At 53.9% G+C, this 57,671-nt stretch carries 52 protein-coding genes, 1 tRNA gene, 1 pseudogene and 1 riboswitch (1 of these 55 running past the window's edge); of the genes and pseudogenes, 24 read left to right on the top strand and 30 right to left on the bottom strand.

All coding sequences use genetic code 11. The features are described from left to right. Positions 1–95: 95 nt before the first annotated feature. From OE750_RS08860 to OE750_RS08845, 4 genes are all read left to right on the top strand, one after another. On the top strand, positions 96–602 hold the full coding sequence (locus tag OE750_RS08860) for a MarR family winged helix-turn-helix transcriptional regulator (protein ID WP_263763629.1): 507 nt from the start codon (positions 96–98) through the stop codon (positions 600–602). After that, a complete protein-coding gene (locus OE750_RS08855; protein ID WP_263763628.1) occupies positions 599–2,503 on the top strand; it encodes a TRAP transporter permease in 1,905 nt (634 codons plus the stop codon). Before OE750_RS08860 ends, OE750_RS08855 begins: the two co-directional genes overlap by 4 nt. Before the next feature lie 27 nt (positions 2,504–2,530). Then, positions 2,531–3,547: a TAXI family TRAP transporter solute-binding subunit gene (locus tag OE750_RS08850; protein ID WP_263763626.1), complete on the top strand. Its 1,017-nt coding sequence runs from the start codon at positions 2,531–2,533 to the stop codon at positions 3,545–3,547. Positions 3,548–3,635: 88 nt separating this feature from the next. Further along, positions 3,636–3,854: riboswitch (cobalamin riboswitch) on the top strand. A 117-nt stretch (positions 3,855–3,971) separates the two neighbouring features. After that, positions 3,972–4,250, top strand: coding sequence for a hypothetical protein (locus OE750_RS08845; RefSeq protein WP_263763624.1), 279 nt, complete (start codon positions 3,972–3,974; stop codon positions 4,248–4,250). Positions 4,251–4,296: 46 nt separating this feature from the next. On the opposite strand, the pseudogene OE750_RS08840 reads toward OE750_RS08845, so the two are convergent. From OE750_RS08840 to OE750_RS08805, 8 genes and pseudogenes are all read right to left on the bottom strand, one after another. Continuing rightward, positions 4,297–4,439, bottom strand: a pseudogene (locus tag OE750_RS08840) (protein NO VEIN domain-containing protein); the annotation flags it as partial. Positions 4,440–4,492: 53 nt separating this feature from the next. Next, positions 4,493–4,566 (bottom strand) — tRNA-Cys (locus tag OE750_RS08835). A gap of 302 nt (positions 4,567–4,868) precedes the next feature. Further along, positions 4,869–6,053, bottom strand: coding sequence for a M24 family metallopeptidase (locus OE750_RS08830; RefSeq protein ID WP_263763622.1), 1,185 nt, complete (start codon positions 6,051–6,053; stop codon positions 4,869–4,871). 433 nt (positions 6,054–6,486) lie between these two features. Continuing rightward, positions 6,487–6,924 carry a universal stress protein gene (locus OE750_RS08825; protein WP_263763619.1) on the bottom strand — a complete coding sequence of 146 codons (438 nt, stop codon included), beginning with the start codon at positions 6,922–6,924 and terminating at the stop codon, positions 6,487–6,489. 8 nt (positions 6,925–6,932) lie between these two features. Next, on the bottom strand, positions 6,933–8,216 hold the full coding sequence (locus OE750_RS08820) for a TRAP transporter large permease (RefSeq protein ID WP_263763618.1): 1,284 nt from the start codon (positions 8,214–8,216) through the stop codon (positions 6,933–6,935). Between the two features lie 3 nt (positions 8,217–8,219). Then, positions 8,220–8,780: a TRAP transporter small permease gene (locus OE750_RS08815; protein WP_263763750.1), complete on the bottom strand. Its 561-nt coding sequence runs from the start codon at positions 8,778–8,780 to the stop codon at positions 8,220–8,222. A 143-nt stretch (positions 8,781–8,923) separates the two neighbouring features. Beyond that, on the bottom strand, positions 8,924–9,940 hold the full coding sequence (gene dctP, locus OE750_RS08810; protein ID WP_263763615.1) for a TRAP transporter substrate-binding protein DctP: 1,017 nt from the start codon (positions 9,938–9,940) through the stop codon (positions 8,924–8,926). A gap of 104 nt (positions 9,941–10,044) precedes the next feature. Continuing rightward, entirely contained in the window at positions 10,045–11,430 is a 1,386-nt protein-coding gene (locus OE750_RS08805) for a PLP-dependent aminotransferase family protein (RefSeq protein WP_263763613.1), read from the bottom strand. Between the two features lie 65 nt (positions 11,431–11,495). Between OE750_RS08805 and OE750_RS08800 the strand changes: the two genes are divergently transcribed. Together OE750_RS08800 and OE750_RS08795 are read left to right on the top strand one after the other, a co-directional pair. Further along, positions 11,496–11,978, top strand: a complete 483-nt coding sequence (locus OE750_RS08800; RefSeq protein ID WP_318527992.1) for an Lrp/AsnC family transcriptional regulator — start codon at positions 11,496–11,498, stop codon at positions 11,976–11,978. Positions 11,979–12,084: 106 nt separating this feature from the next. After that, entirely contained in the window at positions 12,085–13,569 is a 1,485-nt protein-coding gene (locus OE750_RS08795) for an NAD-dependent succinate-semialdehyde dehydrogenase (RefSeq protein ID WP_412176211.1), read from the top strand. Positions 13,570–13,636: 67 nt separating this feature from the next. Here the strand turns inward: OE750_RS08795 and OE750_RS08790 are convergent, their stop codons facing one another. The 6 genes from OE750_RS08790 to OE750_RS08765 form a co-directional block, all read right to left on the bottom strand. After that, the gene (locus OE750_RS08790; protein WP_263763611.1) at positions 13,637–14,920 is read right to left on the bottom strand and encodes a TRAP transporter large permease; all 1,284 of its coding nucleotides are present in this window, start codon (positions 14,918–14,920) and stop codon (positions 13,637–13,639) included. Beyond that, positions 14,913–15,431, bottom strand: coding sequence for a TRAP transporter small permease (locus OE750_RS08785; protein WP_263763609.1), 519 nt, complete (start codon positions 15,429–15,431; stop codon positions 14,913–14,915). The genes OE750_RS08790 and OE750_RS08785 overlap by 8 nt, the downstream gene beginning before the upstream one ends. Before the next feature lie 52 nt (positions 15,432–15,483). Continuing rightward, positions 15,484–16,464: a TRAP transporter substrate-binding protein gene (locus OE750_RS08780; RefSeq protein ID WP_263763607.1), complete on the bottom strand. Its 981-nt coding sequence runs from the start codon at positions 16,462–16,464 to the stop codon at positions 15,484–15,486. 107 nt (positions 16,465–16,571) lie between these two features. Then, positions 16,572–17,453 carry an NAD(P)-dependent oxidoreductase gene (locus OE750_RS08775; RefSeq protein WP_263763605.1) on the bottom strand — a complete coding sequence of 294 codons (882 nt, stop codon included), beginning with the start codon at positions 17,451–17,453 and terminating at the stop codon, positions 16,572–16,574. A 35-nt stretch (positions 17,454–17,488) separates the two neighbouring features. Next, complete coding sequence (locus OE750_RS08770) at positions 17,489–18,976, bottom strand: aldehyde dehydrogenase family protein (RefSeq protein WP_263763603.1); 1,488 nt, start codon at positions 18,974–18,976, stop codon at positions 17,489–17,491. A 109-nt stretch (positions 18,977–19,085) separates the two neighbouring features. Continuing rightward, complete coding sequence (locus tag OE750_RS08765) at positions 19,086–19,871, bottom strand: IclR family transcriptional regulator (RefSeq protein ID WP_263763601.1); 786 nt, start codon at positions 19,869–19,871, stop codon at positions 19,086–19,088. Positions 19,872–20,090: 219 nt separating this feature from the next. Between OE750_RS08765 and OE750_RS08760 the strand changes: the two genes are divergently transcribed. The 7 genes from OE750_RS08760 (at position 20,091) to OE750_RS08730 (ending at position 28,471) form a co-directional block, all read left to right on the top strand. Further along, entirely contained in the window at positions 20,091–21,575 is a 1,485-nt protein-coding gene (locus OE750_RS08760) for an ABC transporter substrate-binding protein (protein WP_263763599.1), read from the top strand. Positions 21,576–21,668: 93 nt separating this feature from the next. Next, entirely contained in the window at positions 21,669–22,586 is a 918-nt protein-coding gene (locus OE750_RS08755) for an ABC transporter permease (protein WP_263763597.1), read from the top strand. Position 22,587: 1 nt separating this feature from the next. Further along, positions 22,588–23,490 (top strand): ABC transporter permease, encoded by a 903-nt coding sequence (locus OE750_RS08750; protein ID WP_263763595.1) that lies wholly within the window; start codon positions 22,588–22,590, stop codon positions 23,488–23,490. Positions 23,491–23,493: 3 nt separating this feature from the next. Further along, entirely contained in the window at positions 23,494–24,507 is a 1,014-nt protein-coding gene (locus OE750_RS08745; protein ID WP_263763593.1) for an ABC transporter ATP-binding protein, read from the top strand. After that, positions 24,504–25,493: an ABC transporter ATP-binding protein gene (locus OE750_RS08740; protein ID WP_263763591.1), complete on the top strand. Its 990-nt coding sequence runs from the start codon at positions 24,504–24,506 to the stop codon at positions 25,491–25,493. Before OE750_RS08745 ends, OE750_RS08740 begins: the two co-directional genes overlap by 4 nt. A gap of 44 nt (positions 25,494–25,537) precedes the next feature. Further along, complete coding sequence (locus tag OE750_RS08735; RefSeq protein WP_263763589.1) at positions 25,538–27,079, top strand: gamma-glutamyltransferase; 1,542 nt, start codon at positions 25,538–25,540, stop codon at positions 27,077–27,079. 3 nt (positions 27,080–27,082) lie between these two features. Further along, positions 27,083–28,471: a M20 family metallopeptidase gene (locus OE750_RS08730; protein WP_263763586.1), complete on the top strand. Its 1,389-nt coding sequence runs from the start codon at positions 27,083–27,085 to the stop codon at positions 28,469–28,471. Positions 28,472–28,602: 131 nt separating this feature from the next. Here OE750_RS08730 and OE750_RS08725 read toward each other — a convergent pair whose 3' ends face one another. After that, the gene (locus OE750_RS08725) at positions 28,603–29,976 is read right to left on the bottom strand and encodes an SLC13 family permease (protein WP_263763584.1); all 1,374 of its coding nucleotides are present in this window, start codon (positions 29,974–29,976) and stop codon (positions 28,603–28,605) included. Positions 29,977–30,041: 65 nt separating this feature from the next. Here OE750_RS08725 and OE750_RS08720 point away from each other — a divergent pair, with 65 nt between their 5' ends. Beyond that, positions 30,042–30,806 carry a helix-turn-helix transcriptional regulator gene (locus OE750_RS08720; protein WP_263763582.1) on the top strand — a complete coding sequence of 255 codons (765 nt, stop codon included), beginning with the start codon at positions 30,042–30,044 and terminating at the stop codon, positions 30,804–30,806. Positions 30,807–30,817: 11 nt separating this feature from the next. On the opposite strand, the gene OE750_RS08715 is transcribed toward OE750_RS08720, so the two are convergent. The 3 genes from OE750_RS08715 to OE750_RS08705 all read right to left on the bottom strand — a co-directional run bounded on the left by OE750_RS08715 (position 30,818) and on the right by OE750_RS08705 (position 32,931). Continuing rightward, positions 30,818–31,687 (bottom strand): MBL fold metallo-hydrolase, encoded by an 870-nt coding sequence (locus tag OE750_RS08715; protein ID WP_263763580.1) that lies wholly within the window; start codon positions 31,685–31,687, stop codon positions 30,818–30,820. Positions 31,688–31,746: 59 nt separating this feature from the next. Continuing rightward, positions 31,747–32,190 carry a Dps family protein gene (locus tag OE750_RS08710; RefSeq protein WP_263763578.1) on the bottom strand — a complete coding sequence of 148 codons (444 nt, stop codon included), beginning with the start codon at positions 32,188–32,190 and terminating at the stop codon, positions 31,747–31,749. 96 nt (positions 32,191–32,286) lie between these two features. Then, entirely contained in the window at positions 32,287–32,931 is a 645-nt protein-coding gene (locus tag OE750_RS08705) for a peroxiredoxin (RefSeq protein WP_263763576.1), read from the bottom strand. A gap of 122 nt (positions 32,932–33,053) precedes the next feature. Here OE750_RS08705 and OE750_RS08700 point away from each other — a divergent pair, with 122 nt between their 5' ends. The 9 genes from OE750_RS08700 (at position 33,054) to OE750_RS08660 (ending at position 42,225) form a co-directional block, all read left to right on the top strand. After that, positions 33,054–33,941, top strand: a complete 888-nt coding sequence (locus OE750_RS08700) for a hydrogen peroxide-inducible genes activator (protein ID WP_318527993.1) — start codon at positions 33,054–33,056, stop codon at positions 33,939–33,941. Between the two features lie 141 nt (positions 33,942–34,082). Further along, on the top strand, positions 34,083–35,393 hold the full coding sequence (gene ugpB, locus OE750_RS08695; RefSeq protein ID WP_263763572.1) for a sn-glycerol-3-phosphate ABC transporter substrate-binding protein UgpB: 1,311 nt from the start codon (positions 34,083–34,085) through the stop codon (positions 35,391–35,393). A 45-nt stretch (positions 35,394–35,438) separates the two neighbouring features. Then, a complete protein-coding gene (gene ugpA / locus OE750_RS08690) occupies positions 35,439–36,320 on the top strand; it encodes a sn-glycerol-3-phosphate ABC transporter permease UgpA (RefSeq protein ID WP_263763570.1) in 882 nt (293 codons plus the stop codon). An 8-nt stretch (positions 36,321–36,328) separates the two neighbouring features. Next, a complete protein-coding gene (gene ugpE / locus OE750_RS08685; RefSeq protein ID WP_263763743.1) occupies positions 36,329–37,165 on the top strand; it encodes a sn-glycerol-3-phosphate ABC transporter permease UgpE in 837 nt (278 codons plus the stop codon). Between the two features lie 2 nt (positions 37,166–37,167). Then, on the top strand, positions 37,168–38,169 hold the full coding sequence (gene ugpC / locus OE750_RS08680; protein WP_263763568.1) for a sn-glycerol-3-phosphate ABC transporter ATP-binding protein UgpC: 1,002 nt from the start codon (positions 37,168–37,170) through the stop codon (positions 38,167–38,169). Between the two features lie 110 nt (positions 38,170–38,279). Then, complete coding sequence (locus tag OE750_RS08675; protein ID WP_263763566.1) at positions 38,280–39,338, top strand: extracellular solute-binding protein; 1,059 nt, start codon at positions 38,280–38,282, stop codon at positions 39,336–39,338. Between the two features lie 66 nt (positions 39,339–39,404). After that, positions 39,405–40,514 carry an ABC transporter ATP-binding protein gene (locus tag OE750_RS08670; protein WP_263763564.1) on the top strand — a complete coding sequence of 370 codons (1,110 nt, stop codon included), beginning with the start codon at positions 39,405–39,407 and terminating at the stop codon, positions 40,512–40,514. After that, positions 40,511–41,374 carry an ABC transporter permease gene (locus tag OE750_RS08665; protein WP_263763562.1) on the top strand — a complete coding sequence of 288 codons (864 nt, stop codon included), beginning with the start codon at positions 40,511–40,513 and terminating at the stop codon, positions 41,372–41,374. The genes OE750_RS08670 and OE750_RS08665 overlap by 4 nt, the downstream gene beginning before the upstream one ends. Next, on the top strand, positions 41,371–42,225 hold the full coding sequence (locus OE750_RS08660) for an ABC transporter permease (RefSeq protein ID WP_263763560.1): 855 nt from the start codon (positions 41,371–41,373) through the stop codon (positions 42,223–42,225). The genes OE750_RS08665 and OE750_RS08660 overlap by 4 nt, the downstream gene beginning before the upstream one ends. 87 nt (positions 42,226–42,312) lie before the next feature. Here OE750_RS08660 and OE750_RS08655 read toward each other — a convergent pair whose 3' ends face one another. Together OE750_RS08655 and OE750_RS08650 are read right to left on the bottom strand one after the other, a co-directional pair. Beyond that, positions 42,313–43,458 carry an iron-containing alcohol dehydrogenase gene (locus OE750_RS08655; protein ID WP_263763558.1) on the bottom strand — a complete coding sequence of 382 codons (1,146 nt, stop codon included), beginning with the start codon at positions 43,456–43,458 and terminating at the stop codon, positions 42,313–42,315. 28 nt (positions 43,459–43,486) lie between these two features. After that, positions 43,487–44,848, bottom strand: a complete 1,362-nt coding sequence (locus tag OE750_RS08650) for a glutamine synthetase family protein (protein WP_263763556.1) — start codon at positions 44,846–44,848, stop codon at positions 43,487–43,489. Here OE750_RS08650 and OE750_RS08645 point away from each other — a divergent pair. Continuing rightward, positions 44,847–44,996 carry a hypothetical protein gene (locus tag OE750_RS08645; protein WP_263763554.1) on the top strand — a complete coding sequence of 50 codons (150 nt, stop codon included), beginning with the start codon at positions 44,847–44,849 and terminating at the stop codon, positions 44,994–44,996. The two genes, OE750_RS08650 and OE750_RS08645, sit on opposite strands and share 2 nt — an antisense overlap. A 2-nt stretch (positions 44,997–44,998) precedes the next feature. Here OE750_RS08645 and OE750_RS08640 read toward each other — a convergent pair whose 3' ends face one another. The 10 genes from OE750_RS08640 to OE750_RS08595 form a co-directional block, all read right to left on the bottom strand. Next, the gene (locus OE750_RS08640; protein WP_263763551.1) at positions 44,999–48,088 is read right to left on the bottom strand and encodes an efflux RND transporter permease subunit; all 3,090 of its coding nucleotides are present in this window, start codon (positions 48,086–48,088) and stop codon (positions 44,999–45,001) included. Continuing rightward, the gene (locus OE750_RS08635) at positions 48,085–49,443 is read right to left on the bottom strand and encodes an efflux RND transporter periplasmic adaptor subunit (protein WP_263763549.1); all 1,359 of its coding nucleotides are present in this window, start codon (positions 49,441–49,443) and stop codon (positions 48,085–48,087) included. The genes OE750_RS08640 and OE750_RS08635 overlap by 4 nt, the downstream gene beginning before the upstream one ends. Beyond that, complete coding sequence (locus OE750_RS08630; protein ID WP_263763547.1) at positions 49,440–50,045, bottom strand: TetR/AcrR family transcriptional regulator; 606 nt, start codon at positions 50,043–50,045, stop codon at positions 49,440–49,442. Before OE750_RS08630 ends, OE750_RS08635 begins: the two co-directional genes overlap by 4 nt. Before the next feature lie 498 nt (positions 50,046–50,543). After that, entirely contained in the window at positions 50,544–51,269 is a 726-nt protein-coding gene (locus OE750_RS08625; protein WP_263763545.1) for an SDR family oxidoreductase, read from the bottom strand. After that, complete coding sequence (locus OE750_RS08620) at positions 51,266–52,039, bottom strand: cyclase family protein (protein ID WP_263763543.1); 774 nt, start codon at positions 52,037–52,039, stop codon at positions 51,266–51,268. The genes OE750_RS08625 and OE750_RS08620 overlap by 4 nt, the downstream gene beginning before the upstream one ends. Next, on the bottom strand, positions 52,036–53,286 hold the full coding sequence (locus tag OE750_RS08615; RefSeq protein ID WP_263763541.1) for an SDR family NAD(P)-dependent oxidoreductase: 1,251 nt from the start codon (positions 53,284–53,286) through the stop codon (positions 52,036–52,038). The genes OE750_RS08620 and OE750_RS08615 overlap by 4 nt, the downstream gene beginning before the upstream one ends. Continuing rightward, complete coding sequence (locus OE750_RS08610) at positions 53,283–54,452, bottom strand: thiolase family protein (protein WP_263763539.1); 1,170 nt, start codon at positions 54,450–54,452, stop codon at positions 53,283–53,285. The genes OE750_RS08615 and OE750_RS08610 overlap by 4 nt, the downstream gene beginning before the upstream one ends. Then, a complete protein-coding gene (locus OE750_RS08605; RefSeq protein ID WP_263763537.1) occupies positions 54,449–56,053 on the bottom strand; it encodes an AMP-binding protein in 1,605 nt (534 codons plus the stop codon). Before OE750_RS08605 ends, OE750_RS08610 begins: the two co-directional genes overlap by 4 nt. Next, positions 56,050–56,523, bottom strand: a complete 474-nt coding sequence (locus tag OE750_RS08600) for an aromatic-ring-hydroxylating dioxygenase subunit beta (protein WP_263763536.1) — start codon at positions 56,521–56,523, stop codon at positions 56,050–56,052. Before OE750_RS08600 ends, OE750_RS08605 begins: the two co-directional genes overlap by 4 nt. After that, positions 56,520–57,671, bottom strand: partial view of an aromatic ring-hydroxylating dioxygenase subunit alpha gene (locus tag OE750_RS08595; RefSeq protein WP_263763534.1) — the 3' portion only. It continues 189 nt past the right edge of the window; the window shows 1,152 of its 1,341 coding nt (coding positions 190–1,341); its start codon lies off the right edge, out of view; the stop codon is at positions 56,520–56,522. Before OE750_RS08595 ends, OE750_RS08600 begins: the two co-directional genes overlap by 4 nt.

Raw genomic sequence — 57,671 nt, 5'->3', positions numbered from 1 at the left:
TTTTAGCGGATATTGGCTGAGGTGCGACATATTGTCAAAAATTTGTTGACTTAATCAACTAAATTGACACTGTTAAGGAAAGGGGAGGGCCAGACATGCAAGCCAGAAAAGCAGAGCAAGCTGACGTGGAGCAAATCCATCCGCCAATTGAGGCGGTGACGGATGCGCTTTCTTTTCGAATTGCTCGTTTCAATCTGCTCAACGAGCGGCTTGGCGGCGCGAACTTCCAAAATCGGCTCGGTGTGACGCTGAACGAGTGGCGTGTGATAGGGCTGACCGAGGCTTTGTCGCCTGCCGTGGTTTCTGATGTGCGCAAGATGCTTTTGATGGATAAAGGCCAACTCAGCCGCGTGGTTAGCGGGCTGGTTGGCCGCGGGTTTCTTACAACCCACCCCTCACAAGAAGACCGCCGCGTTGTGACGCTTTCGCTGACCAGGGCAGGGCGGGAACTGCACGGGCGGGTGCTTGCCGAGGCTGCTATGCGTAACGAAAGCGTTGTGGGCTGCTTCACACCAGATGAGTGCGCCGAGTTTTTGCGGCTGCTCGATAAGCTGACGGCGCACAGCATCGAGAGAGCAAAAGCGGAAGGGGTTACACTATGAGCGAAGGGTTGACGCCAACTGGCCCACAAACCCCGCTGCAACAGGCCGGAGGCGTTCTGGCGGGGGTGTTCTCGCTTGTTGTGATTGCGGTCATCGCGTTTTTCACGCTCGATGAGGTGACAGCCCGCTTTGGTGTGATTGCGCTTAGCTCGGCGATTGTGCTGCTCACGCAGTCCGCCGCCAAGACCCAGCTTTTCGAGCGCGCACCGTGGCTTGGCTATGTGTTTGATGCGCTTCTCGTGGCGGCGTTTGTCTTCTCGGCGATCTGGTTTTACCGCGTCAAGGCTGAGCTTTGGACAGGGTTCTACATGGCGACTCCGATGAACATCGCGGGCGGCCTCATGGGCGTTGCCGCGATCATCTTACTGACCATTCGCGCATGGGGTTGGTCTCTTGTAATTATGGCGCTTTGCTTTGTGGCCTTCGGCTTTGCTGGGCCGTATCTGCCCAGTATTCTCAAGCATTTCGGCACAAACATCGCCGATTTCATGCAGATTGTCTGGTATTCCTTTGACGGTGTCTTTGGCCGCACGACCGGGCTTGTGGCCGATAATGTGCTGATCTTCCTCATCTTCGGAGCGGTGCTCGAGCGCACAGGGGCGGGCGAAAGCCTCATTCATATTTCCACGGCTCTCACAGGCCGTATCCGTGGCGGCGCGGCTCATGCGGCCATTGTGGCGAGTGCAGTCTTTGGCATGATGTCAGGCTCCGTTGCGGCTAATATTGCAGGCACTGGCGTGTTCACGATCCCTATGATCAAGCGACAGGGCTTTTCGGCTAACTTTGCGGGCGCAGTTGAAACAGCGGCCTCCTCGGGCGGGCAACTCACCCCGCCGATCATGGCGGCAGCGGTCTTTATCATGGCCGATCTTGTGGGCATGCCCTTCGCCATGGTGATTGCTGCCGCAGCCCTGCCTGCTTTGTTCAAATACATCGGCCTATTTGCGCAGGTTTACGCCGAGGCGATCCGGCTTGATATCAAACCAATGGCCAAGGAAGACCTGCCCGTGCTCACAGCGCGGGACTGGCTTAATTCACTTCTCGTGTTCTTGCCCATTGCGATGCTGATGGCCACTTTCCTGATGGGCAAATCGCCTGCCACAGCGGGGCTTGTGGGTGTGCTCACAGCCATAGGTGCGGGCTTTGTTCTTAACCCCAACTTCCGCCGCGAACCCAAGCGAATCTGGGATGCGCTGGTGGCTGGGGGTATATCTTCCGCACAGATTATGCTGGCAGTTGCTGTTATTGGCGTTGTGCTGGCGGTCATCAACGAAACAGGCGTGGCTATCCGTTTTGCCACAGCAATTTCAGGCTGGGGTGAGGACTATCTCATCATGGCGCTCATTCTGGCGATGTTCGGGGCGCTCATCCTTGGCATGGGGCTGCCCACGCTGCCCGCTTATCTCATTATTGCGATCATGATTGCGCCTGCGATCATCAAGGCAGGGGTGCTGCCGCTCGCGGCGCATATGTTCGTGCTTTACTATGCGGTTTATTCTTCGATTGTGCCGCCTATCGCCTATGGCTGTTATGTGGCCGCGCCCATTGCGGGGGGCAACCCTTTGCAAACGGCCTTCGTTGCGCTGCGTATTTCGATTGTCGGGCTGCTTGTGCCCTATGTCTTTGTTTATTCGCCCTCGCTCCTTCTGGTCGCGGGGGAGTTTAGCTGGAGCGAGCTTGTTATCACAATGCTCCGCCTCCTTGCCGCGATCTGGATGTTTGCCACCTCGTTGGGCCGCGCGGACCCGATGTTGGGGCGGATCGGCATTGGCCAGTCAGGCGTGCGCTTTATCATCGGGGTCGGGGCCATGATCCCCATTCCGATGGTCTATGTTCCGGCTCTCATACTCACACTTGTTGCAGGACTTTTCTCACGCCGTTTGACGGTGCAACCAGCGTAAAACAACCAACATAAAAGGGAGAAAACTATGAAGGATATGTTTGCCAAAACACTGCGCTTTGCCGCTGTAGGGGCCGTTGCGGGCGGGCTAATGGCCAGTGCTGCAGTTGCCGAGATTTATAAGGTTACCTCAATCGCGCCGGGTATGTCGCCCTTCGTGGTCAACACGGCGATTTCCAAGGTGGTCAACACCAAGGTTGATGGCGTGGAGTTTCAGGTGCGCGCGACGGGCGCTGCGACCAAGCACATGGTTGACGCGGGCATGGGCAAGGTTGATTTCCTCTTTGGCTCGCCGACCATCAACTGGCTGATGGTCAACAACATCGGCCCCTTCAAAGACATGGCCGCGGCTCCCGAACTTGAAAAGGGCGTTGGGATGATTTTCTCTTACCAGATGGGGCCGTATCACTATGTGACGCGTGCGGATTCAGGCATTATGACGCTCGATGACATGAAGGGTAAAACGGTTTTCTTCGGTCCTCCGGGCGGGGCTGCAAAAAACGTAGTGACGACTAATGTAAAGGCAGCCACAGGCCTGACACCAGAAGATATGAACCTGGTGGAGTTTGGCTATGATGCGGCGATTCAGGCATTTCAGGATGATAAAGTCGACGTGATTGTACTTCCGACCAACTCGCCGAGCCCGTCTATCCAGCAGTTTTCACTGACCAAAGAGATTCGCCTTCTGGATGTGCCGATCGAGAAGCTTTCGATCAACCCTGCGACAGGTGGCACCGTTAACGAGATTGCTGCGGGTACATATGGCGAGAACCAAATGAATGAGTCTAGCATACGCACCCATGGCGCGATTGTGAATTTCAGCGCCGGTATGCATGTGGATGAAGAGGTGGTTTATCAGGTTACCAAAGCGATCTGGGAGAACCTGAGCGATATCCATGAGGCTGCGGCATGGATGCCGAACACGATCACCAAGGAAGACGGCCTTGCCCTCATCGCCAGCCGCCTGCACCCTGGTGCAGAACGCTACTACCGCGAAGCGGGTTGGGACATTCCTGAGCCAGTTGTCTTTACCAAAGGCAACTGAGCGAACTAAATTGTGAGCAAGGCCCGTGGCTTAGGCTGCGGGCCTTTTGCGTTGCCGATTTGCTCGATTGACAGAGACAGGCGCGGCTGCATAACTGGCCTTAGATGGTTCTGGCCAGTTTGTCAGATGAAAATGGGAACACGGTGCGGCCCGCCTTCAACGGCATATGGCTTATTCCGCGACTGCCCCCGCAACTGTAAGCGGCGAGCGCCCTCCGAAACATCCACTGAGCAAGATGTGCTCGGGAAGGACGGAGACGCGCTTTGACCCGCAAGTCAGGAGACCTGCCATCAGATGTCAACCACCGGGCGGGGTGCCTCGGAACGGGTGATTGCTGATGGCTTATGCCGCGATCTCTCTTTCCAAGCCCTTTGCCCAAACGATTCGCGCGGAGGGCGCTATGATTTTGGAAAGAACGCTGCACATGTTGCAGACACAAACTGACACTGAAGATCGAGTGGCCGAACTGGCCCGAATGGGCTTTATGCAGTGGCTCGGCAGCCTTAAGGGCTGCGCAAGCTTCCCGCTACAAGCCGAGTATGCTTTGAAGGCGGCGGAAAAATTCCGACAGACCGACCCTGCCGTGGCGGTGTTTTGCGCTCTTATCGAGGAATCTTTACTTATGCCGCCCCGACCCATGAGCCTTGCGTTGCCTCAAAAACGCCGCCGTGGCGGCGCAAAGTCTCGGCGTCAGCGTATCTAGTGCACAAGGAGAACTGGCTTGAAAGTTCGCCAGCGAAAGGGATGGCTTCGGCAACGGCCAATTCAGTGCGCGATATGTGAAAGGGGGCTTGCCCCATCCGTTGATGGTTTTGACTTCGATGAGCCGCGGAGGACCCTCTGGTGTGAGGCTGGCACTGTCATCACACTCCGCATCTCGCAGGCTCTGGCGCTAGAGTATGCTCTTAATCGGCCTCTGATGCTGTATTTTGGTCCATATGGAAATGGAGGCGAGTAGGAGAATCGAACTCCTGTACACGGATTTGCAATCCGCTGCGTAACCACTCCGCCAACTCGCCGAAGCCATGGGTTTCTTAGGGTTTCCTTGCCGCGCCTGCAAGGGGGTAAACGGCCAGTTCTTACTTTCTTGCTTTGTGTCCGTCTTTTTGCCGATCGTTTGAGGCGGCCCATCGGAGGTGAAGGGTTATTTATTGTTGGCACTCTGCTGGTCTGGAGACATCTCTTCCACCCCGGACTTGGGGCGAAGGAGATGTCCATCAGTAAGGATCAACGCGGGATGCAGTGCAATGTGCAACTGTGGGGACATTCAGGGCACCGTGATGTCGGCCTTGCGGATGTAGTGGAGGAACCTGAGCCCCGGTTATGATTTCACCCAAAGTTCGCGCTTGGTATTGCACAGGCATTCGTGGCCGTCTTCAGTGATCAGAATTGGTTCGGTGATTTCCAGTCCGCCATCATCCAGCCACAGTGCCGGCATGAAGTGGAACGTCATTCCCGCTTCCAGTATGGTGGTATCGCCGCGCCGGAAAGATATGGTTCGCTCGCCCCAATCCGGGGGGTAGCTGATGCCGATGGCATAGCCACAACGGCTGTCCTTTTCGAACCCGGCCTTATTTAGCGTGGCGTTGAAGGCGTTCGCGATGTCCTGTGCCTGATTGCCTGGTTTAGCCTGCTCCAGACCGGCCTCGATTGCGTCGAGCACAGCGGATTCTGCATCACGATACTTTTGGGGGACCTCGCCTAGAAACAAGGTGCGCGACTGTGGGCATTGATAGCGGCGGTGTGCGCCCGCGATTTCAAAGAATGTTGCTTCACCTGATTGCATGGGGCGGTCATCCCACGTCAGATGCGGTGCGGTGGCGTCAAGGCCCGATGGAGCCATCGGCACAATGGCAGGGTAGTCCCCCCAAAACCCGTCAATACCGCGGATGCTCGTTGCATAGATTTCTGCGATAAGTTCGTTTTTGCGAACGCCCGGCTCGGCGAACTCGAAAATGCGTTCATGCATTGCTTCTGTGATACGGGCGGCACGCTGCATGTATTCAATTTCGCGTTCCGATTTAACAGCGCGCTGCCAGTTAACCAGCCCAGTTGCGTCTTTGAATGTGGCCTTTGGCAGAGCCGTTATCAGCTTTTCATGAGCTCTGGCGGAGTAATAGTAGTTGTCCATCTCCACGCCTATGGTTGCGGCCTCCAGCCCGACCTCGGCCAGAAGTAAAGCAAGATCTTCCATCGGATGCTTCTCGGGGTTTTGTACGAAAGTGTCGTCGTAGCCGCGAATCTGATCATCTTCTTCCATAAAGACAGTGCGGCGCGCACCAAGTGCATCCATTGCGCGGCCCCACCAGATCGGGTCGCCCTCATGGGTCAGGATGACCCCCTGAAAGACGTAAAACGACCAGCCGTCATAGCCTGTGATCCATGACATATTCGACGGGTCAATCATGAAAATTGCATCGAGACCCTTGGCAGACATACTGGCGCGGGTCTTGGTGATACGGCGCTGGTATTCGTCTGTTGTGAAGTTTTTTTGATATGTTGTCATGTGCCAGCCTTTGGTTTTGAGTGCCGCAAAGGGCACGTATCGCGATTACAGAACCTTGAGCGCCAGTACCGGTCAAATCGACGGTGGTTACTTATTCAGGGATTTGTGATCGGATTTTAGTGTTGAATATAGGCACTATTGCCCCTTTTTCGCGGGTTTTATCGACCAAATACGCCATCAAACGGAACGCCTCCGACTCTTCGATGATTTGTCATCAGCACCTCACATCATTGGGGAGCTTACGGGGCTTTGTAACTGGCAATAAGGCTAGGCTGGTTGCGCGCAACGCATGGCTTGGTGTTGCGCCAATCGCGTTTTTTTACGGGTAAAGCTGTGTAGGAGCTAAACGTATCTTTGATGTGCAAAAACAGAAAATAAGACCATGTTTCTGCGAGGGGTGCGACCAATCTGTGGCCACACGCGGATATAGATGTCAGACAACAAGGACCGGTTGCTTGGCCAGTCCTGTCACTTTATGTGACACGCTGCCGAGCAAATAGCCGTCGATTGCGCCGTTTCCACGAGAGCCCAGCACTATCAAATCCGTCTCGTGTTTCTTTGCAAACTCCACGATTGTGCGGGAGATTTGACCGGACCTTACGAAGGCCCGTACGTCGGTAAACCCGCAGTCATTCGCGATCTTGCGTCCGTTGTTTGCGATCTCGGTTGCGCCTGCTGCCAAAGCCTTGTCTGGCGTGTCGTGCTCTGCGCCACGCACCATCGAGAATGATGCTTCCAGCATGGAGTGGTGCCGGTAAACCGTAAGAATCATCATCTTCGCGTTGCAAAGCTGTGCAAGCTCGACGGCCTTTCTAAGAGCTCTTTCAGATTGGGCGGACCCGTCAAAAGGGACTAGGATGTTTTCAAACATAGGTTATCTCACTTGAACGCAATATCACGCAGGAACAGGGCGATCTGAGGGAAGAAGATCAAGGCAATCGACACTGTCAGCAGCATAAAGATGAATGGCGGCGTGCCGCGAATGACCTCCATATAGGGGCGCTTGAAGACGGCAATGGCTGTAAATATATCGCAGCCGAACGGGGGCGTGGCCGAGCCAATCGCGACTTGCAACGTGATGATAATACCAACGTGCACCGGATCAAGCCCGACAGCATTCACAACCGGCGCAAAGATCGGGACCAACACCAGGATGACGACGATAGGGTCAACGAACATACAGCCGACGAAGAACGCGACGGAGATGACGAACAACACGCCAATCGCGCCCATTTCATCAATACCGACAGCACCAAGCACCGATTGTGGGATCTGTGCGAAAGAGATGATCCATGAGAAGGCTGCACCTGCTGCCACGAGAATGAATACAACTGCGGTGATCAGACCTGTGGATTTTGCGGTATCAAAGACGCCTCGAACGTTCAGCGACTTGAAAATCACGACCTCAAGAACAAGCGCATACAGCACACAGGCAGCCGCGGCTTCGGTTGGAGAAAAGATGCCGCCATAAATCCCGCCGATAATGATCGCTGGAAAACCCATGGGCCAAAGGGCGCGTTGCACCGCTTTGATGCGCATGGCCCAAGCGGCCTTTGGTTCGGTCGGTACGTCATTGCGGATCGCGTAAAGGACCGAGTAAATCGAAAACATGAGAAGGATCAGCAAGCCAGGGCCGATGCCCGCGATGAACAGTTCCGCGATCGACGTGTTGGAAACAACGCCATAGATGATCATCCCGATAGAAGGGGGGATCAAAAACGCGATGTCACTTGCATTGACGATCAGAGCGAGAACAAAATTGTCTTTATAGCCCGCCTTCAACATGCGCGGGCGCAAGGGCGAACCGATGGCAACAACGGTTGCCTGTGTTGATCCTGACACGGCGCCAAACATGGTGCAGGCCGTTGCTGTTGTCACAGCAAGTCCGCCCTTAAGATGGCCGACAAAACTCATCACCATATCAATCAGGCGGCCAGCGGATTGCCCGCGTGTCATGATGTCGGCTGCGAAGATGAACATTGGCACAGCAATGAGAGAGGCCGGACGAATACCGGCGATCATTTGCTGGACTGCGGTTTCAAGCTGTCCGAAATCACCAAAGATCATCAGGAAGCCGGTGAGTGTTCCGGCCAAAAGCGGGATCATCATCGGAAAACCCAAAAGCAAAAGCACGATCATGACTGCAAAAACGGTTAGTGCCATGGATCAGATCTCCCGTTCGTCGTTGTCGTAGCCTTCGAGCACGTTTGTCGAAAGGTAGATGTCATTTTCGATGATGTTTTTAACTGCTGTCAGGGTGTATTGAATGCCCGTAAGCAAGAAACCCAATGGCACCCAGCATAAGGTAATCCAGACGGGTATTTGCAAGGCGGGCAGGACGCGTCCGCGCCCCATTGTTGTCAGCAGGAATTGCAAGGAATACCATGCCAGGCCCAACATAAAGGCCGCCGTGACAAGCGAAATCAGGATTGTGAGAAGTTTTCGCGGGCGCGGTGGCAACGTATCATAGATCGCAGACATGCGGATGTGGCGTCCGTGACGCGCGGCATAGCTGATCCCTGCAAAGGTAATCAGAATGATGAGGATTCTGTTCAGCTCCTCCGAAAAATAGATACTTTCGAAAAAGACGCGGCCAATCACATTTGCCACAGTGTTCAAGGCCATGAGTAAAACGCCGAGCGCGAGCATTATTGCTTCGAGTCGTGCAATGGCGAGATCAAGCACCCCTAGAAGCCCCGGCAATGCCGACGTCGTATCTTCGAGGATGTCCTGTTCGACATCGGTGCTGATGATGGCGGCCGGATCGGGCGACTGGGGCGGTTCTTGCGTCACAGGGAATTCCTGATTTTGGAAAAAGAAATAGGTGGTGTGTGTCGGGCTCTATCTAGCCCGACACATTGGAACGAAGTTCATTCCGTGGCGCCTTCTGCTGCCTTGAGGTCTGCTTTCAACTGGTTGAGAATTTTCTCGCCACGCTCTCCTGCCATTTCGATGAATGCAGCTTCGACAGGTTCTGATGTCGCCATGAACGGCTTGCGCTCTTCCTCTGACAGAATGTTGATTTCCATCTCGGGCTTGGCTTTGAGGATATTGTCAAAGCTCTTTTCACCCAGTTCCTGCTGGTAGCCGAGGATGTATTCAAACGCAGCGTCCGTGGCGTTTTGGATCAGCTCCTGATCCTCTTCGCCGAGGCCATCAAAGAAGTCTTTATTGGCCATCATTGCAGTGGTGAAGTTGTTGTGACCAATGCAGGTGATCACGTCGGTGACTTCATACATCTTGGTTGAATCAAGGAAGAACCGAGGGTTTTCCTGACCTTGGATAATGCCCGTCTGCAAGGCGCCGTAGACTTCGCCCCATGGCAATGGTGTCGGTGTTGCACCAAATGCAGCATAGCTTTCAACAAGTAGCGGGTTGGTCATGACGCGGAACTTAACGCCGTCCAGATCCGCAGGTGAGCGGACTGGTTCTTGCGTTGTCATGCAGACTTCGCCTTCCGGATACATTGTCATAAGTTCAAGCCCTTGCTCGGCATATAGCTCGGGGAACATTTCGTTAATGGCGACAGAATTTGTGAAGAATTCTTGAAGCGTATTCTCGTTTTGCGGCAAGAGGTAAGGCACAAAGAACACCTGTGCTTCAGGGATCAGCGCGCCAGTGAAACCCGGCGATTGGTTCACAAATTGCAAAATGCCGGCTTGGGCTTGTTCCATGATGTCTGCGCTTTCGCCCAATGTCCCGAATGGGAACAACTGGACCTCATGATCGGAGTTGGCTTCGATCTCTTCTTTGAATTTTTGGGCAAAGACACCCTGTACTTCGGTTGCGGCCTCTTCGTGGGCATAGCGCCAAGTGTCAGCGAAGGCTGTATTGGCGGACACGAGAATTGTTGCTCCGGCAAGAACGGCTTTCAGGTTCGGTCGCATAAGGTACTCCTTAAATTGATTTTCATCCCCCGCAAAGCAGTTTGCGGGCATTCCCATCAAGGATTGAATCAATACAAAGTGGAGTCAATGACAACATTAAATCATTACAATGTGTCGGCTGGAGTAACGGCTGGTCTCATTTCAGAGGCCAGCCGTGCCAGTGCTTGCAGCCCCCCGCGCAGGTCTGTCGGGTTCTTTTGACCAAGGGATATGCGCACCCCGGGCAAGGATGGCAGGGTTCCGATAGAGAAAGTGGAACCAGGTGCGACGAGCACGTCATCATTGCGCGCAAGATCCACCAGTCGGGCTTCGGAGCCAATGTCAGGAAGAGGCAGCCATGCCATTAAGCCATTTGTGCGGACATCGAATGAATGCAGCACGTCCCAGGCTATGTCGCGCCGGGCTTGCAACGCAGTGCGCTGCCACTTCAAAAGTTGCTCGGCCGTGCCAGTGGCAATCATTTGCGCTGCGATCTCCAGCATCAATGGCGTAACCATCCAGTTGGTCAGCATGTGACGCTCCTGAATTGTCCTGGCAGCTGATTCCGGGGCGACGAGGAATCCGACACGCATCCCAGGCGCGATACACTTGGTCAAGCTGGTGAAGTAGTAACAACGTTCAGGAGCCAACTGTGAAAACGAAGGAATATTGATGCCATTCAGCGGCCCCCAGCTATCATTCTCGATGATTGCGACCCCATGTTGACGGGCAACGGCTACGAGCGCCCGCCGCCGCTCCTCTCCCATGAGGTTACCGGTAGGGCTACAACGTGGCATAACATAAATTGCCTTAATTGTCGCGGCCTGACAGGCCTCATTGAGGGCGGTGGGCAACATGCCCTCTCTATCGGTTTCAAGCCCCTTCAGACGCATTCCGAGACTGCGGCACAGAGATGGTAGAGTGTGATGCCCTGTTTTTTCCGCTACGATAAGATCACCACTGTGCGCCACACTTAATAATGCGACGGTCATTGCTGATGTGTTGCCATTCGTTGGGATAAAAGTCTGCTCCTGACGTTTAACACCACATAGCGCAAGCCATTGATCAATGGCTGGAATGTGTCGTTTGGCGATGGTGGAGGCACGGAATGAGAACAGCAGTTCATCGGGCAGGGCCTTTGCTATTCTCGTTAGTGCGGCCTTCATAGCATCCTTGTGGATGTCACTCGATACCGGCTTAAGGAGTGCGAGATCCAGTGTTCCCCGTTTTGCTCTCTGCGCGGAAAAGGGTAAGGATGCGGCGCCTGCCAAAGGACGCACAAAGCTGCCACGCCCTACTTCTCCTACGATTTTTCCGGCTTCGACAAGGCGGGAGTATGCGCGGCTTACAGTCTGGATACTGACGCCCAACTGATAAGCTAATTCCCTGTGTGTCGGGAGGCGCTGGCCAGGTTTAAGGGTCCCATTTTCGATTTTGTCCTCGATACAACTCATCAAGGAGCGGTATCGCGGGCGTTTCAGGTCGGATTTCGGAGGGAGCCATTCAATCATGACAATATCGTCCAATGTTTCATATCAATTGACAAGTCGTTCTGCTTGTTTGACATGATATCAGAATGAGTATGTTTCGCTTGGATAAGATTGATATTTCTTTATTGGCGCAGCTTGCCAAAAATGGGCGGCTGAGCAAAAGCGAGTTGGCGCGCCGTGTTGGTTTGGGTCCAACGGCTTGTTGGGACCGTATGCAACGGCTGGAAAAAGCCGGTGTGATTACTGGTTATAGAGCTGAATTTTCGCTCCGAGCCATCGGGCCATGTGTCACGATTTTTGTTATGGTCGAACTTGGCGAGCATAAGGCGCAGAATTTTGATCGCTTCGAGCGCGAAATTGCCCGCCATGAAGAAGTTACCGGATGTTGGGCGGTCGGTGGCGGATATGATTACCTGATGCAGATCGTCACACGCGATATCGACAGTTATCAGGCATTGATTGATACCGTTTTGGAGCAACGTGCCGGAGTCTCGCGATATTTCAGCTACATTGTTACGAAGGCGGTTAAAGACGCACCGCCACCGTTTGATGTTCTTTCAAAAATATAGCGCCTGCACCGATGATTTTTCGTTGGGAGCTGTGAACTTCAAGCAAAGCTTCGCCGGGGGGGAGGTTATCCTTTTGGAAACTCTCATTTTTGCGACGGAGTGCAACATGACTGCGATGATCAACAGCCGCCACCCTCTCTTCTCAGCACTTTCTGATAGTAAGCTGCTGCGCACCAAGGCGCATTTGAACGGTGAATGGGTGGATGGGCAGTCGGGTACCAGCCAGGCCGTTAACGATCCATCCAATGGTGCCAGGATTGCGCAAGTTGCCTGCTTGTCGGCTCTGGATGCAAAGCGCGCTGCAAAAGCGGCCCACGATGCGTGGCTTGGTTGGGCCGGATTGTTGCCGCAACAGAGGACTGAGATTTTGCGCCGTTGGTTTGAGTTGATGCTTGAACATCGTGAAGATCTGGTTCTGATCATGACCTATGAGCAAGGCAAGCCGATTTCTGAAGCACGGGGCGAAATCGACTATGCGGCCGCCTTTGTAGAGTTTTATGCGGAGGAAGCCCGCCGTCCCAACATTGAAAGCGTTACTTCGCACTTGCCCGACGCGGAAGTGGAAGTCTGGCGTGAGCCAGTTGGCGTGGCGGCTCTGATTACCCCTTGGAACTTTCCGTCTGCTATGTTGACACGCAAAGCCTCGGCGGCTCTTGCTGCGGGGTGCACAGTTGTCGCGCATCCTTCGATCGAGACACCACTGTCTGCGCTGGCACTGGCCGAGCTTGCGCAGCGTGCGGGTATGCCGGACGGGGTGTTCAACGTGATCACGGGGAATGCGCCAGATATTGTCGGAGCCTGGATGGAAGACGCCCGCATTCGTGCTGTTTCCTTCACCGGATCAACAGAGATTGGCCGTCTTTTATATCGGCAGGGCGCGGACACGATCAAAAGGTTGGTGTTGGAGCTGGGTGGTCATGCGCCATTCGTGGTGTTTGCTGATGCCGATATGGATCAGGCCGTGGAGGAGGCGATCAAAGCCAAATTCGCAACTTCAGGCCAGGACTGCCTTGGTGCGAACCGCTTTTTTGTCGAGCGTTCCATCTATGATGAGTTCTGCGCGCGTTTCACAACTGCTACCCAGGCTCTAAGCGTTGGCGTCGGTATGGATGACCCAGATATTGGCCCCTTGATGAACGCGAAAGCGATTGAGAAGCAGGAAGAACATGTGAAAGACGCGCTTGAAAAAGGGGCGCGCTTGTTGTGCGGTGGGAAGCTGCACCCGGCGGGCGACTTGTTTTACCAGCCGACGGTGTTGGCCGATGTCCCGGCGAATGCCAAAATAATGACCGAGGAAACATTCGGTCCTGTGGCTGCCATCACCTTGTTTGATACCGAAGATGAGGCGTTGAAGCGAGCGAATGACACCGAATACGGCCTTGTCGCATATCTTCATAGTCAAGACCCACGTCGTATCTACCGCGCCAGCCGCGCGTTGCGGTTCGGCATGGTTGCGGTCAACCGCACAAAGGTCACGGGGGCGCCGATCCCGTTTGGAGGGATGAAGCAATCGGGCCTTGGACGTGAAGGGTCACGCCTCGGATTGGAGGCCTTTACTGAAGTGAAATACGTATGCCGGGATTGGGCCTGACACCGTGCGAAGTAAGACGCCAAGATGCGCCGCGTTTAAAACGCAGGGTCTGACGAGAGAGTTGATTTTAGAATCCGCTGGCCTTTGGAAGCCACGTGGACAATGCAGGAATGAACGTGATCAGCAGCAATGCGGAGGCAAGGGCGATAAAGAACGGCGGCATTTCTTTGATCAAGGTCGAAGGCTTCATCTTCATGGTTGACGAAACTACGAAGATCAAGCTGCCAACCGGTGGCGTGGTGAGTCCCAGTGTCAGGTTTACGATGACTACGATTGCAAAATGATTGGGGTCTATTCCAAGTGCGAAGCTGATGGGAGCCAGGATGGGCACAAGGATCATCACGCCAGGGAGTGGGTCCATAAACAGACCGAAAATTAGCAGTAATACATTCACAGCCAGCAAGAACACGATTGGGGATAAATCCCATGAGATGATCGTTCCCGCAAGATACTGTGGGAGGCTCTCGATAATCAGAATCCAGGCAAAGGCACGTGCTGCTCCGAGGATCAGCAATACAGCGCCTGAGACCAGCGCGGCGCGAAGAATGATCGCCGGCAGATCCCTGATTTGGAGTGAGCGGTAGATAAACATACCAACGAGCAGGGCGTAAAAGACCGCGATGACAGAGGCTTCGGTTGGCGTGAAAACGCCAAAGCGAATACCGCCAACGATGAGCACCACGAGAAGCAGTGCAGGCAACGCGTAGAGTGCAATTCGCAAGATTTCCTTCGGTGGTGGCATGGGATCACCACTGGCGTAGCCGCGTATATGGCTCACGCGCGCGTTGGCCAAAATCACCATTCCGGTAATCAGGATCCCTGGTAAAACTCCAGCCATGAACAGAGAGCCGACCGAGACTTTTTCATCTTGCATGGCATAGATGATCATCGTGATTGATGGCGGGATGATGGGGCCGACAACTGAACTCGCAATTGTTAGGGCGCCAGCATAGGCACGACCGTAGCCGCCTCTTTCCATCATCCGTATCATCATTGTGCCGGGGCCTGCAGCATCGGCGAGGGCGCTTCCTGAAATCCCGGCGAACATCGCCGAGCTCACGACGTTGGCGTGCCCTAGGCCGCCTATTAGGTGCCCAACAAGAGACTGTGCGAGACGTAGCATTGCCAGAGTTACGGCGCCGCCAGTCATAATCTCGGCGGCAAGAATAAAGAATGGCACTGCTAGGAGCGGAAAGCTGTCGAGGCCTGAGAACATCTCTTTAACCACGACGATGTTAGGATATGATGACCCGAGATTAAGCGCGAGAAAGACAGAGATCGCCATGGCAAAGGCTACGGGGATTCCAAGCGCCAGCAGGATGAATAGGGCTGCGAATAGTATTTCAGCCATTTGCGCCTCCGGGAAGGACATCGCCTGTGTTGTCGGTGTTTTTATACTCACCTGCGGTGATAAAGGGATGTGCTATCAGGATGAGATGTAAGATCAGCAGGCCAAAGCCGATGGGCATTGCCGCATAGACATAAAGAAAGGGTATGCGCATTGCAGGTGTGACTTGATACTGCATGCGCTGTGCATATTGAATACCGACATAAACCATGAAGCAGAAGAACAGGAGCAATCCGACAACGATGGCGCCACGAAGAATCTTTTGGCCCATCTTCGGGAGTGCATCTTGCAGGTTTGTGATCGCGACATGTCCACCCGTGCGCAGGACCAAGCCTGCGGCGACGAATGTCATCCAGATCATGAGGTAACGTGCGGCTTCATCTGCCCAAGGCAATGACTGTGCCGTTGTGTAGCGCAACGCGATGTTCGCGCCGACGATAAGTGTCATCGCGGACAACATAAGGATGAGCACCCAGCTGTTCAGAGTGACGAAAATGGATTCCAGTCGTTTCAAAGGGCGCCCTCTGGCCGTGCGCCGGCGCCACGAGGGCGCCGGCTGACGTGTTTCACTCGAAGTTTACGATCGAGTCGACAAGCTCTTGGCCGTAAGTCTCATAGTAGCCCTCGTAGGCAGACTTGATCGAGCCTTGGAACGCGGCTTTTTCCTCGGCGGACAGGATATTTACTTCCATGCCCCGCTCCTTCAGTGTCTCTACGCCGGATGTTTCGACATTGTCCACATAGCCGCGCATTGTGACCACGGCTTCTGTCGCTGCTTTTTCCATCGCGGCTTTTTGTGTGTCATCAAGGCCGTCCCAGAAGGGCTTAGACACCAGCAGCATTGCGGGGGAGTAAACGTGGCCAGAGACTGTCAGATATTTCTGAACTTCATTCAGCTTGACTGACACGATGACGGAAAGCGGGTTTTCTTGTCCATCGATCACGCCCTGTTGCAGAGACGAAATGACTTCGGGCCATGCCATTGGAGTTGGCGCTGCGCCCATGGCGTCAAACGCGGCGAGGTGAACCGGGTTTTCCATGGTGCGGATTTTGAGGCCTTCAACATCTGCAGGCGTATGGATTGCGTTACGGTTGTTGGTGATGTGGCGGAAGCCTTGTTCGCCCCATGCCAGACCGTGGAGGCCGACACCGTCAAACTTGGCGAGAATATCCTGACCGATGGGGCCGTCCAGAACGGCGCGCGCATGTGGTAGGCCGCTGAACAGGAACGGAATGTCAAAAACGCCGGTTTCGGGCACGAAGTTTGCGAGTGTGCCCGAGGACACGATTGTCGCTTCGACTGTGCCGATCTGAAGCCCTTCAATGACTTCGCGTTCACCGCCAAGGCCCGATGATGGGAAATGTGTGACTTTGAACTGGTCGCCAGTTTCTGCAAGCAGAACTTCCTCAAACTTCAGTGCCGCCACGCCGTAGTGGCTGTCGGGTGCTAGCGCGTAGCCCAGTTTGATTTCTGTTTCAGCAAAAGCCGGAAAGCCGATTGCTACCAAAGCACCAGCGGCAGCCAGTGTGCGATAATTGATCATCATGGTGTCCTCCCATTAAACATAGAATATGTGCTACAGAAGCCTTGGGTGATAGGCAAGCCTGCCTGAGGTGTTCTGCCGCCGTGCAAATAAGTTCCAGCGAGTGGCGGTCAGAGTGCGCCTTTCTGGCGGAACAGCTTGACCAACTCGGGGACGTAAGCTTCGCCATGACCCTCTTCTACGGCCATGGAAAGCGTTGCTGATATGCTGTCGGCAACGGTCACTTTTGCGCCCGCTGCATGGGCCATTGAATGGTAGTATCCCATGTCTTTCTGCGCGTTGGCGATGGAGAACGGGAGCGTCTCGCGGTCGCCCTTGATGATGTAGGGGGTGAGACGGTTTAACGCCGCGCTTGCACCACCTCCGCCCGCCAGAACATCTACGAACACTTGCGGGTCGATGTCTGCATCAGCGGCTTGTGCGGCGGCCTCGGCGAGTAGGGTCATGAAGCCGACGGAGACATAATTGTGCAGTAGTTTGAGCCTATGGCCGTGACCAAGCGGGCCGACATGATCGGCGCGTTCGGTAAAGGAGGCGAGCACGGGGCTGACTTTTTCCAGCACGGCGGTGTCACCACCGACGAGGAGGTTGAGCTTGCCATCGTGGGCTTCTTTGGCCGTGCGGGTCATCGGGGCGTCGATATATTCTCCGCCAGCGGCTTGGACGAGAGCGCCCATACGCAGCGTGGATTCGGGCAGGGCGGTGGAGCAATCGACGATTATCGTGCCGGGCTTTAGAGCAGAGACCAGCCCGTTTTCACCCGCGACAATGGCTTCGACTTGCGGCGAGCCGGTGACGCAAAGGATTACTATATCACAATTTGTGGCGATATCTGCTGGGGTGGCGCAAGCTGTCGCGCCATGGCTGATTAGCTCGTCAACCGGCTGGTTGCCCGGATGGTCGAGAAAGCTAAGCTTGAAGCCGCCTCTCAACAGGACGTTGCGCGCAATCCCGTGGCCCATGAGCCCAACACCGATAATTCCGACATGCATATGGTAGTCTCCTTTGGTCGTCTTCTTGCGAGGGATCAGTCCGTGTTGATCCAGATCGCTTTTGTATCCAGGTATTCTTCCATGTGCTCGGTTCCGCCTTCGCGTCCGTATCCGGACATTTTGACACCACCGAACGGCACTGCCGGGTCAATGGCGTGATACATATTGACCCAGACGGAACCTGCTTTGAGGCGGTGCGCGAGCTTGTGTGCTGTTCCAAGGTGTGTCGAAAAGACGCCAGCGGCCAGGCCGTAAGGGGTGGCATTGGCGCGTGTGACCACTTCGTCGATTGTATCAAAAGGCAGCGCGGAAATGACGGGCCCGAAGATTTCTTCGCGGGCGACTGACATTTCGTCAGTCACGCCGCCAAAGACGGTTGGCTGAATGAAATGCCCACCTTGCAGATGGTCGCCTTCGGCAATGCAGCCGCCTGTCAACACTTCGGCACCTTCGTTTGGCCCTGCGGCAAGGAAGCCGGCGATGCGCTCGGCCTGACGGGCCGAGATAATCGGGCCGATGTCTGTGTCGGCGTCGATACCTTGGCCAATTTTCAGATTGGCGGCGAAGGTGGCGACGCGCTGCACGAATTCGTCATGAATTTCACGGGCGACGAACAGGCGGGAGCCTGCAATGCAGATCTGGCCCGAGTTGGCAAAGACAGCCATAGCCGCGACGGGCACGGCTTTTTCGATGTCGGCGTCCTTACAGACAATCACAGGTGACTTACCGCCCAATTCAAGCGAAACCTTTTTGAGGTTGCCTGTCGCTGCGCGGGCAATGGCTTGTCCGGTTGCAGTAGATCCGGTGAAGACGATCTTGTCCACACCCTGATGCTCTGCCAGCGCGGCTCCAGCTTCGGAGCCAAGCCCCGTGACCACGTTGAGGACGCCATCAGGCAAACCGGCTTCCTGCATGATCCGCGCAATCATCAGGACGGTAAGAGAGGCCTCTTCAGAAGGCTTCAACACAACTGTGCAGCCTGTTGCGATTGCTGGTGCGATTTTCCAGATTGAGCCAGCAATAGGCGCATTCCAGGGAATGATAGCCCCGACAACGCCCACGGGCTCGCGGACCGTCGAAGAGTAGATTTCGCCTGGGAATGAATTTGGAATCGTGCTGCCGTGGATCGTAACCGCTTGACCAGCGTAGAAACGCAGCATTCCCAGAACCCTGCGACTGTTTGCGAGTGTTCGCTGGATCGGCATCCCCATGTCCAGAGTATCTGATAGGCAGAGCGTTTCCCATTCGGCTTCAAACTTGTCGGCAATGCGAAGCAAGAGCGCCTGACGTTCGAAGGGTGTGAACTTTGACCACGGCCCCTCAAAGGCTTTGCGGGCGGCGGCAACTGCGGCGTCGATGTCGGCGCTTTCACCCTTCGGGACGGTGGCGAGTAAAGATCCGTTGGCAGGGTTGCGGGCTTCGATAGTTTTGCCTGATTGGGCTTCGCGCCATTCCCCGTTGATTAACATCGGGTGAAAGCCGCCATCATACAGCTCGGTTGCTAATGCGCTCCAATCTTTCATCTCGTCTCCTTCGCCTTTTGGCGTTTACACGGTATTGCCCCTTCATGCACCTTGGCTGGCCGAGCCGCAAGATGGCAGTGAAGGCCGCTAGGGAGTTGGCTCTCGGGAGTTATTGTTTGCCTTTTGGTGGCAAGGGCGAGATGGCGTTTGCTGTGTCTTGAAGCCATGGAAGGATTTCCGAGCGGATGCGGTCATCGTTCCAATGGTGAGATGAGACCGAGCACTGCACGGCTGACCATGCCCTTCCGTCAGGACCACGAATGGCGCAGGCAATTCCAACCTCGCTCAGAATCAACTGGCTGTAGGTAATAGAAAAGCCTTTTTGAACGACTATTTCGATCTGCTCTGCGATTGTGGCGCGGTCCATGACTGTTTGGGGGGTGTGGCGCTCCAGAAGCCAGCTTTGAACGGCTGTTGCGCGCTCCTCGGGCGGGAAAGTCGCCAGAATGGCCTGCCCCGCAGAGGTGCATAGTGCAGGTACAGTTCTGCCTGAAACAGAGGCTGCGAAGGTTGTGCGGGTGCTGGGGAGACGGGTGGCGTAGATGATTTCCTGCCCAGACAGTTGCGCAAGGTTGACTGTTTCTCCCAAGCGTTGCGAGAGGTCGATGAGCTTGGGCATGGCGCGTGCGATGAGCGGATCTGACCAGTAATAGGCGTAGGCCAGTTTCAGCCATGCATGAGAGGGACGATAGCGCCGTGTTACAGGGTCTTTGTCGAGCATACCCTCAAGGTGAAGTGTGTTGGCAAGGCGTTGAACGGCGCTTTTGTCGAGGCATGTTATTTCTGAAAGCTCTGTTAGGGACAGTTCGGTGTGGGTTTCGTCAAAGGCGCGGAGAACGCGCAGCCCTTTTGCAAGTGTTCCAACAAAAAGCGTATTCTGCTTAGTTTTTGTCATCAGGGCTCCGGAATATAAAATTTAGGGCAATTTTGTGAGTTTGGTCTTGATTTTTTCCGACCTTGGAGTCCAACATAATTATATCACGATTTTGCATATCACTATATGATATCTCCGCTCAGGTAAACGAAAAGTTCAACAGATGGTGCAGTTCGCTGCAGTAAGGAAGGAAGTAAGATGAAAGCTGCTTATTTGAAAACAACAGCCTTGGCACTGGCTATGTCAGTTGCAACCACAGGCATAGCGCTGGCTGATAAAGCAAATGACACATTGCGCGTGGCTTACACAAAAGAGCTGGAGAACGTAGACAGCTACTTTAACTCTTCTCGTGAAGGTGTTGTCTTGCAGCGAGCCGTCTGGGATGGCCTGATATACCGTGACCCTATCACTAACGAATATAAGGGGAACCTTGCGACGAGCTGGGAGTGGATTGATGACAAGACACTTGAGCTTAAGCTGCGCGAAGGTGTGACCTTCCACAATGGCGACGCGTTTGATGCGGATGACGTGGTTGCAACGGTCAACTTCGTTGCCAAAGAGGAAAGCGGGGTTAAGACACAGCGAAACGTGAACTGGATGGAAACAGCCGAGAAAGTTGATGATTACACAGTTCGTATTAAAACCAAGGAAGTTTTCCCTGCGGCGATTGAATTTCTTTCCGGGCCCGTTTCCATGTATCCGGCGGAGTATTACGCTGAAGTTGGCCCGTCAGGCATGGGGCTGAAGCCGGTTGGCACGGGGCCTTACAAAGTGGTCGAGGTTATCCCCGGTCAAAAGTTTGTGCTAGAAAAAAACGAAAACTATCATGATAGCCCCAAAGGCCAGCCTTCGATTGGTAAGGTTGAAATTCGCACAATTCCTGATGTGAACACCCAGATTGCCGAGCTGTTTTCCGGTTCTCTCGATCTGATTTGGCAAGTCCCCGCGGACCAAGCAGAAAAGCTGGCGGCTATGGGTGACCAGTTTGTCGTTACCAACGAATCCACGATGCGTGTCGGTTACTTGTCGATGGATGCGGCGGGGCGCTCATCGATGGACCCGAATCCGTTTCAGGATATCAAGGTGCGCCAGGCTGTAAACTATGCCATCGACCGAAACGCGCTTGTGGACAACTTGCTGAAAGGTAAGTCCAAAGTTGTTTGGACGCCCTGTTTCCCCAGCCAGTTTGGTTGTGACCAGAACGTTACCGAATACCCTTATGATCCAGCAAAGGCGAAGGAACTGCTGGCCGAGGCGGGCTATCCCGACGGATTTGAAACCGAGTTTTATGCGTATCGCGACCGCGACTATGCCGAAGCGATTTCGAGCTATTTGAACGCTGTTGGCATCAAGACCGACTTCAAGATGCTTCAGTACTCTGCGTTGCGCGAGCTGAACATGAAGGGAGAGGTACCTCTCTCGTTCCAGACTTGGGGCAGCTACTCGATCAACGATGCGTCGGCCATGGTTAGCCAGTTCTTCAAGCATGGTAGCCTTGACACGACACGTGATGATCAAGTTCTCGAGTGGCTGGACGTTGCTGACCAATCGAATGACCCTGCGAAACGGATCGAATACTACAGCAAGGCTCTGACACGTATTGCGGATGAAGCATACTGGGCGCCGATGTTCAGCTACAACACCAACTATGTAATGAACACGGACGTAGAATACACGCCCACTGCAGACGAAGTGCTGCGGTTCACGACAATGAGCTGGAAGTAAACACTGCAACAGGCCTGAAGCGTCATCGCGACGCTTTGGGCCTTTTTCTTTTTATTAAAAGCCTTCGCAAAACCGGCAAGGAGACAGCACGCAATGCTGCCATTCATTCTCAAGCGACTTGGCCTCGCAGGCCTCGTGGCCTTTACAGTCAGCTTCATAAGTTTTTCATTGCTGTTTCTGTCGGGAGATCCGGCGGCGGCCCTGGCAGGAGAGACTGCGAGCGGTGAAGACATTGAAGCGATCAGGCGCCTCTATGGTTTTGACCGCCCGATGCTGGTCCAATATGGTGAATGGCTTTTTCAAGCTTTGCGCGGAAATTTCGGCGAGAGCTATTATTTCAAACTCCCCGTTTCGAGCCTTATCGCTGACCGACTGTCCGTGACGATGACGCTGGGTGTTTGCGGGATAACCTTTGCTTTGCTGACAGCTGTGCCATTAGGCGTGGCCGCTGCGATCAGACCAAATTCCATAATTGACCGAGTTGCGCTGTTTCTGTCTGTCGCCGGTCAAGCGATGCCGAGCTTTTGGTTCGGTCTGATCCTGATCGTTCTGTTCGGGATCAAACTGAGGTGGTTGCCGCCATCGGGTGCATCGACATGGCAACACTTCATTATGCCCACGATCGTTTTGGGATATTACGCGATGCCCGCGATCATGCGTTTGACCCGTGCAGGGATGCTTGAAGTTCTGAACTCCGATTACATTCGAACCGCGCGCGCAAAGGGTGCAGGCGAGGGGCGTGTGCTGTTCAAGCACGCGTTACGCAACGCGATTATTCCGGTGGTAAGCTTGGCTGCTGTTCAAATGGGCTTCATGCTGGGCGGCTCAATCGTAGTGGAGTCAATCTTCGCTCTGCATGGTGCTGGCTACCTTGCTTGGGAAAGTATCGCGCGAAACGACTTACCGACAGTGCAAGCGTTGATCCTGATCTTTTCGATGTTCTACATCATCTTCACCTTTTTGGCTGACGTATTGAATGCGTGGCTAGACCCCCGCATGAGGAGTTCGTGATATGGCGCTTCAAGAACCAATAGATCCCCTTCTCGAAGAAATCAGCGGTCCGACCCCGCGCCAGATCCTGCGGAAGAGAGTGCAGGGACATATGGGGCTGCTCTTTGGCGCTGGTGTTGTCTTGGTATTGCTGGTTATTGCTATCCTTGCACCGGTGCTCGCGCCGCATGACCCATATCTGCAAGACCTTGCGAACCGCATGGTTAAACCTGTCTTTATGGGGGGCACCTGGGAACATCCGCTCGGCACCGACCACTTGGGGCGCGACTACCTCTCGCGCTTGATTTATGGTGCGCGGGTTTCATTGCTGATCGGTTCCGTTGCGGCTTTGATCTCTGGTGTCATAGGAACGGCGATGGGCGTCGCTGCTGGTTATTTCGGCGGCAGGGTTGATGCTGTCGTGACCTTTCTCATCAACGTGCGCCTCGCGATGCCAGTAGTTCTGGTGGCCTTGGCCGTTGTCGCTATTCTCGGGGGGTCGTTGCAAGTGGTGATTGCGGTTCTTGGCCTACTGCTCTGGGATCGCTTTGCAGTTGTGATGCGTGCGTCGACCTTACAAGTAAGACGGCGCGAATACGTTTCTGCGGCACAAGCAATCGGCGCTTCGACGCCGCGTGTGATTTTGTCTGAAATCATGCCGAATATCGTAAATAACCTGATCGTTATTGTTACATTGGAAATGGCCCATGCAATTCTGCTGGAGGCGGCTCTGTCGTTCCTCGGGCTTGGCGTGCAACCTCCGACCCCAAGTTGGGGGCTTATGGTCAGCGAAGGTAAAAACATGATGCTCTTCGAGCCGTGGCTGGTGCTGATCCCAGGCGTTGTCCTGTTTGTCTTGGTGCTCGCGATCAACCTTATGGGTGACGGACTACGAGACGTGACTGCCCCCGATAGCCGGAGCTAACTTATGAGTCATATACAAGATACTGTTAAACCACTGCTCAGCGTGCGCGGTCTTACCTTAGATATCCCTCTGGCCAGTGGAACGCTTCACGCAGTCCGGGGTATTGATTTTGATCTTCACAAGGGTGAAACACTCTGCATCGTTGGAGAATCCGGTTCGGGAAAGTCGCTTACCTCGCTTGCTGTTATGGGGCTTCTCGAAAAGAATATCCGACGCAGTGCTGAGCAGTTAAATTTTGACGGGATTGATCTGATCGGAGCCTCCAAGCGCCAGATGCGCGGGCTGCGAGGGGATCGTATCGCGATGATCTTCCAGGAGCCGATGACCTCGCTGAACCCTGCTTATACTATCGGTGACCAGTTGGTCGAAGCCTTGCGCTTGCACCGGAAGGTGAGCCGAGAGAAAGCCCGCGAGCGTGCAATAGAACTTTTGGAGAAGGTCGGAATTACTGCGGCTGCGAGTCGTCTTAGCCAGTATCCGCATCAGTTGTCAGGTGGCTTGCGCCAGCGCGTGGTGATCGCGATGGCCCTTATGTGTGAGCCCGAGCTTATCATCGCAGATGAACCAACAACGGCGCTTGATGTCACCATTCAGGCGCAGATTCTGAGCCTGTTGGTTGAGCTGACCAAAGAGATGGATGTTGCTATGATCCTGATCACGCACGATCTTGGGGTTGTGGCACGTGTCGCTGACAAAGTGGGCGTCATGTATGCTGGCGAGCTGGTTGAGACCGGCCCCGCCACGGACGTTTTTGGTAAACCAATGCACCCTTATACACGTGGACTGCTGCATTGCATTCCTCAACCGGGCAAAACGAAGCGTGGTGAGAAGCTGGGCACGATACCTGGTATCGTGCCTTCATTGATTGGCGACGTGCAAGGTTGTGCCTTTCGCACACGCTGCCCGCATGTTGTAGAGGCTTGCCGCGGCGACATCCCCGAACGCGGACAACCGCCACATGAGTTTCTATGTGTCCACGCTGATGGCGCACGTGCTGCCGAAGGAGAACCTGCATGAGCGCCCCAGTGCTTGAGTTGAAAAATGTAGCCAAAACATACCGTGTAAAACAGGGGCTGTTTGGTAAGCCTAAGCCGCTGAAAGCTGTGAATGATGTCTCGCTCAAGTTGGAACGCGGCGAAGTGTTGGGCCTTGTCGGAGAGTCCGGCTGCGGAAAGTCAACTATGGCGAAAATCCTGTTGGGCCTTGAAGCTCCTACAGAAGGGCAGGTGTTGGTTGACGGAGATGCAATCGGAGGACAAGACCGCCTTGCACTCGCGAAACGCATACAGCCGATTTTTCAAGACCCATACTCTTCGTTGAACCCGCGCAAGACGATCGCTGATATTGTATCGCTGCCTTTGCGTGTTCATAGCATTGGGGATGCCAATAGCCGGGAAAAAGCTGTGCGGGAAACGCTTGAATTGGTCGGATTGCCTGCACGTGTATTGAATACATATCCGAGCCAGATGTCGGGTGGGCAGCGTCAGCGTGTCGCTATTGCTCGGGCACTGATTATGCGCCCCGAAATCGTTATTTGCGATGAGCCGACTTCGGCGTTGGACGTCTCTGTGCAGAGCCAGATCCTCAATTTGCTGAATGATCTCCGCGAAGAATTCGGTTTGACTTATTTGTTCATCAGCCACGATTTGGCCGTTGTCGAGCATCTGGCCACGCGCGTTGCGGTAATGTATTTAGGCCGCATCGTTGAAGAAGCGAATGTTGAAGAGTTGTTTGCCACCCCGCGCCACCCTTACTCTAGAGCGCTTTTGAATTCGGTTCTGACTCCAGACCCGTCGCAAGGGGTTCCTGATACCCAGCTTGGGGCAGCCTATCCAAACCCTATTGCGCCACCTTCGGGCTGTCATTTCCACCCGCGTTGTCCATTCGCCCAGGACCACTGCAAGATATCTACACCACGCACTGTGCCCACCAACAGCGGGCATGTTGAATGTCATTTGCAGGATCCGAAAAGCCCTATGTACCGCGAAAATTTCTCTGTCTAGACAACCTTAAGGAACATCCCATGGCTTCCAGCCTGTCGCGTACTATGCAGACTCGTAAAACCGTGATCAAAACCAAAGGCGGTGTAGTTGCTTCGCAGCATCGTCTTGCTGCGGAAGCCGGTGCTGCGGTTCTGAGAGCCGGTGGTGATGCTGTTGATGCGGCCGTCGCAACGTCTTTCGTGATCGGTGTGCTTGAGCCATGGATGAGCGGCCCCGCGGGAGGCGGCGCAATGATGCTTTGGCGCGCGGGAGAAAGTGAGGCCATTGCGTTAAACCATGGCATGCGGTCCCCGAAAGGGCTGCGTGTCGAAGATTTTCCTCTGTCTGGAGAAGGTGTCTCCGGGGACTTGTTTCCTTGGGAGAAGGTCACGGGTGATGTGAATGTTCAGGGGGCCAAATCTATCGCAGTTCCGGGCGTTGTTGACGGATTGGGGCAGGTGCACGAGCGTTTTGGACGGATGCCTTGGTCTGAGTTGCTGGCCCCCGCCATTGCCCATGCCCGTGAAGGGCTGCTTGTTGACTGGTATGCGGCGCTGATTATCGCTTCTGCGACATGCGCTCTTGCGCAGGATGCGGATGCGGCTGCACTTTTCCTTGAGGATGGTCATTGGCCGACAATCTCGGGTTGGACGGCGCTTGCCGAAAAACGGCTGGATCAGCGTCGGATGGCCGATAGTCTTGAAAACATCGCACGTGAAGGAGCGCGTGCACTCTATGACGGCGAATTGGGTGTCGCTATGGTGCGTGATGTGCAAGACAAAGGGGGTTACCTCGCTCGGGAAGATATGTGCGACTACAGTGCAGCAATGCAGGCGCCGCTCAAAGTCTCTTACCGAGATGCCGTTTTCAATGTTGTTGGAGGGCTGACGGCAGGGCCAACTTTTGCTCACGCGATGTCCGAATTGGAACCACGTGATTTGGGCAATAAACCAACCGCCTTTGCCGCCTATGCAGAAGCGCTAAACGAAGCCTATGCCGCACGCCTTGGAAGTATGGGCGACGATGGCGAAAGCCCTGATGCGCCAGGTTGCACCACGCATTTTTCGGTTGTCGACCGCGACGGGAACATGGTCTCCCAGACACAGACTTTGTTGTCGATTTTTGGTAGTCGCGTTGTTTCGCCCTCAACAGGCTTTCTGATGAACAACGGTATCATGTGGTTCGATCCTGTTCAGGGGCGGGCAAACTCGCTCGGCCCGGATAAGCGCTGCCTGATGAATGTTTGCCCAATTGTTGGTGAGACTGGCGGCAAACGTTTTGCCTTTGGCGCGTCAGGCGGGCGCAAGATCGTCTCGGCGATGACACAAATGGCATCTTTTGTGGCTGACTTTGACATGGATGTTGAGGAGGCATTCCACCAGCCACGCATTGATGTGTCGGGCGGAACCAAGGTTGTTGCTGATGAAAGTCATGCGCCCGAAGTGTTGGAGTGCTTGCGTAAGAAACATGATGTTGTCACGGCGCCGCGAACGGTTTTTCCTTATGCGTTTGCCTGTCCTGCCGGTGTTATGCGCGAAGGCAACACAAACTCCGGTTGCACCGAGATAATGTCGCCATGGGGCGATGCCGCACTTGAAGAGGACTAAGCCATGAGCCGCCAAGCAGCTATCAAAGCCGTTACGACCTATTTTGACGTGGGCACATTCCAGAGCGAGCTATCTGCTTTGGTTGCCTACCCTACGGAAAGCCAGAACCCCGACGCTGCGCCAGAATTGATGCGTTATCTCAAGGAGGCGATGCAGCCTCGGCTCGAAGCGCTCGGCTTTACGACTGAAATTGTTGAAAACCCCGACGCACGCGGTGGACCACTTTTAATCGGAGAAAGACGCGAAGGGGATGACCTGCCAACCGTGTTGACATATGGACATGGCGACGTGATCCGCGCGCAGGAAGGTATGTGGAAAGAGGGGCTGGCGCCTTTTGAACTCGTTGAAGAGGGTGACAAGCTCTACGGTCGAGGCACTGCTGACAACAAGGGGCAGCATTTGATCAACATTGCGGCGCTTGAAGCCGTTTTGAGTGTGCGCGGCAGACTTGGCTTTAATGTGCGTATCATTCTGGAGATGAGCGAAGAAGTTGGTTCAAGCGGGCTTGCTGACATTTTCCACAGCTACAAAGACCAGCTGACAGCCGATGTGTTGATTGCTTCTGATGGTCCTCGTTTGCAGCCCGAAGTGCCGACCGTGTTTATGGGCTCACGCGGCGGTGTTACGTTTGATCTTGAACTCACGTTGCGTGAGGGCGCGCATCATTCGGGAAACTGGGGTGGGTTACTGGCCGATCCGGCGATTATTATGGCTCACGCGCTGGCGACGATTGTTGACCGCCGTGGGCAAATCCAGATCTCTGAATGGCGGCCTGACAGTCTGACGGATGATATCCGTAAGGCTCTTGATGGGCTGCCTGTTACAGGAGGGGAAGGGCCAGCTGTCGACCTAGAGTGGGGTGAAGAAAGCTTGACACCTGCCGAGCGTGTCTACGGCTGGAACAGCTTTGCCGTGCTGGCGATGACAAGCGGTGTACCGGCGGCTCCGGTGAATGCGATCTCTGATATGGCGCGTGCAACATGTCAGTTGCGGTATGTTGTTGGGACGGATCAGGAGGATATCCTGCCCGCTTTGCGCCGTCACTTGGATGCGCTTGGATATGAAGCAATCAAGATCGTTCCGCATGATCGCGGTTTCTTTGCCGCGACACGGCTTGATCCCAAGCATCCGTGGGTGCAATTCGTGACCTCTTCGATAGAGCAAACTTGTGGCCAACCGCCGCACGTATTGCCCAATCTCGCAGGGTCTCTCCCCAACGATTGTTTTGCCGACATTCTAGGCTTGCCAACTGTGTGGGTACCACATTCCTACCGTGGCTGCTCGCAACACGCACCGAATGAACATGTGCTGAAGTCTCTTAGTCGTGATGCGCTTCGTGTGATGGCAGGAGTTTTCTGGGATATCGGTGATGGGCTGACTCCGAAAAGCTAGGTTTGATATAGGTTGTGTTGCAGAACAGTATTAGCGAGCAACTGGATCTAAAGCGTTTCGAACGCTTGATGCCGGCACTTGGTTGCGCTTCCTGCGAACTGATGTGGCATGAAAATCCATTGTAGCTCTGCTTAAATTTGGCCAAGTATTTTCCACCACAGAAAATCAAGCGGTACAAGAACCAGGAGTGTGAGGACGAACAGAGATAATGTGACCTTCAACAAGGGTCGTGTGCTTTCACCCGCTAGCCCCATTGCTACAATCAACGGTCCGACTTGATAGGGAAGCAGGATGGTTGAAAACCCGATGACTTGCGTCATCAATACCGCGCTTAGAGAAAAGTCGGTCGTTTGCGCCAACTCTGGTGCGAGGGGCACGAGAACGGCAGGCATACCCGGCGATGTAGTGAAAATAGATGTGCTGATGCCTAGAAGCGAAAGTGAGATGAAGTTCAGAAAGTCGCGGCCTTCTTGAAACGGCAACATCTGCAATACTGCGTGCGCGATAATGTTACCCAAACCGCTGGCGTTAACGACGGTCCCAAGTGTTAACGCTCCCGCGACAAACAAAATCATTGAAAAATCGACTGAGGATTTGAAAATTGGAGGCGGAACAAAGCCAAGCTTTGGTATCATTAACACCAGAGAGGTTGTCAGCCCGACCCAGGCTGCATTGATCCCATGGATTTGGTCGGTCGACCATAAACCCAATGTCACCATCAGGATTGCTAAAAGCGCCAATTGACTGCGGCTGGGCAGGCTGGTCATCGCGGGCTCGTCTGAGGCCGCTGAAACGCGTGCAGGAAAGAAATAGAGCACAAGCCCTACAATGAAAACCGACTTCAGCACTCCCAAGATGGGGTAGTGCAGCATGAGATAGTCAGCATAGCTGAATTGCACGCCCAAGGATTGTTCAGCAACACCTGAAAAGATGATGTTAGGAATATTGGATGGCAGGATAGCAAAGCTCGGCATGTTCGTTCCGATCGCAATGATCACAGCAACGCCGGTGCGCCCGAGAGTGTCTTTTTCCAAGCCCAGAGAGCCTGCGAGGGTCATTCCGACGGGCACGAGCACAGCGGCACGTCCGAGTGATGACGGCATCACGAATCCCAGTGCTATGCCCAGTACCATTAATCCAGCGATCAACGCGGCATAGCTTTTGGATAGATGTGGTCGCGCCAAAGCTCCTATACGCACCCCGAGCCCTGAATGGGTGATCGCTGCGCCTATTACAAACCCTGCAACGACCAGCCAGATTGCGGAGGACGAGAAACTTGAAAAAACCTCTTGCGGGGTGGATAGGCCTGTCAGGATCAGCGAGACAAATAGAAAAGTCGAGGCTACATAACCTGGCACAAGGCCAGTTCCCCAAAGCGAGAGCGTAAGGAGTACGATGCCGAAAGTTAGTCCTTGGTCGGGCGTCATACCTGCGGGAAGGGTAATCACTGTCCATGCGGCAAGTGCAAGTGCAATGGCTAAGATGGTTTCTTTCAGTCGGATCATTTTGGGCCTCGTCTATATCTTCCTTTTGGCTACCGCGTGGGGTGTTGATGTTCTAGAGTGACAATATGACAAATAATGTCGAATTTCCGCCACTCGGTCGGCGTCCGGTTGTGGTATGGTCTGGTCCCTTGGAAAAAGGCGCACTCAGGTTTGTTGATAATGGCCTTGCGCTAGCAATGTTCTGCTTTGACGGTATGATGCGTGTCGAGGTGGCCGAAGATCGCTGGTTTATCCCGGACCGGTTTGGAATCTGGATTCCTGCCGGAATGGCGCCACTGGTAGCGGCATCTGACAGGATCGAATTTCAGGTGTTTCAAGTGAATTCTAGATTTTGCGATCGTATCGCTATGCCTGATCATCCCGCTGTTTTGCGCGCAACGCCATTGATGCGCGGTATTGCGCGACGAATGGTGCAAGGCGACCCCTTGCCTAACGCACAGGAGAGGCGCCTGGGTTGGGTTGCATTAGACGAAATTTCGCGACTTGAGCGCCCTGATCTGCATTTGCCAGGTAGTAAAGATGTCCGACTGGCGCAGATCATCTCGCACATTCTGGCCGAGCCTCGAGAGGCTGGCAGTCTAGCACGTCTTGCGAGGAGGGCGGGGATCAGCGAGCGCACGCTAAGCCGGCTTTTTCAAAACGAAACTGGCATGACATGGAGAAATTGGCGCGATCGGATGCGTTTTGTACTGGCGCTTGAGGGTATTCAGCGTGGGCACGGCAGCACCAAGCTCGCCGCATCGTTAGGGTATTCAAGCCCTTCGGCCTTTGTCGCTGCTTTCCGGCGCCAAAGCGGGATGACACCGACTGAATGGCGCCATCACCGCTAAGGAGGTTGAGTTTAGCGGCTCGCGAAGTAATTCAACGGGACCTTCAGGTAAGAACGCCCGTTGTCTTCTGCCTTCGGTAAGCGACCACCACGAATGTTGATCTGCAAGGCGGCCAACATCAACTTAGGAAGTGACAAGGTTGCGTCGCGGGCGTCGCGCACGGCGCGGTATTCAGCCTCTGAAGGATTGTCCTTCCAGTGGATGTTGAGTGCTTTGTGCTGGGCGACCGTTGCTTCACAGGCCGCCTCCCGGTTGGGGGCATAGTCGTGCCCGACGAACACGCGGGTTTCTTCCGGCAAGGCGAGGATGGCTGAAATGCTGTTAAATAACTCGACTGAACTGCCGCCTGGGAAATCAGCGCGTGAGCTGCCGCTATCTGGCATCATTAACGTATCATGTACAAATGCGGCGTTGCCCGCCACATATGTGATCGATGCCAACGTATGGCCAGGTGAAAACATTACCGATACCGGCACATTGCCGACCATAAATGTATCGCCATCGGAGAACAGCCTGTCCCATTGACTGCCATCTGTTGGGAAATCTTTGGGCAGGTTGTAGATACCCTGCCAAAGGGTTTGTACACTGGTGACCTTTTCACCGATTCCGGTGGAGGCGCCTGTCTGCGCTTTGAGCCACGGCGCGGCTGAAAAGTGGTCGGCATGTGGGTGGGTGTCGAGGATCCAAACCAGGTCGATGCCCGTCTCACGGACATATTCCAACAGCTTCTCGGCGTTTTGGGTTGTTGTCGCGCCTGCCAGTGGATCGTAATCCATCACGGGATCAATGATCGCCCCTTTCATTGTTTCGGGGTCGTGAAACACATATTGCCAGCTTCCAGTCGGTTTGTCCCAGAAGCTTTTTACGATAGGATTACTCATTGGTCTTCTCCAGTTAGATATATGGTGTGGGGGCAGCCCGAAGGCGTGTCCAAAGTGGTTTAGCGGGTGCTGGCTTTCATCATCCAAAGCTCTTTTTCATGCCACTCCAGACGGTCGGTCAAAATACCGGCAGAAACTTCATCCCCGGCCTCCCCGCTTGTCTCGATGGCTGCGCGCAAGGTCTCGGCCAAAACTTCATGGCCAGTGATCAATTTGCTGATCATCTCGTCAGACGACTGCGCCGTCGCGTCCTCGGGACCAGCCAAGGCCATTAGCTCAGCGACAGACCCGGGTGCATGAGCCCCTTGGGTGCGGATACGTTCGGCGATCTCGTCCAAAGCGCCCCAGAGGTTTTGATATTGCTCCTCAAACAGCACGTGCAACTGGCGAAAGCTGGGGCCTTCGACGTTCCAGTGATACCCGTGTGTCTGAACATAGAGGCGGAATGTTTCGCCCAATACGGACTTCAAACTGTTGGTATTCTTTTGCGATGCAGCGGTCATGAGATGTCTCCTTTTATGAGGCTGTGGATAGGGCGGGGCAGTCCTCGTTGCATAACTTAAGTCGGTGTGAGCGGGCCTCAAAGGCCCGCTCAAGTTTCAGAGTGTGCGGGTCGAGAAATACCAGTCCACAGTCTCGTAACCTTCCTCGGCACGGGCCATTGCAGCCTCGGGGGTTGCGGGTGTCGGCACGATCACAGGCTGGCCTGGCTTCCAATTTTCCGGCATCGCACATTTGTTCTCGTCAGCGGTCTGCATTGCAACGAGCAGGCGGTAAATCTCATCCACCGAGCGACCCGCGTTCATCGGATAATAGACCATTGCACGCAGAACCCCTTCGGGATCGATCAGGAATGTTGCCCGAACCGCTGCCGTATCCGACGCGCCCGGCTGGATCATTCCGTAGGCTTGTGCAACTGCCATGTTAAGATCGGCAATAATCGGGAATTTGATCTCGACACCGAACTTTTCCTTGATGTTCAACATCCATGCGATGTGGCTGTAGTGGCTGTCGATAGACAATCCCAAGAGCTCGGTGTTGCGGGCAGTGAAATCATCCTGCTTTTTGGCAAAGGCGATAAATTCTGTTGTGCAAACAGGGGTGAAATCGGCGGGGTGTGAGAACAACACCAGCCATTTTCCACGGTAATCTTCCAGTGTTTTGCGACCATGGGTGGTAGGTGCATCAAATGCGGGGGCGGGTTCGTTCAAGCGGGCGCCAGTGGTTTGTATCTGGTCAGTCATGTCTGCTTTCCTTCATGTCAGCGTTTCGATGTCACAGAAATAGCGGCTGGACATGGATAGGAGAAATTGAATATAAAGCTAAATGTAATAGAGGAAATCAATAAGTGATTACACTGCGTCAAATGCGATATCTTATCGCTGTTGCGGACACATTGAGCTTTTCACGCGCGGCGGAACTGTGCTTCGTGACCCAGCCAACGCTGAGTGCGGGAATTAAGGAGCTCGAAGACCGCCTCGGTGTGCAATTGATTGAGCGGACACGGCGCAGCGTTTTAATGACACCATTAGGTGAAGAACTGACCGAACGTGCCCGAGAACTTTTGTTGGGGGCAGCCGAGATTGAGGCCGTGGCACAGGCACATAAGAATCCATTTGAAGGAGACTTGAAGCTTGGATCCATTCCCACCATTGGCCCTTATTTGCTGCCTCGCGCTTTGCCCGCGATCCGCAACGCCTTTCCTGATCTGCGAGTGTATTTGCGTGAAGAAATGACTGAGGCCCTGATTGATGGGCTAAAGGCAGGGCGGCTTGATTTGGTGCTGATCGCCTTACCGTTTGAGACGGGGGCATTAGAAACCATGACGCTTTTTGACGACGGTTACCAATTGGCTTCGCCTGCCGGTTGGCCCTTGCCACACGGCGCTGAGGAGTTGACAGAAAGTGGCCAGCTTATGCTTCTGGAGAAGGGGCACTGCCTCCAGCGTCACGCATTGGAGGCCTATCCTGGGCGTATTGCCGCTTCTGAAGACAGCTTTGCAGCAACAAGCCTGACCACATTGATCGCGATGGTGTCTGAGGGGTTGGGAATAACCCTTCTTCCAAACCTTGCAATACAAGCAGGCGTCGTGGGCAACACACAGATTCAGCTTACGCCTCTTCCTGATGCTTGTCCGCGCCGCGTCGCCCTAGCGTGGCGTGCAGGATCAGCTAGAGTCGAGGTTTTCAAAAAGCTCGGAGGTTTGCTGCTGGAAGAGCATAAGAGGGCTTCAAGGAGCGGTACTAACGAATGACCCCTGTCCGGAACGTCCTGTCATTGTGCTGTAATATAAAACTGTCAGACGTTGGCCCGAGCTCGGCGAGAAAGAACAGTTGCCAGCGTAGGGTGTCAGCTTCTAGGCTGACTTAGGAAATCAGAATGGGGAGACATTCAAATGTTTTTGAGAAACACAGTTTTGGCGAGTGTTGCTGCTTTGGTGAGTGCAATGCCCGCTGTAGCGCAGACAGAGGTGGAATTCTGGCATGCCTTTACCGGGCGGTTGGGGGAACTGGTGGCTGAACAGGTTGAGACCTTCAATGCTTCACAGTCTGATTACAAGGTTACGGCATCGCATAAGGGCAATTATTCAGAAACGCTGAACGCCGGGATCGCGGCATTCCGTGCGGGAGAACAGCCTGACATCCTGATGGTTTTTGAGGTTGGTACAGCCACAATGATGGCTGCCAAAGGAGCGATCAAGCCTGTGTATGAGGTGATGGCGGATGCGGGTGCTGACTTTAACCCAGATGATTTTATCGGGTCGGTCAACGGCTACTACACGACAAGTGGTGGCCAGATGCTTTCTCTTCCGTTCAACGCGTCCACCCCGGTTCTGTGGGTGAATCGCGACGCTTTGACGAATGCGGGAATTGATGCGGATGTTGATCTGAACACATGGGATCAGGTTGGAGATGTGCTTGGCCAATTGAAAGATGCGGGCCATGCCTGTCCGTTAGTAACCGCATGGCAAAGCTGGATCCACTTGGAAAACCTGTCAGCTTATCACAACACGCCGTTTGCCACGAAAGCCAACGGGTTTGATGGTGTTGACACCGAGTTGGCGATGAATGGCCCAATTCAGGTCAAACACATTCAGACCATGGGGGAATGGGCTAAAGACGGAAAATTCATTTACACGGGCCGACGAAATGAAAGCGGCGCAAACTTTCGTAGCGGTGAATGTGCACTCTTCACCGAGAGTTCTGCAGGCTATGCGGGTATCAAGGATGAGGCTACGTTTGAGTTTGATGTGCGGCCTTTGCCCTATTGGTCAGATGTTGAAGGTGCACCGCAGAACACGATTATCGGCGGTGCTTCTTTGTGGGTTATGGCAGGACAGCCTGACGAGGAATACAAAGGTGTTGCAGCCTTTTTGAACTTCCTCTCATCGCCTGAAATCCAAGCGAAGTGGCATCAGGATACGGGCTATCTTCCGATTACCCAGGCTGCAGCTGACCTAACCAAGGAACAAGGGTTTTATGATGTTAACCCTGGCACGGATATTGCGGTTATCCAGATGACAGCCAATGCACCAACCGAAAACTCCAAAGGTATTCGTCTGGGTTCGTTCGATCAGGTCCGCGGGATTATCGACGAAGAGCTTGAAGCTGTCTGGTCTGGTGACAAAGACGCGCAGGCGGCTCTGGACTCGGCAAAACAGCGGGGTGACGAGCTGCTCCGCCGTTTTGAACAGACAAACCGCTAAAGGAAATTCCCGCGCTCTGGCATCTGTCGGAGCGCGGGCTTTGATATGGAAAAGCGCGTTAATTTCAAGGGCATATGGTTGCCGTTGCTGCTGGTTCTCCCGCAACTGGTAGTGACAGCTGTTTTCTTTTTCTACCCAGCTGGGCAGGCGATCTATCAGTCACTTTTCATCCCGGATCCGTTCGGCTTGTCAATGCAGTGGGTCGGTCTAGGCAACTTTGAATACCTGTTGGGGAACGCCTATTATCGCGCGTCGTTTGTGACGACAGCCATATTTTCCATATTGGTGACGCTCGTGTCTATGGGTGTGGCACTTTACCTCGCCGTGCTGGCAGACCGATTGATCAAAGGCTCGGGTGTTTACCGCACCTTGCTGATCTGGCCCTACGCTGTGGCTCCTGCTGTGGCAGGGGTCTTGTGGCTTTTCATGTTCAACACTCGCGTCGGGGTTGTAACTTGGTATCTGGGCCAGCTTGGGTATGACTGGAACCATGTTCTGAACGGCGAGGAGGCGATGGGCCTTGTCGTGGTCGCTTCTGCATGGGGCCGGATCAGTTATAACTTCCTGTTCTTCCTTGCGGGGCTTCAGGCTATTCCGCGCAGCGTGATTGAAGCGGCGGCGATTGATGGAGCAAAGTTCTGGACACGGTTCCGCACCATCGTCTGGCCGCTCTTGTCGCCCGTTACGTTCTTTTTGCTGGTGGTCAACATTGTCTATGCCTTCTTTGAAACCTTCGGGGTGATCCATACGATTACTAGTGGCGGACCGCAGCAAACGACTACGATCCTTGTGTACAAGGTGTTCAAGGACGGCTTCGTGGGGCAGGATCTTGGCTCCTCTGCCGCCCAATCAGTGATCTTGCTGGTGATTGTCGGCATCCTGACTATTGTACAGTTTAAGTTTATCGAGCGCCGGGTGCACTACTGATGGCTGGCATGGTGGAAAGACGCGGTGTCGGACGCTGGATGACGCATCTGGGCCTGATTGTTGGGCTGCTGTTTATCTTTTTTCCGATCTGGCTTGCGTTTGTCGCCTCGACAGTGACGCAACCTGAAATCGTAAAACCACCGATGCCACTATTGCCAGGGGACCAGTTTTTCGAGAATTATCGCAGGGCTTTGATCTCGGGCGTAAATGCGCCTGTTGGCTGGATGATGCTTAACTCTCTGGTGATGGCGATGGGTATCGCTGTGGGCAAGATTGTGATCTCACTGCTGTCCGCATTTGCTATCGTGTATTTCAAGTTCCCCGGGCGGCGGCTTTTCTTCTGGTTGATTTTTATGACCCTAATGTTGCCTGTTGAAGTGCGAATTGTTCCAACTTACGAAGTTGCTGCGAATTTTGGTATGCTCAACAGCTATTCAGGCCTGATATTTCCACTGATCGCGTCAGCCACCGCGACGTTCTTGTTTCGTCAGTTTTTTATGACCGTTCCAGACGAGTTGACCGAGGCCGCGCGTGTCGATGGCGCGGGGCCAATGCGTTTCTTCTGGGATATCCTGCTTCCAATGAGCCGCACAAATGTTGCTGCGCTTTTTGTGATTTTGTTCATATATGGCTGGAACCAGTATCTGTGGCCGCTACTGATTACTACGGACCCCTCGATGAACACCATTGTTATGGGTATCAAACAGATGTTTCCGAGCGGCGATGATACGGCGGATTGGCCGGTTATCATGGCAACCTCGATTTTGGCGATGATCCCGCCTGTGATTGTGGTGATCAGCATGCAAAAGCTGTTCATCCGCGGCCTTGTAGACAGCGAGAAATAGACATGGCGACAGTGACTCTTAAAGAGCTCAAAAAGAGCTTTGGAAAAACGCAAGTGATACACGGGATCGATCTGGAGGTTCTGGATGGTGAGTTCATCGTGATTGTCGGTCCTTCTGGGTGTGGCAAGTCGACATTGCTGCGCATGGTGGCAGGGCTAGAAACTGTCACGGACGGTGAAGTCCAGATTGGGGGTGAGCGGGTCAACGATAGTGAGCCGATGGAACGGGACATAGCGATGGTGTTCCAGAACTACGCACTTTACCCACATATGACGGTGTTTGATAATATGGCCTACGGGTTGAAAATTGCAGGGAAGCCGAAGGCGGAGATTGTCGAGCGGGTGCATGAGGCAGCAAAACTCTTGCAACTGGAAAGTTACCTGAAACGCCGCCCGCGTGAACTATCTGGTGGACAAAGGCAGCGGGTTGCGATGGGGCGGGCGATTGTGCGTAAACCATCAGTGTTCCTTTTTGATGAACCGCTGTCAAACCTTGATGCAAAGCTGCGGGTGCAGATGCGACTGGAGATCAAGCAGTTACAGCGTCGCCTGGGAGTCACATCCTTGTATGTGACCCATGATCAGGTTGAGGCGATGACGCTGGCGGACCGAATGATCGTGATGAACGCGGGAAAGGCTGATCAGATCGGTGCGCCGCTCGAAGTTTATGCCAATCCGCAGACGCAGTTTGTTGCAGGCTTTATCGGGTCGCCGCCGATGAATTTTCTGCCCTCTGAAATGGCCAATGATGCACCAGGCGGAGCGAAAACGCTCGGTATCCGGCCTGAGCATATGCGGTTTGCACGGACTGGAAAAGAGGCCACTGTAATTTACACCGAAGCTCTCGGAGCTGAAACACTGGTGCATGTCGAGCTGAAGCAGGGCGCGAGTGCCACCATCCGTCAGAATGCCGCAGGGCCTGTGCCAAGCGAGGGAGCGGTGGTGCATCTGGATTGGGATGCTGGTGACCGATTATTCTTTGACTCGCAGGGCAGACGGTGCTGATATTACTGCAATGAATAGTCATTATTTGTCACGTCAGTGTCATACGTAAACGCTACCGACGGGGAAGTTTGGTGCGGTACAGCCGTAGCCAGTATAAATTGGAGAAAAAGATGACCACGAGATTTGTTCTACCGACAGTCGCTTTCATGGCGCTGACATCTGCCGCGCAAGCAGAAACACTACGGCTGCTCACTTGGGGCGGCTATGCGCCGGAGGATGTGATTGCATTGTTTGAGGCAGAGACTGGCCACACTGTTGAAGTTACAAAATCCAACAACGAAGAAATGATTGCCAAGCTGCGTGCTACCAATGGTGGAGGGTTTGACCTCGCTCAGCCGAGCCAGGACCGCATCGCGGGGCCGCAGGCAGAGTTCGGCATCTACAAGCCGTTGGATATGTCCAAGATTGATGCATCTCTATTCATCCCTTCGATGCTTGCCGCGACCGCGGGCAACACCACGGTTGATGGCGAAGTTTATGCCGTTCCACATATCTGGGGCACATCCGGTTTGGTTGTAAACACTGCCGAAGCTGGCGATGTAAAGGATTACACCGACCTCTGCAGCGCGACTTATGCTGGCAAAGTGTCTTACCGCCTCAAGCGCCCGACTTTGATCGGATTTGCTTTTTCAATGGGTCTAGATCCCTTTGCGGCCTATGGCGATGAAGCGGCCTATAAAGAGATACTCGACCAAGTCGAAGCGAAGCTTGTCGAGTGCAAACCCAATGTGAAAACATATTGGGACGGTGGGGACGAGTTGAAAAACCTGATCCGCTCTGGTGAAATCGTTGCGGCGATGGCTTGGGATACGGGCGGCTGGCAGTTGAACGACGACAATAAAGACATCACGTTTGTTGCACCAACATCTGGCGCGCTAGGTTGGATCGATACGTTCGTATTGCCAGCGCGGGGTCGGGCCGACGATGCGGCCTATGCATGGATAAATTTTGTTTCAAAACCCGAAATTGCAGCCATGATCACCACCTCGGCAGGCAACTTCACCGCTTCCAAAGGGGGGGATGCCGGTGTCGATGATGCTCTCAAAGCCAAGTATCAGGCAAGCTTTTCTCAGGAGGCGATTGATAACATCAAGTGGTATCCAACGGTTCCCGCAGGGCTTGAAGCACTGGAAGGTGCCGCTTTGGACCGGATCAACGCCGCCAAATAAATTTGGTGAGACACATTCAGGAAGCGCGCTCGCCGCGCTTCCTGTTTTCATTTAAGGTCTGCTTCAATGTCTGATATCCCCGATCTGGAATGCCGCTCGATTTCCAAGAGCTTTGATACGTTCAAAGCCGTTAGAGACGTTAGTTTCAGCGTTCCGCAAGGCACGTTCTTTTCCATTTTAGGGCCGTCTGGCTGTGGTAAGACCACGCTTTTGCGTATGATTGCAGGGTTTCAGAAACCCAGCGGAGGAGATTTGCTGATCAAGGGCAAATCGGTGTTGGATGTGCCGCCCAATAAGCGGCCAGTTTCGATGGTGTTTCAGCATCTCGCTCTTTTTCCGATGATGAACATCGGGGCCAACGTAGGTTTCGGCTTGCGCCAGCGCGGCGTGAACAAGACAGATGTCACGAAACAAGTCGAGCGAGTGCTAGAGCGTGTTGGCCTGGGCGGCGTAGCGGACCGCCCCGTCAGCTCGCTTTCTGGTGGACAGAAGCAACGTGTGGCGATTGCCCGGTGCATGGTGCTGGAGCCGGATGTTCTGCTATTGGATGAGCCTCTTGGAGCGCTTGATTTGAAATTGCGTGAACACATGAAAGTTGAACTCAAGCAGTTACAATCCGAGTTCAATACGACGTTTGTTTACATCACGCACGACCAGTCTGAAGCCTTGGTGATGAGTGATCAGATTGCAGTAATGAACCATGGTGTGTTTGAGCAGGTCGGCACTGCCAAAGAACTATACTACGAGCCGAATACAGCCTTTGTTGCTGGTTTTGTGGGCGAGGCAAACCGCTTTGGAGCGACCGTTGATGGTAAAACTGGTGACGCCGTTCACATGGTCACTTCCTATGGCCAGACCTTACTGGGTTTGAATGCAGGGCATGGGCTGTCAAAGGGTGACAAGATTGATGTCTTCGTGCGACCCGAGGCGGTGCGACTGTCGCGCAAGTCTTCTGACGTGGCCGGAATGGAAAATAGCGGGCAAGGTCTGGTCGAAAACGTGCTGTTCAACGGCGCCAACAGCCAGCTGATTTTGCGTGATCAGATGACTGGTGCGGAAATGAATGTGGCGCTGCCGCAGACTGGGGAGTTTCGAGATCTGAAGCGTGGTGATGTAATCTCTTTCGGCTGGGCTTCGCAGCAAACCCGCTGCTACAGGGCTGGGATTGAAAAATGAGTTCAGATCGCTCCAAACTTGCTTTCTGGTTGTTGATGGCTCCCCTGCTGATCTGGCTCGTAACGCTGATCATATTACCGCATGTCGGTATGTTTCTGGTTTCACTTCGGGAAAAAGTGGGTGTGCGTGAATACGAGACGAGCTTTGCCAATTATGCTGTCTTTTTTAACGAGCCTCTCTATTGGAACACCTTTGCGCGCACCGCGTATATGTCGATTGCGTCAACAGTTCTGACGCTTCTGATCGGGTTTCCGATTGCCTATTACATTGCCAAACTGACACGAGGGCGCACGAAAACTACGCTGTTTCTGATGTGTCTTATTCCCTTCTGGGTGAGCGAACTAGTACGCACATTCGGTTGGATGATCTTGCTGCGGGAGACGGGTGTTATTTCTAATGTGTTGCAGTACTTGGGCCTAATCGGTGGGCCTGTCGAGATGCTTTACAACGATGCAGCGATCATGACGGGGCTGGTTTACACCTCGATGTTGTTCATGGTTGTTCCACTGATTACGACGCTCGACAGTCTTGATGACAGCCTGATAGAGGCGGGCTACGATCTTGGTGCCAGCGGGTTTTCCATACTTCGCGAAATTGTCATTCCGCATGCCATGCCCGGTATCGTTTCTGGCTGTATTGTGGTGTTCATGCTGTCCTTGGGGAATTATCTCACCCCGATCCTACTGGGCGGTAAAGACAGCTTGTGGTTTACAGGGCTGATTTACAGCCAGTTTATCACAAGGTTTAACTGGGAGCTTGGGTCGGCCTTTGGCTTCTTGCTCTTGGGCCTGTCCTCGCTAATCGTATTTGTCGGACTTAAGCTTTCACGTCAATCTCTAGGAAAGACGATGGCGCAATGATCACGGGTATTCCGCAAAGCACTGGTTTCAAATGGGCTTATAAAGCCTACGTGACGTTGTTTTTCATCTATCTCGCGTTACCCCTCGCCACCGTTTGTGTCTTTGCTTTTAACGATTCTGTATTTCCATCGCTGCCTTGGGAGGGATTCACATGGGCGTGGTTTTTTGGCAATGACGCGCCTTACATCGGGGTGTTTCACGAGAGGCCGATCCTGCGGTCTATTGTAACTTCTGGCATAGTCGCGTTCTGGGTGTCGCTCTTGGCCGTGTTTGTAGGCACCTGCAACGCCTTCTTGTTTGTGCGACACGAATTTCGCGGTAAGGGATTTCTATATATTTTGATGCTGCTCCCCCTCATCATCCCAGGCATTATTTTGGGAATTTCTATTTTGGTGTTTTCATCCTCGGCTGCCAATTTCTTAGAAGATGCAACGGGCCTTTGGTTTGACGGGCTGCGCCCTGGTTTGATCCTTGTGGTATTGGGGCAGTTCTCATTTATCACCACCTTTGCTACGCTGGTCATTTCGGCGCGTTTACAAAAGTTTGACCCCTCTCTTGAAGAAGCCGCACTGAACCTTGGCGCGACGCATTGGGGCGCAGTGCGAGCGGTGACGCTACCGTTTCTGTTTCCAGCGATGGCGGCGGCAGGGGTGGTCGCTGTGTTGATGAGTTTTGAGAACTTCAACACCACGCTGATGCTTGTTGGCTCCGATGCGCCGCTGACAATCACCATGTTCGACCGCCTCAAGCTTGGCTCGACACCCGTGTTGAACGCGGTGTCTCTGTTGCTAATTGTGGTTTCGGCTTTATTGGGGCTGGCGTCACTTCTGCTTCAGAAACGGGAGGATTAGCCTGCACTTGAAAACGGACTGTAATGCACGGCTTCCACATTTGGGTGACCGCGCATAGGTAGTGCTTTCATCGAAATGATGCTGAGCCTAGAAGCACGATAACAGCAGCGCTTTGGTATTGTGCTCTGTCATCGCAACAGGATTGCCACCCACAGAGGGGTCGCGCAAGGCCGAGGCAATCAGTGCATCGATGTCAGGGTTTGCGACGCCGAGTTCCGTCAGGTTCGCAGGGATCGACAGGCTTGTGTTGAGATTACTGACAAATGCACAGAAGCCATCGAAGCCGCCTGAAATACCCAGATAATTTGCCGCTCGCGCCAAAGGCTTTCTGATCTTGGGACGGTTGAAATTCAGAACCGGTAACATCAAGACCGCATTGGTGGTGCCGTGGTGCGTGTGATGGACTGCGCCAATCGGATGGCTAAGGGCGTGGATCGCTCCGAGACCTTTCTGGAAGGCCGTGGCTCCCATGGCGGCGGCAGACATCATATGTGCCCGCGCGGCAATGTCGGTTCCATCGGCGTAGGCGCGGGGCAGGTAGTCCTTCACCAGCCGCATGCCTTCCAGCGCAATGCCTTGGGACATCGGGTGGTAATGCGGCGAACAGAATGCTTCAAGACAATGGGCAAACGCATCCATTCCCGTGCCCGCTGTAATGGCGGCAGGCATGCCGACTGTCAGCTCTGGGTCACAAATGACTACGGTAGGCAGAAACTTAGGGTGGAAGATGATCTTTTTCTCATGGGTCTGCGAATTTGTGATGACACTGGCACGCCCGACTTCGGAACCGGTTCCTGCCGTGGTCGGCACTGCTACTATGGGCGCAATGGCATTGGCATCTGCGCGCGTCCACCAGTCGTCGATATCCTCAAAATCCCACAGAGGACGGGTTTGTCCTGCCATGAAAGCCACGGCCTTGCCCAGATCAAGACCAGAGCCGCCGCCAAAGGCGATTACACCATCGTGGCCGCCAGTCTTATAGGCCAGCACACCTGCTTCGACGTTCTGCTCGGTTGGGTTTGGGTCCACATCAGAGAACATTGAGCGGCCAAGGCCAGCTGCTTCCATTAGGTCAAGTGTAGTCTGCGTGATAGGAAGATTTGCCAGCCCTTTGTCGGTGACAAGTAAGGGCTTAGCAATGCCGGCAGATGTACAGGCGTCGGCGAGCTCGGAAATGCGTCCCGCGCCAAAGCGGATGGCGGTTGGGTAGGACCAGTTGGCTCTTAGGGTCATGTCTCGGGCTTTCTTGAGGTGATAGGATTCAGGCTTGTTCAAAGCCGCGCGCGACTTCCCAATCGGTTACGATGCGATCAAACTCTTCCTGTTCCCATTCGGCGCAGCGAATGTAGTGATCAATAACATCATTGCCCATTGCTTCGCGTAAAAATACAGAGTTACGGAGTTTATCAATCGCATCGCGTAGAGTTTGCGGGATATCCCCCGCCTTTTCGTCTTTGTAAACATCGCCTTTGGTGGGCGACGATAATTTCATCTTTTCCTCGATTCCCTTGATACCAGCGGCCAGCATTGCGGCTTGAGCAAGATAGGGATTGATATCGGAGCCGCCAATGCGGCATTCAACTCGCACACCTTTGGTTCCGGCTCCGCAAAGCCTGAAGCCGGCAGTGCGATTGTCAACGGACCAGACGGTTTTAGTGGGTGCAAAGGTTCCTTTTGCAAAGCGCTTGTAACTGTTGATATAGGGGGCGAGAAAATAAGTGTAATCAGGGGCGTATTCAATCAGCCCGGCCATGTAGCTTTTCATGAGATCGGACATGCCCAGTTTGTCATAACTGTCAGCAAACATTGGCTTTCCATCGGCCCAAAGCGATTGATGCACATGGCTGGATGAGCCGACCTTGTCGTGATGCCACTTTGCCACGAATGTAGCTGAATGGCCCTGCTGCCACGCGATTTCTTTGATCGCATGTTTGGCGATCGTGTGATGGTCGGCGCAGTTGAGCGCGGGAGAGTAACGGATGTTCAACTCTTCTTGCCCTGCTTCGGCTTCGCCCTTGCTGCCTTCAACGGGTAAACCGGCGGCGAAAAGGTGATTGCGGATCGGACGCATCACGTTCTCTTCCTTGGTGGTCTGGAAAATATGATAGTCTTCGTTGTAGGCGCTGAGCGGCTTGAGATTGTGAAAACCGTTTTCGCGAATTGTATCGAGGGTATCAGCGAAGAGGAAAAACTCCAGTTCTGTCGCCATCATCGCTTCAAATCCAAGTTCGGCCAGTCGTGCGATCTGTTTTTTCAAAACAGCGCGGGGCGAATGCTGCACTGGGTTCTCATGGTGGTCGAGCACATCGCAGAGCACCATTACGGTGCCTTCAAGCCATGGAACCAGACGGATAGTGCCCAGATCGGGTTTCATGACGTAGTCACCATAGCCAGACTGCCACGAGGTAGAGGCATATCCCGACGGGGTGGCCATCGTGAGATCGGTGGCTAAAAGATAGTTGCAGCAATGGGTTTCGCGATATGAAGTTTCCACGAAATTCACTGCATGAAAACGCTTGCCCATCAAACGGCCTTGCATGTCCACCATACAGACGAGAACGGTATCAATGATTCCATCTATGGCGTGCTTCTTGAGCTCTTCAAAACTGAGAGTGCGGGGCATGGCTGTGTCCATTCTTCAGGATGACATGGGCATAATTCACACCCGCGTTTATGTTGTGGTCAACCAAAAGTATATAGAGGACCAGCCTGCTGGCAAGGTCATCAAAGGGGCTAACGGGTGGCGCGGTGTGACAGTGTTTTTACGCTGACATTATCTTTCGTTAAGTGTGCTCAGGCCTAAATCGTCCAGAATTGAGTAGATCGCGGGCAACACGAATAACACCACAAGGCTAGCAGCGAGTAGCCCGAAGACCAGACTGGCGACGAGAGGGATTAGAATCTGTGCTTGCAAACTCGTTTCTGTAAGTATCGGTAGCAAGCCAGCGGTGGTTGTTGTGGTTGTCAGGAAGATTGCCCGAAACCGCGCCCGTGCAGCGCGCGCTGCGGCGATTGAAACCGATTCTGCATCGGCGTGCTCATGTTTCACAAAATCGACCAGCAGGATGGAATTATTAACTACGACGCCGGCTAGCGCCACAAAGCCCAGCATGCTTGGCATGGAGAAATCGAGACCCATAGCCATATGTCCGAAAATTGCGCCGGGTAATGAGAGAGGGATCACCAGCATTACCACTAGTGGCTCAACATAGGAGCGGAACAAAAAACTGAGCAGTAGAAACACGCCCAAGAGGCCGATGAGGAAGCCTTTGAGCATGGACTTTTGGGTTTTGCCTGCTTCTGCATTCTGTCCTTCGACATCCAGCGTAACACTCGGATGGCGCTTCAGTAATTCAGGTAAAAACCGCGCCATCGTGTCGCTTACAATGGCGTTTGCATTGGCAATGCGGGTGTCGATAGAACCTTGGACTGTCACAGTGCGGATACCGTTCTCGTGGTTGATCCGGCTGTAGCCTTGACTTGTCTCGATATTGGCCACGACATTTAACGGCACATAGGTGCCATCGGCGCGCTTAATTGTGAAGTATTCAAAGACATCACGATCACTTCGATCTGACAAGCCAAACTGTGCGGTAAGCTCGACCAAATTGCCAGCGTCCTGCATCTCGCTGATGGTGCTCCCGATATAGGCGGCGCGCAGTTGATCAGCGACTGTTGCTGCAGTAATGCCCATTGGTCCTGCAATGTCTTTGAGGGTTATGCGCAGCTCTCGTTTGCCCGGGCGCAAATCATCAAGAACCGATGTCACCCCCTGATATTGCCAAAGCCAGTCCTGCAACTCGACGGATGCGGCCTTAAGCGCGCCCAGATCATCGCCTTTCAAGCGCAGATCAATCGCGATGCCTGCGGGACCGATCGTGCTTTCGGCATATTTGAGGCTGATCACATCGGGTACGGGGCCAACGGTATCGCGCCATAACTCCATGATATCGTCGGGGCTGTTGATCCGTTCGGCCGAGGGCAGCAGATCAACGCTGATTGTGACAACATGTGCGCCAGTCTCGAAAGCATCGCTGTTTACGCCGTGAAAAATCGAAACATGCCGCACCAAATTGGCGCTATCGGGTTGCTTGGGGCTGAGTGTGGCGTTTACCTCGTCCAGCCCTGTTTCTAGCTGCGCGACAACCTCATTGGTGCGGGCCAGTGGCGTGCCTTGCGGCAGCAAAACCCGTGCCACGATGGTATCCCCATCCAGTTCGGGGAAGGCGGTGAACTTGAGGTATCCACCCGCCAGCATGCTAACCGATAGGAGAAGCACCGTGAGGCTCAGTCCGGCAACGGCATAGCGCCAACGGATAGTGAGATCGACCAGCGGCCCGACAAGGCCTTCGCGGGTCCAGTCCACGGCTGCTTCGACTCGTGCGCGCAGACCTGTGGCGTTGTTTGTCTCTCCCAGTGCATGAATGAGGTGATGCGGCAAAATCAGGAAAGCTTCAACGAGCGAAACCAAAAGCACGAACAGCATGACCACTGGCACAACTCGCAGAACTGCACCCAGATCACCTGACAAGAAGGCGAGGGAGCCAAAAATCATTGCCGTAGTCCCGAAGGATGCGAGCACATTGGGAAAGACCTGCTCCGCTCCCTTAACAGCCGCTTCAAGCGGGCTAAGCCCTTTCTCGCGCTGGCGGGCTATGTTTTCGGCGATCACGATGGCATCATCCATCAACAATCCGATCACAATTAGTAGGCCCAGCGATGTCATTAGGTTGAGCGAATAGCCGACGAGCGACATCAGCGCGACGCCCCCCATAAAGGCAACCGGCAGCCCCATCGCCACCCAGAAGGAAAAGCGAAAGCCAAAGAAGAGCCACAGAACGGCAAATACCAGAGCCAGTCCTTGCAGCCCGTTGACCACCACCAGCGCCAGACGTTCACGCACAACTGATACGCCATCTGCAGTAATAGTCAGCGTCACTTTAGAAGGAGCCTGCATGCGTTCAGCCTCCAAAAAGGCTTGCAGCGCGTCCAGCGTGCGTAAGCTGTCGTCAGATGGAGGCTTGGTCACGTCAAGAATGGCGGCAGGTTGACCGTCGAACAAAATGACGTCGTCGTCCTGCGCGAAACCAGCCGAGATATTGGCGATATCGCTCAGCCTTACTTGCCCGCCTTGGGCCGAGGATCGCACGATCAAGGCGGCAAGTGATGCAGTGTCCTGCCGTTCTTCTGCTACGCGCACCAATAGGGTTTCTGTCGCAGTCTCAATGCTGCCTGCGGGTAAATCGAGGCTTCTGGCTTGCACGGAACGCGCAACATCCAAAACTGAGACGCCGAATTTCTGTAAGTCTTCAGGACGCAAGTTGATCTGGAATTCGCGTGTGGAGAAGCCACGAATATCGACCTTGGGGATGCCTCCCCACCGCAACATCTTGGTGCGTATATCTTCGGCATAGCTGTATAGATCAGTGCGTGTCTGTGGGCCGGTGATAGCCACCGAGGCGACAAAATCGGTGCGCCCCAGCGGTTTGATCGTTGCTGCTTCGGCCCGTTCGGGGAAATCGGTTATCGCGTCAATTTCGGTTTTGACATCGTTAGAGAAGGTCTGGAAGTTGTCGCCTTCGCGCATTTTAACGACGGCACGGCCCAGGTTTTCACGTGCTTCACAGGACTGACGGTCAACGCCTGTTATGGCATCTAAGGCATTCTCGATTCTCTCGCAAATTGCGGTTTCCACCTCCTCTGGCCGCGCACCAGGGTAAGGCACGCTGATTTCGACTTCGCTCAGTGCCTTTCGGGGAAAGGTTTCGCGCAGCAAGGTCGGAGTTGTGAGCAAACCCGCAGCAAGAAAAAGGATCATCAGAAGATTGGCGATTGTGGGGTGGGCCGCAAAAAAACGGATCATTGCTGCGCATCCCCTGCCAAAAGCCGCATCATAGCGGCTTCATCGGTGTGAGGATCAAGCAACTGCCCCTCAATGACGGGTACTGGCGGGACAAGCACAATACGGCTTCCTTCGGCAATTTTATTAGTGAAAACGGCGATCTCGCCTTGTTCAAATTGCGGTGTTGCGGAAGTGCTTTGCAGACGGTTTTCGGCGTCGGCCATGAAAACCTTGCCGTCGCGTAGGGCGCTGCGCGGCAAAACTACGCCCTGAACAGCTGTCGCACTGAGCACGGCCTCAACGAACATGCCTTTTGTCAGGGGCGGGCGGATATTCTCTCCCGTGCGGCCATAGGCGTTTTCCACCACCACCACAACGCCTACGGTGCCAGATTGCTGGTTGATTCCGTCGCTGATCCTGTCAACCGTGGCGGGCCAAGTCACCACTTCTGCGCCTAACCTCAATTGCAGTTCTGCGACAATGCCCAAGCCGCGCAATGCCTGCATCATTTGGGAAGGGTCCAACAATAATTCCGGTGGGGAGGTTTGGCTCAAACGGACGAGGCCGCGAAAGCTCTCCATCGACAGTTGCACAACAACCTCTGCACGCTCTATTCCATCAAGTGTGGCTGCCGTCTGTCCTGCCTTTAGATATTGTCCGACTTCAATTGAATGAGACGCCACGCGCGCCGCAAAAGGTAAGGTGATTTCGCTGCGGGCCATATTTAATTCTGCTGTAGCAAGGCTTGCTTTATATACAGCGATTTGTTCGATCTGGACAGCGCGCTGGGTTGGGAAAAGGGCGAGTGTACTTTCGATACCCTGCACTTTTTGGCGTTGTGCCAGATGCGCGGCACGGGTCACGTCGCGGTTGCCCTGCGACATGGTTCCTGCGCTGAACAATGCTTCCGCCCGCTCAAGATCAGAGGTTTTGACGGTCAGTGCCTCGCGCTCTATCTCCAGTGCGTTACGCTGGTTTTGCTCGGAGACGTCAATCTCGACCAAACGGGCCTCGGCGGCGCGAATATTGGCCTTGGCCTGCGCAATGGCAAGGTTGAAATCGGCAGGCGAGAGGCGGAACAAGACATCTCCCGCTGGTAGGATTTGCCCGTCGCGCAGGGCGGGGTTTACATAATCGATCCGTCCGCCAACCTCGGCGATGGCTTCAAATGTGCGCTCGGGTGCTACTATGCCAAACCCTGTGATGTAGGGCGTGACCGTCATTGATTGCGCTGTGATTACTCGTACTGCCGCTGCGCGTTCTGCAACTTCAAGGCGTTCTGGCGGAGGACTGCTGGATACCACATAGGCCAGAATGCCGAGCCCGATGGCGGCAAGCGGCAAGGTGATCAAGATCAGTTTGAAGCCTGTTTTCATGCGCTGTCTCCTTCATGTGTAACGAGTGCCAGTTGCAGATCGAATAATCGTTCGGCGTCTTTTGCGATAATCGACGGATTCCGCGTCACGATAAGGCGTAATACAAGGCTTTGAATGATCCCGAAGAAAAGCATTACACCATCTTCAGTGGTAATCCCTGTGCGCAATTGGCCAGCGGCTTTGGCTGCGCTGAGGTTGCTGTGTAGTGCCGCACGAAGTTCGCCCATGGCTTCGTGGATGTGGCGGCGAATGTCGTTCAGATTGCCACCCGGATCGCGTGTTGCCATGATCTCGGACAAAGCGGGTGTGGTGTAGACGAGGTTCAGATGACCGAGGATAAGCCGCTTTAGGGCTAAGAGGGGGGCTTTTGCCTGTGTTGAACGCGCTACATTGTCCCGTATTTGCACGCACAGAGAACTGGTGATTGCGTGCCAGATATCTTCTTTCTTGGGAAAATGCTTGTAAATTGCCGGTTGTGTCAAGCCAAGCCGCGCAGCAATCATACTTGTGGTTACATGGTCCGCCCCGACCTCGAATATCAGATCAAGCGTTGTATTTAGTATTTCAACCTTGCGATCTTCCGAAGATTTACGCGCAATCATGGCAGTTATACTCGCGACTTTTTCTTATGGCTTATGTGGCGCAAAAATTAATATTTTTGCAATAGGTTATAGGATTATAACTTATTCGAAATTTCAAATACTTCAAGCGCAAAAACAGTCTGCTTGAAACTCGTTCAAAAGAGAGGGTGAGTTTCTCTATTCGTTTTCTCAACGCTGTTGTTGAGTATATTTCTCTAGAAGGCGATCTTAACCTGACAGAGGGTGGGGTTATGTCTCTAGTACTGTCGGCTGGTAGGAGCGGTTTACCCTCAGGTTTATTGGATGAGTGGCAAGAACACTCATGATGTTGGTAAGGACTGAAATGAACGGTCGAGATAGCCTTTCTTTGCTAAGCTCGACACTTTGCAAGTGGGGAAGGTGTGGTCAATTGGATGTGTAGCGACACTTGCAGCCGAAACTTTGAATCGCAGTAGTTTCTTCGCCAAAATCCTATTTTGCCAAACGTCTCTTCTGTCAAAACCTCTTCAGTTTCGCTGTCTAAAGGGTAAGCGTTCCGACGCTACCACCTCCGCAGACGTATAGCGTTTGGCCGGTTACAAAACCGTTCTCCGGGTCACAGAAGTAAAGAAACGCGTTGGAGATATCACGTACAGTGCCGAGTCTACCGACTGGAATACGCTTTGCGAGTTCTTCTTCTCGTGCGCTACCTTTTTCGATAATGCCCCAAAAGTTATCGGTTTGGACTGGACCCGGCGCGACAACGTTTACAGTTATTCCATACTGCGCCAACTCTAACGCCCAAGTGCGCGCCATGCCAATTATGCCTGCTTTTGTGGCCGAGTATGCTGTGCGCGTCGGCACTCCAAGTGCAGCCCGCGAGCCGTTGAACAATACGCGGCCGAAGTGTTTTTCCTTCATCGAGGGAAGGCAGGCTTGCAGCAAAGTAAGTGCGCACCCAAGATGTAGTTGCGTTAGATCTGTAAGGTCGCTTTGCTTGGCGTCCTCAACTAAACTAGGCAAGATCATCCCGGCGTTGTGCACCAGATGTGATACTTCATGCTGAGCCACGATTTCGGCAGCGGCTTGCGCAGTTGCTTGTGCGCTGAGTAGGTCGACTTCCACATGCACGAGCTTTGAGTTGTTCCATTCGGGCGCACCGCGCGATAGGGAAATGACTGTATAACCCTTCTCGATTAGGCGCTGGCCCAAGTCGGCTCCAATGCCTTTGCTGCCGCCAGTAATAATTGCAGTGTAATTGCTCATCTTGTCACCATCGCCAAGACACGGAGCGGACTACCCGTGCCGCCCTTTATCTTGAGTGGGGGCGCTATCAAAAGCGCACCTGTAGGGGGCATTTGATCCAGATTGCGTAAGCATTGCAGCCCGAATTTTCCGGCTCCATGCAGCAAATAGTGTGCAGGATATGGCGGCACGTAATGCATGCCTTGCCCCGCGTCAGTGCCGACAGTTTCTGTGCCAAAGCCGCGAATATTACGCTTTAACAGAAGCTCTACCGCCGCTGGCGTCGGCCCCGGTGAATGTGGACCATCCGGTGCCATATTGAGATAATCCGTTCCGCTGCGTTTAGACCAATCGGTTCGCATCAACACCCATGTATCCGCAGGGATCATGCCGTGCTCGGTTTCCCATGCCTCAATAGTCTCGGGCGTTAGCTCAAAGTCATCGTCCGTAGCTGCGCCAGCCGAACAATCAATCACCACTACAGGACCAATGAAGGCCGCGGGGTCAATCTCATCTACTGCACCGTTGGGCACATCTTTACCTGAAATCCAATGGATGGGGGCATCAAAATGCGTGCCTGTATGCTCGTTCAATGTCAGGTTATGCCACTTCCAAGCAGGTCCGCGATGGTCATAGGCGCTGACCTCTTCCATACGAAAGCGGGCGCATTGGCCAAACTCTGGCGGAAGAATAATCACTGGAAAATCGGGGTCTAGTGTGTGGGTCAAATCTATGATCCGCGCCGCTCCGCTAGCCAGTGCATCGGTCACATTTGCGATACTGTCGCTCATGGGGCTTCTCCGGTGATTTCCCGCTCGAGTAGCAGCGCATCTGCGCGCCACCGTGCGTAAATGTCTTTCGCAATGTCGCCGCAGGGGACTTCTTCAAGCCCTTCAATCAAGCTGTTTACAGTTGCACGGGCTACGGCGTTTGGTGTCACTTTTGGAGGCGGAAGGTGTTGAAACCAAGGATCCCCCTCGATAGGCCCGATGTATACGTTTACCAAACGTAATCCTGATCCACGAAACTCTGCTCGCAAGCTCTGGGTGATCGAGTGCGCGGCTGCTTGGCTTGCAGCGTAGGCGCTGTAGTTTTTGTCAGGCATAAGGGACTGAACCGAAAGGATACTTACAATAGCTGTGGCTGAATTTATGCCGTCCTGCGCACGAGCGGCCATGCCCGGACCAAAACCTTGCGCCAGCCGCATTAAACCCAGAGTGTTCACATCAAAACAGTCCCGTGCAAATGTTGTATCGTTGCCCAGAACACCGCCTGAGCGGACGAAGCTGGCCGTGTTGATCAGGATATCGACTTTGCCGCCAATTTCAGCACTCAATTTGGCGATTGAACTGGTATCGGTGGCATCAAGCGGCAACAGCGAAACATTCTCCCGCCCCTCAAAAGCCTTGCGTTCTGGCCACGCACGCCATGCTTCCGGCTCTCCGAGAAAAACGTGACTTGCTCCAGCTTTGAGCAAGGCTTCGGTTAACGCCAGTGCTATAGGGGCACGCGCATCGCTGATCAGAATGCGCCGTCGCTTTGGGTTACACGACATGGCGCGCAACGTCGGGTCATCTTGCATGTTCTCGCTTCCTTCCAGTGGGAGCGCGATCAACACACCTTGCCCAGCTTTATCTAGTTTGAGCGCCATTTGGACATTATTGCCGCGGCCGACCTCGCCGTGCAAATGACAGTTCAACATTGGTCCGGCGTTTAGCTTCACCAATCCCATGCGCCATGGCATTCGTTCGCGAAAGTAGGGTTCGGGTGAGACACGGATTGTCGTTTCAGCCAGTATGGTCCCGTAAGGAGAGACATCCTGCCAGTTTAGTTCGCTCGAGAGACATTTTAGACATGCATCGCGTGGTGGGTATTGCACAGCTTCGCATTCGACGCAGACTTGCAAACCAAAGCGCCCTTGTGCAGCCATGACACCCAACCCGAGGGAAGCGCGCGAGCGTGATACGGGTGGCAAAACGGGAACAGGGGTGTGTTTCTGCGGGTCTTTCTTTGAGGGGAAAGGAAGGGCGCTTGTCATACGGTTTCCCCTGTAATGATTGCTGCGGAGGAACATAGGCCGCGATCATAGTTGATCACTCCAAAGCCCGAAACCAAAGCACGCCTTGCATTCTCAACCTGTGTGCCGCCCGCTTGCCCCGTGACTTGGCGGATCGCTTCGACAAGTCCTAGATAGCCACCTGCAGCACCCGCTTGTCCTACAGAGAGTTGGCCACCAGAAGTATTATGCGGGAAGTCACCCCCGTTCGTAAGGTCGTGTTTGCGCACAAAATCTGGGCCTTCGCCCTTGGCGCAAAAGCCCAGGTCTTCGAATTGCATCATACAAATCACGGGGTAGTCATCATATGTTTGCAACAAATCAATGGCTTCTGGACCATGTCCTGCCATCGCCCAAAGGTCATCAATATCAACGGCCCAACCGCCGCGCAGCTGGATCGGATCATCTGGAAACGCATTGGTGCGCTCGATCGTTGATGAAATGCGAGCAAACGGCAGACCTTTAGCAACTGCCGTTTCTTCACGCATCATCACAAACGCTTCCGCACCAGCACAAGGCATGACGCAATCAAACAGTCCGATGGGATCTGAAATCATCCGCGCGCCCATGTATTGTTCAAGCGTCAATGGGTTTTTCATTATCGCTTGAGGGTTACTCAATGCATTGACACGTTGGGCAACTGCGATGCGGCCGAAGTCTTCCCGTGTTGCGCCGAACTCTTGCATATAGGCATCTTGGAGCAGCGCAAAGCTGGCGTTGGGCCCGCCAAAACCATAGGGAAACGTAGCGTCCATGGCGAAGCGGGAAAAGGCGCTGAGCAGATTACGAAAACTGTCGATGCGATTGGTGTCACCCGAGACGCAGGCGACAACATCAACATCTCCCGCCTGTATCGCTCGCGCAGCGCGGCGTATGGCTGCAACACCGCAAGCACCGCCCATGGGCACAGTGTCAAGCCAGCGAGGCGAGATGCCAAGATGCTGCGTCAGGCCAACAGGTGTATCTGGTGCAAGCGTGAAGCTAGACACGGATAAGCCGTCAATCTCTTGCGGGGTCATCTTGATCTTGATCAATGCCTCACGCAGAGCTCTGGCAATCCACCAATGTGCAGTTTCGTTTGTGTACCGCACATAAGGAACCGAAATCGGCGCTGTTAGAACAACACCTTCATATGATTGACGCGTCATGCTGCCGACCGCTTTTTCAAATGTCTGGTGTCAATTGTATTTGAGTCGCCCAAAAGATCGTTCGCCAGGGTTTTCAGTGTGGCGCGCTGTAATTTCTGAGTGGCAGTGACGGGAAGGTTGTCTACAAAAGCAATATACCCGGGCGCTTTGTAGTAAGCGAGTTGTGTAAGACACCACTGGGTGATTTCATAAGCCAACTCCCGAGATGCACCCATTTTCGGGATGATGCACGCGAAGACTTCGTCGCCTCGGATTTCATCGGGAACCGCAGCCACAGCAACGCCCGCGATTGCAGGATGTTTGGCCAGTGCGCTTTCCACTTCCACGGCAGCGATATTTTCTCCCGAGCGGCGGATCACGTTTTTCTTACGATCTACAAAATACATCATCCCGTCAGCTTCACGGCGCACAATGTCGCCCGTGTGAAACCAACCGCCTTGCCAAGCTTCGTCAGTGGCTACTTCATTTTTGAAGTAGCCTGCAAAGAAGCCTTTGCGAGGGTTTGGCCCAACTGCGCGCACCAACAATTCGCCATGCTCGCAATCGTTGCCAGTGTCATCAACCAAACGCGCCTCGACTTTTTCATCGGGTGAGCCGATCGAGCTTTTGCCTATTACTCGGGGTTCGCGGTTTGCGCAGATCGTGCCGCCAGCGCCTGTTTCGGTCATTGCCCACCCTTCGCTGAGGGGAAAGCCGAAGCGCTCTTCGAATGAAGCGTGGAGTTTTGGGTCAATACCCGCGCCGAAACCAAACCTTACCGTATGGTTTTTGTCTTCGTCAGAAGCAACAGCACTCATCAACATTGAGGGCATGACTCCCAGATAGTGAAGGCAAGTTGCCTTGCTTTCACGTACAGACGTCCACCAGGAGCGGGGATGAAAGCGGTCTAGAGCAGTGAGACATCCCCCCACCGCAATCATCGCCATGAAAGAAAATGCCATCGCGTTCATGTGGAAGATAGGCAGCGGGGTGATCATCCGCTCGCCATCTGTGTTGAGTGCGCAAATGCCAGTTGCCGAGGAATACCAGCGGCCTGCTTCAATGAAATACTCGTTGGTCAGTATGCAACCCTTGGGGTTGCCTGTTGTGCCAGAGGTATAGAGCAATGCAGCCTCAGGGTCGCCTTCTCTGGTTGCGATGCAGACGGTCGTTTTGGCGTTGGGCAAAGGGTCACCAAACTGGATGACATTCAGAGGAGTTCCAGCATTCCTAGCAGCTTCGCGTAGCTCATCACATCTGTTTTCGAGCGCGATTGCCAGAACTGGCTCTGCGTGGCCTATCATGTACGACAGCTCGGCGGCGCGCAAATCGGGATTGATCGGAACGACCGAAATACCAATCTTGTTGAAAGCAAGCCACCACAAAAAATAGCTCGGGCGGTTTTCGAGCAGGAGCATTACCCGCTGGCCCTTGCGGTAGCCTGCCGCGCTAATTTGGGTCGCGTAGCTTTGCACCTGAGCCAGTGCATCGCCATAAGTTATCTCTCCAGCTTCAATTTCGTAGATGTTTGCCGTTTCTGGCATGACATTTAGAAAGGGCCGTTCAGGCCAGCGCGCAGCACTATCGGAAAAAGCACCAAAAACAGTGTCAGATGAAATCATGGCAATAACTGGATATTACGGAACGCTGCATCGCAGTTGAGGATATCTACGCGCTTGTTTGCAATCCGTAGCTTACCTTCCACCAGCTTCAAATCATGACGCGCGGTGAGGGCAAGCAATTGCTGCTCGTCAAGTCGCGTCTCGACGTAATGCATCGCGGTATTGGTCACAAAGCTGTCTCCGTTCATTTCATCCACAAAGGGGCGCTGGATAACATGGTGGCAGCGACTTTTGGGTTTTTGGCTGAAAGTGCGTGCACCGTTCAGGCGCTCCACTCTCAGGTTGAGCATGAAAAGGTCTTCGTAGAGTAGTGAGGTTTGGTTGATCGGATCACTTTGTTTGTAGTCAAGAGGCATCCAGTAATGCCCATCTGGCAACCAAAGTGCGAGCCACTCGGAGTAGCGACCTTCATCGAGCATACGCGCCTCATCGTAGATGAAGTCAATCAGTTGGTCTTTCGAAATGCTCATTCCGCTGCCTCCTGTTTTTCTGAATCGTATGTCATAAACTTGCGCCATGCGTCGAATTGATTGCGCATCTGGCGTTCGGTCGTGCCGTTCAATACGGCTTCCTCCGAGAAGTCCTCATTCTCTTCCAGCAGGCGCTGGATGTTCACCCATTCGATGCCATTGACGTGCAGACCTTCTTGAGCACGTTCGTACATTTCCAAATCGTCATGGCCGACGATTGATGTGGGAGCATTGATCATGCGGTTATACATTGCCGTGCGCGCGGTCAGTTCATCTGGCGCGCCGACAAGGCGGTAGATATAGCTTTCCACAATGGTTTTGTCGGCGGCCAGTGGGATAAAGTTGCGTAACTGTTGGATCGGGCCCTTGATCATGATGTTGGGGAAGTAGACCGTGTTGTGCCGGTTCTCGTCCAGAATGGCTTTGGCCTTCTCCTCACCGTAGGTCTCACTCATTGCTTCAACATAGCCGGGAATGGCAGAGTAATCTGAGTGGATTGAGTGATGAACGCCAGTATGGCCATGCCCGTTTGGCCAAGTGCGGATGCCCATGTCCTCGAAGAATTCATAGGGTGACATGAATGGCGCGATGATCTCCATGGCGGCCGGCTTGGGCGTGCCTGCGGGGAGGTCTAAATCCTCATATATTTTGACAGCCGTGCCTGCGCTTGATTCATGTGCTACCATAGGATGGCAAGTGTCTGTCTGGTTCTCTACCAGCATCTTCCAGTTGCAATAATGCAAGTAGCGTAGCGGCTGGCCGACAACCTCGAGCCTCCCTTCGGGCGAGCGGTCCACCATGTTATCAAGCGAACTGAGGCTATCGCCGAAGAAATCTTCAAAGCTGATGCCTTCTTCTGCCAGACGTGCAAAAATAAAGCCGCGATAGTTTTTCACGGCACCAACGGCTTTCATGCCTTTTCCGCTGTCGGTTTTTTCAAGCCCCGTGCCTTCATAGCCCTTTTTCAAAGGGATGGCGAGCAGACAGCCGTCAGTCTTGAACGACCATGCGTGATAAGGGCAGCGGAAGAATTTTCCAGTATTGCCTTGCCGGTCAATCACGATCTTGGTGCCTTTGTGCGGGCAGCGGTTATACAGAACATGAATGTCGTCAGGCTTATGGCGGACTTGGATTACGGGCTGATCGCC

Source organism: Lentibacter sp. XHP0401, from assembly GCF_025751535.1.
Lineage (GTDB): Bacteria > Pseudomonadota > Alphaproteobacteria > Rhodobacterales > Rhodobacteraceae > Lentibacter.
Note: the sequence above shows the minus strand (reverse complement) of the source record. Positions and strands in the feature narration are given on the sequence as shown.

Bases quoted from the DNA above. Each gene is read 5' to 3' on its own strand.
- OE750_RS08860 (WP_263763629.1), top strand. From the start codon at position 96: ATGCAAGCCAGAAAAGCAGAGCAAGCTGACGTGGAGCAAATCCATCCG.
- OE750_RS08855 (WP_263763628.1), top strand. From the start codon at position 599: ATGAGCGAAGGGTTGACGCCAACTGGCCCACAAACCCCGCTGCAACAG.
- OE750_RS08850 (WP_263763626.1), top strand. From the start codon at position 2,531: ATGAAGGATATGTTTGCCAAAACACTGCGCTTTGCCGCTGTAGGGGCC.
- OE750_RS08845 (WP_263763624.1), top strand. From the start codon at position 3,972: ATGTTGCAGACACAAACTGACACTGAAGATCGAGTGGCCGAACTGGCC.
- OE750_RS08830 (WP_263763622.1), bottom strand. From the start codon at position 6,053: ATGACAACATATCAAAAAAACTTCACAACAGACGAATACCAGCGCCGT.
- OE750_RS08825 (WP_263763619.1), bottom strand. From the start codon at position 6,924: ATGTTTGAAAACATCCTAGTCCCTTTTGACGGGTCCGCCCAATCTGAA.
- OE750_RS08820 (WP_263763618.1), bottom strand. From the start codon at position 8,216: ATGGCACTAACCGTTTTTGCAGTCATGATCGTGCTTTTGCTTTTGGGT.
- dctP (WP_263763615.1), bottom strand. From the start codon at position 9,940: ATGCGACCGAACCTGAAAGCCGTTCTTGCCGGAGCAACAATTCTCGTG.
- OE750_RS08805 (WP_263763613.1), bottom strand. From the start codon at position 11,430: ATGATTGAATGGCTCCCTCCGAAATCCGACCTGAAACGCCCGCGATAC.
- OE750_RS08800 (WP_318527992.1), top strand. From the start codon at position 11,496: ATGAGTATGTTTCGCTTGGATAAGATTGATATTTCTTTATTGGCGCAG.
- OE750_RS08795 (WP_412176211.1), top strand. From the start codon at position 12,085: ATGACTGCGATGATCAACAGCCGCCACCCTCTCTTCTCAGCACTTTCT.
- OE750_RS08790 (WP_263763611.1), bottom strand. From the start codon at position 14,920: ATGGCTGAAATACTATTCGCAGCCCTATTCATCCTGCTGGCGCTTGGA.
- OE750_RS08780 (WP_263763607.1), bottom strand. From the start codon at position 16,464: ATGATGATCAATTATCGCACACTGGCTGCCGCTGGTGCTTTGGTAGCA.
- OE750_RS08775 (WP_263763605.1), bottom strand. From the start codon at position 17,453: ATGCATGTCGGAATTATCGGTGTTGGGCTCATGGGCCACGGGATTGCG.
- OE750_RS08770 (WP_263763603.1), bottom strand. From the start codon at position 18,976: ATGAAAGATTGGAGCGCATTAGCAACCGAGCTGTATGATGGCGGCTTT.
- OE750_RS08765 (WP_263763601.1), bottom strand. From the start codon at position 19,871: ATGACAAAAACTAAGCAGAATACGCTTTTTGTTGGAACACTTGCAAAA.
- OE750_RS08760 (WP_263763599.1), top strand. From the start codon at position 20,091: ATGTCAGTTGCAACCACAGGCATAGCGCTGGCTGATAAAGCAAATGAC.
- OE750_RS08755 (WP_263763597.1), top strand. From the start codon at position 21,669: ATGCTGCCATTCATTCTCAAGCGACTTGGCCTCGCAGGCCTCGTGGCC.
- OE750_RS08750 (WP_263763595.1), top strand. From the start codon at position 22,588: ATGGCGCTTCAAGAACCAATAGATCCCCTTCTCGAAGAAATCAGCGGT.
- OE750_RS08745 (WP_263763593.1), top strand. From the start codon at position 23,494: ATGAGTCATATACAAGATACTGTTAAACCACTGCTCAGCGTGCGCGGT.
- OE750_RS08740 (WP_263763591.1), top strand. From the start codon at position 24,504: ATGAGCGCCCCAGTGCTTGAGTTGAAAAATGTAGCCAAAACATACCGT.
- OE750_RS08735 (WP_263763589.1), top strand. From the start codon at position 25,538: ATGCAGACTCGTAAAACCGTGATCAAAACCAAAGGCGGTGTAGTTGCT.
- OE750_RS08730 (WP_263763586.1), top strand. From the start codon at position 27,083: ATGAGCCGCCAAGCAGCTATCAAAGCCGTTACGACCTATTTTGACGTG.
- OE750_RS08725 (WP_263763584.1), bottom strand. From the start codon at position 29,976: ATGATCCGACTGAAAGAAACCATCTTAGCCATTGCACTTGCACTTGCC.
- OE750_RS08720 (WP_263763582.1), top strand. From the start codon at position 30,042: ATGACAAATAATGTCGAATTTCCGCCACTCGGTCGGCGTCCGGTTGTG.
- OE750_RS08715 (WP_263763580.1), bottom strand. From the start codon at position 31,687: ATGAGTAATCCTATCGTAAAAAGCTTCTGGGACAAACCGACTGGAAGC.
- OE750_RS08710 (WP_263763578.1), bottom strand. From the start codon at position 32,190: ATGACCGCTGCATCGCAAAAGAATACCAACAGTTTGAAGTCCGTATTG.
- OE750_RS08705 (WP_263763576.1), bottom strand. From the start codon at position 32,931: ATGACTGACCAGATACAAACCACTGGCGCCCGCTTGAACGAACCCGCC.
- OE750_RS08700 (WP_318527993.1), top strand. From the start codon at position 33,054: ATGCGATATCTTATCGCTGTTGCGGACACATTGAGCTTTTCACGCGCG.
- ugpB (WP_263763572.1), top strand. From the start codon at position 34,083: ATGTTTTTGAGAAACACAGTTTTGGCGAGTGTTGCTGCTTTGGTGAGT.
- ugpA (WP_263763570.1), top strand. From the start codon at position 35,439: ATGGAAAAGCGCGTTAATTTCAAGGGCATATGGTTGCCGTTGCTGCTG.
- ugpE (WP_263763743.1), top strand. From the start codon at position 36,329: ATGGTGGAAAGACGCGGTGTCGGACGCTGGATGACGCATCTGGGCCTG.
- ugpC (WP_263763568.1), top strand. From the start codon at position 37,168: ATGGCGACAGTGACTCTTAAAGAGCTCAAAAAGAGCTTTGGAAAAACG.
- OE750_RS08675 (WP_263763566.1), top strand. From the start codon at position 38,280: ATGACCACGAGATTTGTTCTACCGACAGTCGCTTTCATGGCGCTGACA.
- OE750_RS08670 (WP_263763564.1), top strand. From the start codon at position 39,405: ATGTCTGATATCCCCGATCTGGAATGCCGCTCGATTTCCAAGAGCTTT.
- OE750_RS08665 (WP_263763562.1), top strand. From the start codon at position 40,511: ATGAGTTCAGATCGCTCCAAACTTGCTTTCTGGTTGTTGATGGCTCCC.
- OE750_RS08660 (WP_263763560.1), top strand. From the start codon at position 41,371: ATGATCACGGGTATTCCGCAAAGCACTGGTTTCAAATGGGCTTATAAA.
- OE750_RS08655 (WP_263763558.1), bottom strand. From the start codon at position 43,458: ATGACCCTAAGAGCCAACTGGTCCTACCCAACCGCCATCCGCTTTGGC.
- OE750_RS08645 (WP_263763554.1), top strand. From the start codon at position 44,847: ATGGCTGTGTCCATTCTTCAGGATGACATGGGCATAATTCACACCCGC.
- OE750_RS08650 (WP_263763556.1), bottom strand. From the start codon at position 44,848: ATGCCCCGCACTCTCAGTTTTGAAGAGCTCAAGAAGCACGCCATAGAT.
- OE750_RS08640 (WP_263763551.1), bottom strand. From the start codon at position 48,088: ATGATCCGTTTTTTTGCGGCCCACCCCACAATCGCCAATCTTCTGATG.
- OE750_RS08635 (WP_263763549.1), bottom strand. From the start codon at position 49,443: ATGAAAACAGGCTTCAAACTGATCTTGATCACCTTGCCGCTTGCCGCC.
- OE750_RS08630 (WP_263763547.1), bottom strand. From the start codon at position 50,045: ATGATTGCGCGTAAATCTTCGGAAGATCGCAAGGTTGAAATACTAAAT.
- OE750_RS08625 (WP_263763545.1), bottom strand. From the start codon at position 51,269: ATGAGCAATTACACTGCAATTATTACTGGCGGCAGCAAAGGCATTGGA.
- OE750_RS08620 (WP_263763543.1), bottom strand. From the start codon at position 52,039: ATGAGCGACAGTATCGCAAATGTGACCGATGCACTGGCTAGCGGAGCG.
- OE750_RS08615 (WP_263763541.1), bottom strand. From the start codon at position 53,286: ATGACAAGCGCCCTTCCTTTCCCCTCAAAGAAAGACCCGCAGAAACAC.
- OE750_RS08610 (WP_263763539.1), bottom strand. From the start codon at position 54,452: ATGACGCGTCAATCATATGAAGGTGTTGTTCTAACAGCGCCGATTTCG.
- OE750_RS08605 (WP_263763537.1), bottom strand. From the start codon at position 56,053: ATGATTTCATCTGACACTGTTTTTGGTGCTTTTTCCGATAGTGCTGCG.
- OE750_RS08600 (WP_263763536.1), bottom strand. From the start codon at position 56,523: ATGAGCATTTCGAAAGACCAACTGATTGACTTCATCTACGATGAGGCG.